Origin of the sequence: Thiococcus pfennigii (genome assembly GCF_016583835.1) — a bacterium.
GTDB lineage: Bacteria > Pseudomonadota > Gammaproteobacteria > Chromatiales > Chromatiaceae > Thiococcus > Thiococcus pfennigii.
In genome coordinates, this window is sequence record NZ_NRRW01000033.1 from 1 (window position 1) to 40,736 (window position 40,736).

Sequence of the window (40,736 nt, forward strand, 5' to 3'; positions counted from 1 at the left end):
CCCCCGCGGGGGCGTAACCCGACGGCCGACACCGTGGCGCCCTCCGAGGCCCCTGTCGGGTTACGGCGCGCGCAATCCTTTGTTTTACCCAACCGCCGTGCCAGCGCGCCTAACCCGACCTACGGGCTGGAGCCTGAAGCCTGAAGCCTGAAGCCTGAAGCCTGAAGCCTGAAGCCTGGAGGCTGGCGGCTGGCGGCTGGCGGCTGGCGGCTGGCGGCTGGCGGCTGGCGGCTGGCGGCTGGAGGCTGGAGGCTGGAGGCTGGAGGCTGGAGGCTGGAGGCTGGAGGCTGACGGCTGGCGGCTGGCAGCCCGACGGCCTCAGGGCTTGGGCAGCGTGACTCCGCGCTGGCCTTGGTACTTGCCGCCACGGTCCTTGTACGAGGACTCGCAGACCTCGTCGGACTCGAAGAACAGGATCTGGGCGACCCCCTCGTTGGCGTAGATCTTGGCCGGCAGCGGCGTGGTGTTCGAGAACTCCAGCGTCACATGGCCCTCCCACTCCGGCTCGAGCGGGGTCACGTTGACGATAATGCCGCAACGGGCATAGGTGCTCTTGCCGAGACAGATCGTTAGCACGTTGCGCGGGATGCGGAAGTACTCGACGGTGCGCGCGAGCGCGAACGAGTTCGGCGGGATGATGCAGACGGGCGCCTTCAGGTCGACGAAGCTGTTCGAATCGAAGTTCTTCGGGTCGACGATGGCCGAGTTGATATTGGTGAAGATCTTGAATTCGTCGGCGCAGCGGATGTCGTACCCGTAGCTGGAGGTGCCGTACGAGATCACCCGGCCGTGCTCCCCGTCGCGCACCTGGCCCGGCTCGAACGGCTCGATCATGCCATGCTCGCGGGCCATGCGGCGGATCCAACGGTCGGACTTGATGCTCATTTCCTGAAGAGATCTCGACGACGAAACGGTGGGCGCCGATTATAGACGCGCCCACCGCTTTGCGCGCGATCAGCCGCCTGCGAGGTGATAGCCCTGGATGCGCTCGACCTCGTTGCGCGACCCGAGGATGACGGGCACCCGCTGGTGGAGCCCCTCGGGCTGGAGGTCCATGATCCGCTGGGTGCCGGTGATCGAGCCGCCGCCGGCCTGCTCGACGATGAAGGACATCGGGTTGGCCTCGTAGAGCAGACGCAGCTTGCCACCCTGCCCCTTGTCCTTCATCTTCGCGTCCATCGGATACATGAAGACGCCGCCGCGGGTCAGGATGCGATGCACCTCGGCGACCATCGAGGCGATCCAGCGCATGTTGAAGTCCTTGCCGCGCGGCCCCTCCTTGCCGGCCAGGCACTCCTCGACATAGCGGCGCACCGGCGGCTCCCAGAAGCGCATGTTCGAGGCGTTGATCGCGAACTCCTGGGTGTCGACCGGGATCTCCATGTTCGGATGGGTCAGGATGAACTCGCCGATGTTCTGATCGAGGGTGAAGCCATTGACGCCGTTGCCGGTGGTCAGGACCATCATCGTCGACGGACCGTAGAGGGCATAGCCGGCCGCGACCTGCTGGGTACCGGCCTGGAGGAAGTCGCGCTCGGTCGGCGCCTCGCCACCGCCCGGGCAGCGCAGGATCGAGAAGATGGTCCCGACCGAGACGTTGACATCGATGTTCGAGGAGCCGTCGAGGGGATCGAAGGTCAGCAGGTATTTGCCACGCGTGTACTGCTGAGAGATCGGATAGATCTCGTCCATCTCCTCGGAGGCCATCGCCGCCAGGTGTCCGGCCCACTCGTTCGAGCGGATGAAGACGTCGTTGGCCAGGACATCCAGCTTCTTCTGGGTCTCGCCCTGGACGTTCTCGCTGCCGGCGCTGCCCAGCACCCCGACCAGGGCGCCGTGGTTGACCAAGTTCGAGATGACCTTGCAGGCGGTGACGATGTCGTTGAGCAGCGACGTGAAGTCGCCGGTGGCGCCGGCGATCTGACGCTGCTCCTCGATGATGAATTGGGTGACGGTCGTGCCATTGTGCATCGGGGGCGTCCTCGGAAAAGGGGCAGAAATGGGCTAACTGGCCGCCCAGTATAGGATGCTCGGCCCGGCAACGAAAACCTGATCGAGAGTATAGTCGCGACAAATCCAGCGTCTCGGCACCCGGATCGCGACCGGCTTGCACCGCACAACGGCCTGAATATAATTCGGAATATTCCACTTTTCTGATTAACGAGGAATGCCATCCATGCCCACCTACGACTATCGTTGTGACGCCAACGGCCGCGTCGTCGAGGTCAGCCACCGCATGAGCGAGACCCTCGCGACCTGGGGCGAACTCTGCGCCCGGGCCGGGATCGAGGCCGGCGACACGCCGCCCGGGGCGCCGGTGCACCGGCTCGCGACCGGCGGCAATATCGTCACCAGCAACAGCCTGGGCAGCGGCCAGGCCCCGGCACCGGCCTGCGGGACCGGCGGTTGCTGTGCGAACGGCCTCTGCGGTCTCGGCTGAGCGGGGCACGCACGCGGACCGGCCCCGCCGCCACGGGGCCGCACCCCGACGATCTCAATCCAGAAAGACCTTGTTCGGGCGGCCGGCCGGTTCGTAGATGAAGGGTTCGCCGAGGCGATCGAGTCGCACCCGCTCGAAGATGCGCTGGCCGTCGACGTCGAGGACCCGCAGTTCATCGCCCTGCTGAGGATCCTGGATCGTGGCCTGGTAGTGACCGCCATAGTGCCGCTCGACCTCGTCGATCGGCAGCTCGTAGGCGATGAATTTCGCGACCCCCTTGGTCCTGAGCCCGCCGATCAGGACATCGTCATCGAGACGCGCCAGCGACGACAGGACCAGCATGGGTCCGCTCCCGGTGATCAGCAACAGCGCCTTCATCTCTCTCGCCCACCCGTTGATGTGAACCCGTCTCGCCCGTGACGGCAACCGGCGAGGCGCCATCTCGACGCCCCGACGTTGCGCGTCGTCCACGTCGAAGATCCCAGATCATCGCGCGCTGCGCAACAACGCCCTGCACTAGTCGACCACGGGATCCGCCTCCGGCTCCGCATGGTTCGGCCAGGCCGAGAGGATCGCCTGGACGAGGGTCGCGAGCGGGATCGCAAAGAAGACCCCCCAGAAACCCCACAGGCCACCGAAGATGAGGATGGCGACGATGATCGCCACCGGGTGCAGGTCGACCACCTCGGAGAACAGCAGCGGCACGAGCACATTGCCGTCGAGGGCCTGGATGATCAGATACGCGACCGTCAACCAGATGAAGGTCGGCGACCAGCCCCACTGGAACCAGGCGATCAGCACCACGGGCACGGTGACGACGGCCGCGCCGACGTAGGGGATGATGACCGAGAGACCGACCAGCAGGCCGAGCAGCATCGCATAACGCAGACCGAAGGCCGAAAAGACGATGAAGCTGACGGACCAGACGATCAGGATCTCCCAGAACTTGCCGCGCACATAATTGGAGATCTGGCCATCGACATCGCGCCAGACATCGCTCGCGATGCGCCTGTGGCGCGGCAGGTAGCGGCCGAACCAGGCGAGGATCAGGTCCTTGTCCTTCAGAAAGAAGAAGACCAGCAGCGGCATCAGGATCAGGTAGACGAGGAGCGTGATGACGCTAACCATCGAGTTCAGCGACCAGGACAGCGCCCGCTGACCGAACAGGATCACCTCGTTGCGGATCGCCCCGATCAGCTGGTCGATCTGGGCCTCTGTGAACAGCTCCGGGTACTGCTCGGGCAGTTGCAGCAGGGCCTGCTGGCCCTCGTTGATCATCGCCGGCAACTGCTGAACCAACTCCGTCACCTGCCGCGACACCTGCGGCAGGACCCCGAAGAGCACGAGGATCAAGAACAGCACGAACAGGGAGTAGACGACCAACACCCCCGCCAGCCGCGGCCAGCCACGGCGCTCCAGCCAACCGACCAGACCCTCGAGGAGATAGGCGATCACGAGGCTGGCCAGCACCGGCGCCAGCATCTGACCCATGGTCAGGACGACGGCAAACACGACCAGGAGCGCGAGGGCCAGGAAGAGGATCTGCGGATCGGAGAAGTGCCGTCGAAACCAGGCGGTCAGGACTTGCATAGGCTACCGGGCGCGTCAGGGGCGATCATCGGAGAAGGTATCGCGGTAGGCGGCATAATAGCGCGCGAACAGCGCCTCCAGTTCGTCGATCACGTCGGCCGCGGCCCGCCCCTGGAGCAGGTGGGCGCTCATCAGCGAGGAGGCCTCGCCGAGCAACGGGCCTCGCTCGAGCATGGGATAGGTCTGGGACAGGCGCCGGATCGCCGCAACGACGCTCTCCTGCGCCGGGCGCGCCAGAGGCTCGGGCGCGCGGGCCGCGGCCGGCGCCGACGGCTCGCGGGCCGCGAGGAAGGCGGCAAAGGCCAGCAGCGTTTCGCGGTCGGCCGCCTCCAGTGCGCGGAAGAGCTTCAGCAGCCGGCGCTCGTCCGCGCCCCCACGGCCGGGCGGCAGCGAGGCAGACCCCATCATTCGGCGTGAATCTCGCAATAGGCGCGGGCGAACTGGAGCAGCTCCTCCATGACGCGCGAGCGGAACTTCTGCTTCTGATGGATGAAGGAGAAGGGGCGCTCCAATGGCGGGTCCAGATCGATCGCCACCAGGGTACCGAGGCGCAACTCCTTCTGGATCGTCGTGCGTGAGACCACCGACACCCCCATCCCGGCCTCGACCGCGCCCTTGACGGCCTCCGGGCTCCCGAGCTCCATCGCGATCTTCAACGTCGCCCCACCGCCGTCGAGGCGGTGCAACTCGGCGCTGATCACCTCGCGCGTGCCCGACCCCTCCTCGCGGCAGATGAAGGGGTGCCCGAGGAGCTGCGGAAAGGTCACGCAGGGCTGCGCCGCGAGCGGGTGGCCGGGCGGCGCGATGGCGACCAGACGGTCGCGCTTGCAGACCTCGACGACCAGGTTCTTGTTCGTGACCGGCGACTCGACGACGCCCAGATCGATCGTGTTGTTCTCGACCATCGCGACGATCCCCTCGCTGTTGGCGACCTTGAGGTGCACGGTCACGTCCGCGTGCTGGTCCTTGAAGTCGCCGAGCAGGGTCGGGAGCATGTACTCGGCGATCGTCGTGCTGGCCCCGATCGTCAGGGCGCCGCTGATCTCGCCGGTCAACTCGCTGACGGCCCGCCCCATCTCCTGATAGAGCTCGAAGATGCGGTCGGCATAGACGAAGACCCGCTGCCCGGCCTCGGTCAGGCTGATGCGGTTATGGGTCCGATCGAACAGGCGGGTGTTGAACTGCTCCTCTAGCTGGCGGATCTGGAAGGTCACCGCGGGCTGCGTCATGTGCAGCGTCTCGGCCGCCTTCGTGAAGCTGAGCAGGCGTGCAACTGTATGAAAAACCTGGAGCCTTCGATCCGCCATTGAGACCCCTCTCGCGATCGATGGACAAATAGAAAAAGCTTATATCACAACCTCGCCAGGTCCAACAAAACATCTTCGATTTCAATCACTTTGCCCGACACGCGACCTCGCGTCGCCCTGGCATGTCATAAAAATACGACATGATTGGCATTTACATGCAACAAACAGTGGCGATCGGCGGGGATCCGGCGTAATCTCCCCGCCCGGTCTCAACCCCATGAAAAACGCTGTTCGTGATGACTTAAGGTGAGGAGGCACGGCCCCATGTACAGAACCCTTTCGACGACGGCAAGGCTCGCCCTGGTCGGGATCCCGCTCGCGTTCGCGGCGCAACCGGGCGCTAAGGCATCCGGCTTCGCGCTGCCCGAGCATTCCGCGGCCGGGATCGGCACCACCAACGCGCTCGTCGCCAACCCGGACGACCCGGGCGCCTTCGCCTACAACCCTGCGGCGATGGGCTTCCACGACAGCTCGAGCATCGCCGTCGGCACCCTGTTCATCGGCCCGAGCTTCCAGGTCACCAACAGCACGGGGACCCACGAGAGCCAGGGCGTGGACTGGATCGGCGTCCCCATGATCCAGGGCGCCCTCAAGGTCAACGACAGGTGGCGGCTCGGACTCGGGGTCAACGCCCCGTTCGGCCTGGAGACGCGCTGGAAGACCGGCACCTTTCCGGCCCTCACGGACGAACTGGCGCTCGGCCCGATCAGGATCCCGCTGAGCCCCCAGCCCCTGCAGAGCAAGCTCGAGGTCCTCGGCGTCGTGCCAACGGCCACCTACCGGGTCAACGATCAGCTGAGCCTGTCGGCCGGCGTCGACTACTACTGGGCCAAGTCGGCGGTCCTCGACTCCTCGGTCGCCAACCTGGAGGGCGATGGTGACGGCTGGGGCTACAACCTGAGCTTCCTCTTCAAGCGCGATGCCCTGAGCATCGGCGGCAGCTTCCACTCGGCGGCGACGATCGCGATCGACGGGGATTACGAGGCCCTGAGCCAAGCCCTCGTCTTCCTCGGCGGCCTGTTGCCGAGCCAGTCGGCGGAACTCGACCTCAACCTGCCCTGGCGCCTGCAACTCGGCGCCCGCTATGCCTTCACCGACAGGCTCGCCGTCGAGGTCGACTGGAGCCGCATCGGCTGGAGCGAGTTCGATAAGATCAGGATCGAGACCAAGAACGGCGGACAGCTGATCCAGGAGGACATCAACGACTGGTCCGACGCCAACGCCTACCGGCTCGGTCTGACCTACCAGTGGCGCCCGACCACGGTCCTGCGCCTCGGCTACACCTACGACGAGACCGGCCAGGGCGACGATCACTTCAGCGCCCGGGTCCCGGACAGCGACCGCCACCTCTTCGGCATCGGCCTCGGCCAGGACCTCGGCCATGGCTGGGCGCTCGACGTCGGCTACATGTACGTCCTGTTCGAGGACCGCGACTACCGCTCGACGACGCCTTATACGCCGGGCAGCGCAGACATCAACGGCACCGACGCGATCAACGGCGACTACGAGGCGAGCGCCCACCTCTTCGGGTTGGAGATCCGCCGGACCTTCTGAGCCCACCACGAAGAACGCCGCCTCACGGCGGCGTTGCTAGGCCCGGCCCCTCGTCATCCGATCGCGGGGCCTGGGCCGACCCGCTCAGATGTAGAGGCAGATGTCGCTCTCGCCGGCGAACTCGAAGAAGGTCGCCGCACCACCGTACTCGATGCCCTCGATGAACGCGCTCGTGTCCATATCGAACAGGTCGACGGTCATCTGACAGGCGATGAGCTTGACCTCCGCCTCCTGGCACAGCTCGCGCAACTCCTCGACGCTCGCGACCCCCTTCTTCTTCATCTTGTCCTTCATCATCGCGGTCATCATGGCCTGCATCCCGGGCAGCGCCATGCCGAGGACGGGGAACCATTTGTCCATCCCCATCGGCATCGGCATGCCGGGGTTGCCGAGCGGCGTGACCTCCAGGCTCAGCTTCTTCTTCAACAACTGCAGGCCGTAGAAGGTGAAGAACACCTGAACCTGGTAACCGAGGGCCGCCGCCGTGGAGGCGAGGATGAACGGGGGATAGGCCCAGTCCAACGAGCCCTTCGTGGCGATGATCGCCAGCTTTTTCTCTTCCATCGGACGCTCCTGTAACGGGAAGCCGAACGGCTCCGGGGTTGTCGCCGACGCGGTCAGGCCTTCTTGATCAGGAAGTGGAACTTGCCGCCTTCCTCGCGCGACTCGATCAGCTCATTGCCGGTCTGTTTGGCGAAGGCGTCGAAATCCTTCACCGAGCCCGGGTCGGTGGCGATGATGTGCAGGACCTGGCCGGACGAGAGGCTTGCCAGCGTCTTCTTCGCGCGCAGGATCGGCAGCGGGCAGTTCAGACCGGAAGCATCGAGCTCTTGATCAAAGGCAGACATGCAAAACCTCCAGCGTACAGTGGTCTATCAAGGGTTGGCCGCAGCTCAAAGGGCCAGATTTATAGGCGAAACATCGGCAAAAGGCAACGAAGGGGCGGCCTTATCGCCCATCAGCCAGCGCCCGGCAGGGCGATCTCGAGGCCCTGGCGGGCCCAGTCGGCGATCCCCCCGCGCAGGTTCAGGACCTTGTCGAAACCCTGCTGGACCAGATAACTGCAGGCGTGATACGAGCGCGCCCCGCTGCGACAATAGAGGACGATCTCGCGGTCCCTGGGCAGCTCGTGCAGCCTCAGAGGGATCAGGTGCATCGGCAAGGTCTCCGCACGCGGGATGATCCCCTGGGCCGTCTCCGCTGGCGTGCGGATGTCGATCAGCAGGATGTCCGCGCCGGCCTGAAGCTGCCGATGCAGGTCGAGAGAATCGATTTCGTCGATCACGATGGGCCTATCCGCAATCCAAGCAATTCAGTATATTAATCGCTTTTAATATCGAGCTCAACGCCGAGTGCGCCGAGCCCGCATCCACCGAGCCGAACCAGCTGGCCGCTAGATCGAAACCATGGATTATCTACCCATCTTCCTCGACGTGAGGAACAAGCCCTGCCTGGTCGTCGGCGGGGGCGAGATCGCGCTGCGCAAGATCACGAACCTGCGCCGCGCTGGGGCCACCGTGCGGGTCGTCGCCCCCGAGCTCGCGCCGGCGCTCGCCGAGCTGCGCGCCGCCGGCGAGATCCTCCACGCCGCCCGCGCTTTCCGCGACGCGGACCTCGACGAGGCCCTCCTCGTCGTCGCCGCGACCGACGATCGTCACGTCAACCAGCGCATCGCCGAGTTGGCCCGCCAGGCCAACGTGCCGGTCAATGTCGTCGACCAGCCCGAGGCATGCAGCTTCCTGATGCCCTCGGTCATCGACCGCTCGCCGGTCGTCGTCGCCGTCTCGACCGGCACCGCCTCCCCAGTCCTCGCGCGCCTCATGCGCACGCGCCTAGAGGCGCTAATCCCGGCCGCCTACGGGCGCCTCGCCGGCCTCTGCGCCGACTACCGCGCACGCGTCAAGGAGCGCTTCGCCGATCAGCGCGAGCGCCGCCGTTTCTGGGATCGGGTCCTCCAGGGCGGGGTCGCCGAGCGCGTCTTCTCCGGCCACCTCGACGAGGCCCGGGCCGCGATGGAGCGGGAACTGGCCGCGGGGCCATCGGCCTCGCCGCTCGGCGAGGTCTATCTGGTCGGTGCCGGCCCGGGCGATGCGGACCTGCTGACCTTCCGCGCGCTGCGCCTGATGCAGCAGGCCGATGTCGTCGTCTACGACCGACTGGTGGCCGCCTCGATCCTCGACAAGGTCCGCCGCGACGCGCGGCGCATCTATGTCGGCAAGGAGCGCGACAACCATGTGATGCGCCAGGGCGAGATCAACCGGCTCCTCGTCGACCTCGCCCGCGCCGGCCACCGCGTGCTGCGCCTCAAGGGCGGCGACCCCTTCATCTTCGGGCGCGGCGGCGAGGAGATCGACACCCTCGCCGAGGAGGGGATCCCGTTCCAGGTCATCCCCGGGATCACCGCCGCCTCGGGCTGTGCGAGCTACACCGGGATCCCGCTGACCCACCGCGACTACGCCCAATCGGTCACCTTCGTCACCGGACACCTGAAGGACAACTCGATCAACCTGAACTGGGCGCAGCTCGCCCAGCCGCACCAGACGATCGTCTTCTACATGGGCCTGGTCGGACTGCCTGTCATCGTCGAGCAGTTGATCGCCCATGGCGTGTCGCCGCAGATGCCGGTCGCATTGATCCAGCAGGGCACGACCCACAACCAGCGGGTCTACTCGGGCACCCTGTCCGATATCGTCGAGCGGGTGCGGCGCGACCCACCCGAGCCGCCGACCCTGGTCATCGTCGGCGAGGTCGTGCGGCTGCGCGAGCGGTTCAACTGGTTCCAGGTGCCACTGCCCGCCGAGCAGGGGGCGCTGGCGCCGATCTTCCCCGACAACTAGGAGCGGCCGCCGTTGGAGACCTCCCAGATCGCCCTGCTCTCGTCGGTGCAGGGCATTACCGAGTTCCTGCCCATCTCGAGCTCGGGTCATCTCATCCTCGCGCCGCTGCTGTTCGGCTACGCGTTGCAGGGCCTCGCCTTCGACGTCGCGGTCCATCTCGGCACCCTGCTCGCGGTGATCGGCTATTTCCGCCGCGAGATCGCGGCGATGGCCGTCGCCATGGCGACGGCCCCCTACGGCCGCGGCCCGCTGACGGGCGAGGCGCGCCTCGGCTGGATGCTGGTGCTCGCGACCCTGCCGGTCGTGGTCCTCGGCCTGCCGCTGAAGGCGGTCCTGGAGGTCCTGCGGGGCGATGAGCGGCTCATCGCGCTCGTCATCGCGGCGACGACCATCGGCTTCGGGCTCCTGCTCTGGTGGGCCGACGCCCGCGGCCGGCGCCGACGCGACGAACACGGCATCGGTTGGCGCGATGCCCTGACGATCGGCCTGCTCCAGGCCGTCGCCATCATCCCCGGCACCTCGCGCTCCGGCATCACGATCACGGCCGGCCTGCTGCTCGGCCTGACGCGGCAGGCCGCCTCGCGTTTCTCGTTCCTGCTCGCGATCCCGACGATCCTGATGGCCGGGGCGCTGGAGTCGCTGGAGCTGCTCGGCGACGAGGCCCCGGTCGACTGGCTGGCGCTGGCGCTCGGCGCCGCGATCTCCTTCGTCGTCGCCTACCTGACGATCCACTTCTTCCTGAAGTTCATCGAGCGGGTCAGCATGCTGCCGTTCGTCCTCTACCGGCTGCTGCTGGGAGCGGTGATCCTCGGCCTGTTATATCTGTAGATGCGGTGAGCCCGCGAACCGCATCGACGATGCGGCGCACTTTCGAATCGTCGATCAGCGGGCCGCCAGGCCGCGCGCCAGGTCGGCCTGGATGTCGGCGAGGTCCTCCAGGCCGACCGCGATGCGGACCAACCCCTCGGAGATCCCGGCCGCGGCGCGCTCCTCGGCGCTCAGGCGGCCGTGGGTCGTCGTCGCCGGGTGGGTGATGGTCGTCTTCACGTCGCCCAGGTTCGCGGTGATCGATATCAGGCGCGTGGCGTCGATCAGCCGCCAGGCGGCGACGCGCCCCCCGGCGACCTCGAAGGAGACGATGCCACCGCCGCCGCGCTGCTGAGGGCCGACCAGGTGGTGCTGGGGGTGTTCGGGGCGCCCCGGGTAGTAGACGCGCGTGACCGCCGGTTGCTCGCAGAGCCAATCGGCGAGGGCCGCCGCGGCCCGCGAGTGGGCGTCCATCCGCAGCGCCAGCGTCTCCAGGCCCTTGAGGAAGACCCAGGCATTGAACGGGCTCATGCTCGGCCCGGCGGTGCGCAGGACGCCGAAGACCTCCTCGCCGACCCGCTGGCGGTCGCCGACGACGGCCCCGCCGACACACCGTCCCTGCCCGTCGAGATACTTGGTCGCCGAGTGGATGACCAGGTCCGCGCCGAGCGCAAGCGGGCGCTGCAAGGCCGGCGTGCAGAAGCAGTTGTCGACGACCAGCAGACAGCCATGGGCATGGGCCAGATCGGCCAGCGCGGCGATGTCGACCATCTCGGTCAGCGGGTTCGACGGCGTCTCCAGATAGAGGAACCGCGTCCGTGGGGTCATGGCCGCAGCCCAGGCATCGAGGTCCGCCAGCGGCACATAGTCGGTAGCGACACCGAAGCGCGCGAGGTACTTGCCGAAGAGCATCGTCGTGCTGCCGAATAGGCTGCGCGAGGACAGGATGCGATCGCCGCTGCGCAGGAGGCCGAGGCAGACCGACAGGACGGCCGCCATCCCGGAGGCGGTCGCGACGCAGGACTCCCCCCCCTCCAGCGCGGCCAGGCGCTCCTCGAAGGCGCGTACGGTCGGGTTCGTGAAGCGCGAGTAGATGTTGCCCGGCTCGTCACCGGCGAAGCGCGCCGCCGCCTCGGCGGCGCTCGCGAAGACGTAGCTCGAGGTCGCGAAGATCGGCTCGCCGTGCTCGGCCTCGCCGGTGCGGCGGTGACCGACGCGGATCGCCCGCGTCGCGAAGCCCATCCTGTCCTGTTCGCTCACGATTGCCCTGCTCCCGGCCCGTCAGACGCTGTTGTGTAGGCCGATGATGCCGTCGCCGCGCGAGGATTTGGCCTCCTTGGCCCCGTCGCTGCGGTGCTCGGCGAGCTGATGCAGGTACTCGCTCGTGACGTCGCCGGTCACGTACTCGCCGTCGAAGACCGCCGCGTCGAAGCGGTCGACGGCGCTCTTGCCGCGTTTCTGCACTGCCTGGATCAGGTCCTCGAGGTCCTGATAGACGAGCCGGTCGGCACCGAGTTCGCGGCAGACCTCCTCTTCGCTGCGATCATGGGCGACCAGCTCGTTCGCCGCCGGCATGTCGATGCCATAGACGTTCGGGAAGCGCACCGGCGGTGCCGCCGACGCGAAATAGACCTTGCGTGCCCCCGCCTCGCGCGCCATCTGGATGATCTGCTGCGAGGTCGTGCCGCGCACGATCGAATCGTCGACGATCAGGACGTTCTTCTTCTTGAACTCCAAGTCGATCGCGTTGAGCTTCTGGCGCACCGAACGCTTGCGCACCTTCTGACCCGGCATGATGAAGGTGCGGCCGATATAGCGATTCTTGATGAACCCTTCCGCATAGCCGATCCCCAACGCGTTGGCCAGCTGGAGCGCCGCGGTGCGGCTGGTATCGGGCACCGGGATCACGACGTCGATGTCGTGATCGGGCCAGACCCGCTTGATCTTCGCCGCCAACCGGCGACCCATCCGCGAGCGCGCCTTGTGCACCGAGATGTTGTCGATGATGGAGTCCGGACGGGCGAAATAGACGAACTCGAAGATGCAGGGCGAGAGGACCGGATTGGCCGCGCATTGGCGGGTGTGGAGGTTGCCGTCGACATCGATGAAGACCGCCTCGCCGGGGGCCAGGTCGGCGATCAGCCGGTAACCCAGGGTATCGAGGGCGACACTCTCGGAGGCGACCATGTACTCGGTGCCCTCGTCGGTCTCGCGCTTGCCGTAGACGATCGGGCGGATCCCGAAGGGATCGCGGAAGCCGCAAACGCCGAACCCCGGGATCATGACGACGGCCGCGTAGCCGCCGCGGCAGCGCCGGTGCACGCCCGCCACGGCGCGAAAGATGTCCTGCTCGTCGATGCGCAGCTTGCCCTGAATCTGAAGTTCATGGGCGAACACGTTGAGCAGGATCTCGGAATCGGACTCGGTGTTGAGGTGGCGCAGGTCCTCGACGAACAGATCGCGCTTGAGGTCCTCGGCATTGGTCAGGTTGCCGTTGTGCGCAAGGACGATGCCATAGGGTGAGTTGACGTAGAAGGGCTGGGCCTCGGCCGAGTTGCAGGCGCCGGCCGTCGGATAGCGCACATGACCGAGCCCCATCCTGCCGCGCAACTGGATCATGTGGCGCGTGCGAAAGACATCGCGCGCCAGGCCATTGTCCTTGCGCAGGTGCAGTCGCTCGCCCTCGCAGGTGACGATGCCGGCCGCATCCTGGCCGCGGTGCTGAAGGACCAACAGGGCATCATAGAGGGATTGGTTGACGGGCGTCTTGCCGACGATTCCGACGATACCGCACATGGAAGACCTCACTGGCGAAGCCGGCGCGCGACGGGCCGGCAGGCGATGCGGGACGAAAAGGGTACCCCGGCGACAGGCCGGCAACAACACCAGCGCCGACCGCGGGGATCGCTGCGAACATCCTGATCCTATCGGCCGCGCCGATCAGATCTCCTTCAGGCGGGCGCCGATCTCGGGCGGCACGAGCCCGAGCAGACGTTCGGCGAGCTGATGGAAGGGCGGGATCAGCTGCGAGGCCTGCCACCAGGGGTCCTCGGGCAGCGGCGTCAGCGTGGCCACGAAGACCAGCAGCGCGACCAGGACGCCGCCGCGCGCCGCGCCGAAGACGACGCCGAGCAGCCGATCGTAGCCGGTCAGGCCCGTCTTCTCGACCAGGGTCGTCAGCAGGAACCCGAGCAGCGCCCCTGCCAGCAGGACGCCGAAGACGAGCATCAAAAAGGCGACCGCGAGGCGCACCGAGGGCGTGGCGACCCAGGGGGTGAGTTGCCCGGCCAGGTCGCGAAAGAACAGCCACGCGAGGAACAGCGCCGCGACCCAGACGCCGAGCGACAGCACCTCGCGGATCAGTCCGCGCGCCAGGCCGATCAGGGCCGAGAGGGCGATGATGCCGAGGATCAGGTAATCGACCCAGATCATTGCCACGCTGCCGTCCAGGCTCCCGGGCCGCAGGCCGTGACGCTGCCGGCGCACCTACCGATGGACAAGGACTTGCCCCTGGTGACCCGTGTTGCGCTTGACCGCCTCGGCGAGACGCTCGGCCGCGGCCCGGTCGGCCTCGGGACCGACGCGCACGCGAAAATAGGTCTTGCCGCCGACCTCGGCCCTCTCGGTAAAGGAGGAGAAGCCCTGGCGCCGCAATTCGTCGGCGAGGGCCGAGGCGCGCTCGGCCGTCGACAGGGCGGCGATCTGCACGACGAAGGCCCCCGCGCGCACGGTGGGGACCGGATCTGGCCTCGCGACGCTCGCCGGCGCCTCGGCCCGGGCCGCGGGGGTCGCCGGCGGGGCCGAGCGGGCGGCAGCGGGCGCGGGCTCATCACGTGGTGCCCGCTCGACGACGGGCTCGGCGACGGGCTCGATCGGCATCTGGCGCGGCGGATCGTCGGATGCAGCCGATCCCTCCGGCGCGAACGGGGCTGCCTCGTCGGGCGCCAGCCCATCGATTGGCCCCAGTTCGTCGGCGCCGAGCGACTGCTCGTTAAGCACGGGCGCCGTCGGCGCGAGAAAGACCTCCTCCGCCGGCCGCGACTGGAAGTCCGGCTCCGCCGGGACCTCGACCGTGCGTCCCCCATCGGATTCCGGCGGCGACGGTTCCTCGAACAGCATGGGCACGAAGATGACCATCAGCAGCACCAGGACCACCGCCCCGATCAAACGCTTTTTCGCTGCCTCGTCCATCCGACCTCCAGCCTTTGAAACGATGTGCGACGTGTGTCGGTGACGTTCAATTATATACCAGCCGCCCGCGTCCCGGCCCCGTCGACCGTCGGGCCGAGATGGTGCAACGCCGCCTCGACCGTCGTGAAGGAGCCGACGACGAGGACCGTTTCATCCACGGCGGCGACCCCCGCCGCCCCCTCGAGGGCGGTGCGCACGTCCGAATAGGTACGGACCTCGGCGCCCGGCGTCGCCTCCGCCACGGCCGCGGCAAGGTCGGCCACCGGCAGGGCCCGCGGGTCATCGGTCGCGGTGAGGTGCCAGACGTCGACGAAGGGCCGCAGCGCCGCGGCGATCGCCGCCGGCTCCTTGTCGGCGAGCACGGCGAGGACCGCATGGCGCCGCCCGATGCGCGGCCAGGCGGCGAGATTGCCCGCCAGCGCCGCGGCCGCCTGCGCGTTGTGGGCGACATCCAGGATCCAGGTCGGGCCGCCCGGCACGACCTGGAAACGGCCGGCGAGCCGCGCCCGTGCAAGGCCCTGGCGGATGGCCGCATTGGACACCGGCAGGCGCGCCGCGAGGCAGCGCACGGCCATCACGGCGGCGGCGGCATTGTCGCGCTGAAACGCCCCCCGCAACGCCGGGGTCGGCAGCGCCAGTCGGCGCCCGTCCGGGCCACGCCAGGACCAGGACCCGCTGTCCTCGCTGGTGTCACCGTCAAATTCCCGCCCCAGCTGCATGACCTGCGCACCCAGCCCCTCGGCACGGCGGCGCAGGGCCGCCGGCGCGGTGCGCTGACCGATGATGGCCGGGCGATCAGCGCGGAAGATCCCAGCCTTCTCGAGCGCGATCGCATCGGGATCCTCGCCGAGCCAGGCGGTGTGATCGCGACCGATGGTCGTGACGATCGCGACATCCGCATCGAGCAGGTTGACCGCGTCGAGCCGCCCACCGAGGCCGACCTCGAGGATGACGAGGTCCGGGGCGGCGCGCGCGAAGAGGTCCAGGGCCGCCAGGGTGCCGAACTCGAAATAGGTCAGCGCGATGTCGCCGCGGGCCGCATCGACGCGGGCGAAGGCGGCGCACAGGGCCGCGTCGTCGACCTCGACGCCGTCGATCCGAATCCGTTCGTTATAGCGCAGCAGGTGCGGGGAGGTGTAGACGCCGGTGCGGTAGCCGGCCGCGCCGTAGATCGCCTCGAGGAGGGCGACGCAGGAGCCCTTGCCATTGGTGCCGCCGACCGTGACGACCGGCCACGGCGGACGCACCGGCCCGAGTCGCGCCCAGACCGCGGCGACCCGCTCCAGCCCCAGGTCGATCGCCCGCGGGTGCAGGGTCTGCTGCCAGCCGAGCCAGTCCGCGAGGTGCGCGAACCTCGGTGGCCGCCCCGAACCTGGATCGCCGGACAAGGCGCGGATCAGGCGCGCTGGCCGGGGACCGCCCCGCCGTCGCCATCGGGCGGGGCCGCCGCCTCCGTCGAGGGCTCGGGCGCGGGCTCCGATGCGGGCTCCGTCCGCGCCTCGGGCTCGGGCTCGCTCGCGGGGGCCGACGCCTCGATGACCGGCCAGATGGGCCGGGGGCGATGCATCAGGATCGCCAGCAGGTCGGCGAGCGCATCACGCATCGCGCGGCGATCGACGATCTGATCGAGGGCGCCGTGATCGAGCAGGAACTCGCTGCGCTGGAACCCCTCGGGCAGCTTCTCGCGCACGGTCTGCTCGATGACCCGTGGGCCGGCGAAGCCGATCAGCGCATTCGGCTCGGCGACGTTGACATCGCCGAGCATCGCCAGGCTCGCCGACACGCCGCCCATCGTCGGGTCGGTCATCACCGAGATGAAGGGCAGCCGTGCCTCGCGCAGGCGGCCCAGGGCCGCGCTGGTCTTGGCCATCTGCATCAGCGAGAAGAGCGACTCCTGCATCCGCGCCCCGCCGCTCGCGGCGAAGCAGACGAGCGGCGCGCCCTGCTCGAGGGCCGCGTCGACGCCGCGCACGAAGCGCTCGCCGACCACCGAGCCCATCGAGCCGCCCATGAAGGCGAATTCGAAGGCCGCCGCGACCAGGGGCTGTCCCTTCAGGGCGCCGCGCATCACGACGAGCGCCTCCTTCTCGCCGGTCGCCTTCTGGGCGGCGGCGAGGCGATCGCGGTACTTCTTGAGGTCCTTGAACTTCAGCGGGTCGACCGACTCGATGTCGGGGGCGATCTCCTCACGGGGCTCGGGATCGAGGAAGCTGTCGAGGCGGCGCCGCGCCGAGAGGCGGTGATGATGGGCGCACTTCGGGCAGACCTCGAGGCTGCGCTCCAGTTCGGCGCGGTAGAGGATCGCATTGCAGCCGTCGCACTTGGCCCAGACGCCCTCGGGCACCGCCCGCTTGCTGACCACCTCGGTGCGGATGCGGCTCGGAATCAGCTTATCGAACCAGTTCATCGTCTCTCCGTGCAGCTCGGGGTTGGGCGATGCTCAGCGTGAGGCGCCGGCATCGATCGCCTGGCGCAGACCGCGGAGGAAGTCGCCGACGACGGTCGGGATCGTCTGCGGCTCGCCGGCCCGTGCCTCGATCAGGCCGACGAGCGCGCTGCCGACGATGACCGCGTCGGCGACGCCGGCGACGCGGGCCGCCGTCTCGGCATCCTTGATGCCGAAGCCGACGCCGACCGGCAGGGCGGTGTGGTGGCGGATCTGCGCAAGCTTCTCGGCGACGTCGGCGACGTCCAGATGACCAGCGCCGGTGACGCCCTTGACCGAGACGTAGTAGACGAACCCCGAGGCGACGGCGGCGATCTTGGCGATGCGCCCCTCGCCCGAGGTCGGTGCCACCAGATAGACGAGGTCGAGCCCCTCGCCGCGCAGCGCCGCGACCAGGTCGTGGCCCTCCTCCGGCGGCACGTCGACGACCAGGACGCCGTCGACGCCGGCGGCGCGCGCCGCGACGGCGAACTCGGCGTAGCCCATGACCTCGATCGGGTTCAGATAGCCCATCAGGACGACCGGCGTACGGGTGTCCTCGGCGCGGAAACGGCGCACCATCTCCAGGACCGCGCGCAGCGACACGCCATGGGCGAGCGCCCGCTCGGTGGCCCGCTGGATCACGGGGCCGTCGGCGATCGGGTCGGAGAAGGGCACGCCGAGCTCGATCAGGTCGGCCCCGGCGGCGGCCAGCGCGTGCATCAGCGGCACCGTGACCTCGGGGGTCGGATCCCCGGCGGTGACGAAGGGGACGAGCGCGGTGCGGCCCTGCCCGGCCAGGTCGGCGAAGCGTTGTGCGATGCGGCTCATAGCGTCAATCCATCGAGGGCGGCAACCGTGTGCATGTCCTTGTCGCCACGCCCGGAGAGGTTGATCAGGATCGCCTGGTCACGGCCCATGGTCGGGGCCAGCTTGGCGGCGAAGGCCAACGCGTGGCTCGACTCCAGGGCTGGGATGATCCCCTCGGTGCGGGTCAGCGTATGGAAGGCCGCGAGGGCCTCGCGGTCGGTGATCGCCCGATACTGGGCGCGGCCGCTGTCCTTCAGCCAGGCATGCTCGGGGCCGACGCCCGGGTAATCGAGGCCGGCCGAGATCGAGTGGGTCTCGATGATCTGGCCGTCGGCGTCCTCCATCAGGTAGGTGCGGTTGCCGTGCAGCACGCCCGGGCGCCCGGCGCACAGGGGCGCGGCATGGCGGCCGGTCTCCAGCCCCTCGCCGGCCGCCTCGACACCGTAGATGGCGACCGCTTCGTCGTCGAGGAACGGATGGAAGAGGCCGATCGCGTTCGAACCCCCACCGACGCAGGCGACCAGGGCGTCGGGCAGCCGGCCGGTGCGCTCGAGCATCTGGGCGCGCGCCTCGCGGCCGATCACGGCCTGGAAGTCGCGGACCATCGCCGGATAGGGGTGTGGGCCGGCGACCGTGCCGATGATGTAGAAGGTGTCGTCGATATTGGTGACCCAGTCGCGCATCGCCTCGTTGAGGGCGTCCTTGAGGGTGCGCGAACCCGAACGGACCGGCACGACCTCGGCACCGAGCAGGCGCATCCGGTAGACGTTGGCCTCCTGGCGGGCGACGTCGACCTCGCCCATGTAGACGACGCACTCGAGCCCGAGCCGCGCGGCGACGGTCGCCGTCGCGACCCCGTGCTGACCGGCACCGGTCTCGGCGATGATCCGGGTCTTGGCCATCCGCTTGGCGAGCAGCGCCTGGCCGATCGTGTTGTTGACCTTGTGGGCGCCGGTGTGATTGAGGTCCTCGCGCTTGAGGAAGATCTGGGCGCCGCCGAGCTCGCGGCTCCAGCGTTCGGCGTGATAGATCGGCGACGGGCGCCCGACATAGTCGCGCAGGTCGGCATCGAGCTCGGCGAGGAAGACAGGGTCGGCGAGATAACGCTCGTAGGCCTCGCGCAGCTCCTCGAGCGGCAGCATCAGGGTCTCGGGCACGAAGAGCCCGCCGTAGGGGCCGAAGTGGCCGCCGGCATCGGGCCAGTGCTGTCGCTTATCGGGACTCATCGCCATCTCTCACCCCTTGCATGAAGGCCGCCATCAGGGCCTCGTCTTTGCGGCCCTTGGCCGCCTCGATCCCGCCGCTGACGTCGACGGCATAGGGTCGCACCCGCCGGATCGCCTCGGCGACGTTCGCCGGCGTCAACCCGCCGGCGAGGATGATCCGCGGCGCCAGCACCGCCGGGATCCGGTCCCAATCGAACCGTTGGCCCGTGCCGCCGGGCAGCCCCGGGTCGAAGGCGTCGAGGAGCAGCCCGGCCGCGTCGCGATAGGCCGCGGCGACCTGGCCGAGGTCCAGCCCTGGACGCATCGCCACCGCCTTGATCCAGGGCCGGGCGAAGCCGCGACAGTACTCGGCGCTCTCGCCGCCGTGGAACTGGAGCAGATCGAGCGCGACCTCGCTCAGCACGCGCCGCACGGTCTCGGGGTCCTCGTCGACGAACAGGCCGACCTTGGTCACGAAGGGCGGCAAGCCCTCGATCAGGGCGCGGGCCTGCTCGATCGTGACCGCTCGCGGACTGCGGCCATAGAAGACGAGACCGATCGCGTCGGCCCCGAGGGCGGCCGCCGCGCGGGCATCCGCCGGACGCGTCAGACCGCACAGTTTAACCCGGGTTCGCCGACAGGATAAGGGCTGCGTCATCGTGGCATCTCCGCTGCCTCGCCGGTCGGCCCAGACGCCGGCTCGCGCTCGAAGACCTGCGGCAGTGCATGCTCGGGGGGGTAATCGACGCGGGCGAGATAGAGCCCGTGGGGCGGGGCCGTGACGCCGCCGAGGGTGCGATCGCGCAGGGCCAGCAGCTCGCGCGTCCAGGAGACCGGGGCCTCGCCGCGACCGATAGCCAGCAGGACCCCGGCGATGTTGCGGACCATGTGGTGCAGGAAGCCGTTGGCGCCGACGCGCAGCTCGATCAGCTCGCCGCGCCGACCGAGCTCCAGGTAGTGGATGCGCCGCACCGGGCTCTTGGCCTGGCAGCCGAGTGCCCGGAAGCTCGTGAAGTCGTGCTCGCCGACCAGGGCCGTGGCGGCCCGCTGCATCGCGGCCAGGTCGAGCGGCCGATGGATCCAGACCGCCCGCTCGCGTTCGAGCGCCGAACGCGTCGCGCGGGTCAAGATCAGATAGCGGTAGTGGCGGGCGATGGCGCTGAAGCGGGCGTGAAAGGCCGGACCCACCGGGACGGCCCAGCGCACGGCGATATCGCCGGGGAGGTTCGCATTGGTGCCGAGGACCCAGGCACGCATCGCCCGCTCGGCATCGGTCTCGAAGTGGATGACCTGCTCCAGGGCGTGCACCCCGGCATCGGTGCGCCCGGCGCAGTGGACCGTCACGGGCCGATCGGCGACACGCCCGATCGCCGCCTCGAGGCAGCCCTGCACGGTGCGCAGCGACTGGGCCTGCACCTGCCAACCGGAAAACCGCGTGCCATCGTATTCGACCCCCATCGCGATGCGCCGGGGCCCGTGCCCCGCTGTCACGGGGCGCGCTGCATCGTCCACGAGTCGCTCAGGGTCTCCCGTACCGAGACGGGGCGCCGGTGCACGGTCCCATCCAGTTCATGGCAGCCCCGCAAGCAATTGCCGGGCCTCGTCGCGTTGCGCGTCGCTGCCCTCCTCGGCGATCTCGGCGAGCAGGACGCGCGCCGCCTCGTAGTCCTTCATGTCCAGATAGGCTCGGGCCAGGTCCAACTTGGTCGCGACCTCGTCCCACGGGCCCGAATCTTCGCGCGGCCAGGAGGCCGAGAGCGGGTCGTCGGCGACACTGTCGTCGACGAACGAAAAGTCGGTCGTCGCGGCATCCGCGCCATCGCCCTTGCCGTGCCCACGACCGAGGTCGTCGGCCGCGATGACAAGGTCATCGGGATCCCCATCGAGGTCGAGCCCCACACCACCTGGCGGCCCACCGGGATCGACCGCGCGAGGGGTGCGCCGGGTCTGCCCTTCGCGGACCGGAAGGTCGTCCCAATCGACCGGCCCCACGGACAGGGTCTCATCGTCCTTGAGATCGATATCGAGCGGCGTGGGACGCTTGGCACCCACAGGCCTCGCCGCCCCAAATGCCTCCGCCTCGTCCTCCCCATCACGCGCCGTGACCGACCCGACGAGATCGTCCAGATCCAGGTCCAGATCGAGCAGGGCGGGATCCCGCCTGGCCGCGGCAGGCTTGGGCTCGGATGGCCTCGGCGCCCGGCTCGACGTCGCGGCCTTGACGGCTGGCGGGGTCGGCTCCCCACCCCCGGCCGAGGGGGCCGGTCCCGGCGTTGGCTCTGGCTCGCCTGGCGCAGCCGGGCCGGCCGCCGGCTCGGCGCCCCTGTCCGCCTCCGGCGCTCCCTGCTGCAAGGACGCCTGCATCGCGGCAAGACGCCGCCACTGCTCGGGGCTCGCCTCCTCGGCCCCGGCCTCGCGCATCTTGTCGAGCAGCGCCGCGAAGCCCTCGTAATCCTTGCGCCCGAACAAGGCCTCGGCCAGTTTGAACCGAAGGTCGAGCCGCCCCGGGGACCGGTCGATCTCCTCCCGGAGCAGATTCTCCGCCTCGCGATAGCGGCCATAGGCGATATAGATGTCGGCCTCCGAGAAGACGTCGACGTCCGTCTCCTCGTCCAAGCCCGGCAGGGACGACGACTGCTGGGGGAGGGGCTCCGCCGCCTTATCGCCGGCCACATCCGGCACCTCCTGGGCAGGCGGGTTCGCATCCTCCGGCAGCCGCGCTGCGCCAATGCCGCCGTGCATCGCGCCACTGGTGGCGTCGGCAGGCGCGGAGTCGGCCTCGTCGAGTCCGGCATCGAGCAACAGACTATCGGCGAGGCGCCGACGCCGCCTGTTCAGGTACCAGGCAGCGCCCCCGAGCAGGCCGAGGGCAAGCAGGCCAAGGCCGACGAACGACCAAGCGACCGAGCCTGAATCGGCCTCGGAGGCAAGCGGTGGCGCAGTCTGCGCAGCAGGCGGGCCGGCGGGCTGCGAGTCGGCGACGGGTGAAGCCGCCTCCGGCGGGACGTCGACCGCCAGCGACTTCGCCGCACCCGCATCATCCTCGCTCGCAGGCGCGACCAACGGCGCGCCCGGTCCCTCGGCGTCGCGGTCCCAGTCCGGAGCATCCGTCGCACCGCTCGGCGGCACCGGATCCTCGGCGATCGTCTGAACGGGGGGCGCCGCGTCCGGGTCGCCGAGCGGCGATGAAGACTCGGCGGAGGACACCTCCTCGGCGGCGAGCGCCTGGGCCAGTTGCCGCTCCGCAAGTTGCGCGTCGCGCAGCACGAGCAACTCTTGGAGGTCAGCCACTAGGATCTCGAGCGCTTGGACGCGGTCCCGCAGTTCCTCGTTCTCCTGGCGGGCGCGCTCGACGCCCGCAGTTACCAGCGGCCCCTCGTCCTCGGGCCGCTCCGCGCCAGCCCCCGCCGCGGGCGTATCGGTGGGCGCGATCCGCAGACGCCCCCCCTGCACGTCGGCCGCAACAACGACCGCGTCGTCGCCCTGCGTCAGGGGTGCGTCAGCCACCGCTTGGCCAGCGAGCGCCGCCGCAAGCTGCTGCGCCGCCGTCCTCTCGTCCAGCACGAAGAGTTCGGCGGCGCTGGGGATGACGAGGGTCCGATCGACCCGCAGTCGGTCGATATCACCGCCGATGAAGGCATCCTGATTGCTGCGATAGAGCGCCAGGGCCGTCTGGGCGACGGTCGCCCCCGGGGGGGCCGTGCGCCGAGCGACCTCCAGCAGGCCGACACCGGCCGGGACGGGCTCGGAGTACAACGGGAAGCCAACCCCGCTCGCCGCATCCGGGATCGCAATCGGCCCGCCAGGGGCCGCCACCGGGGGCACCCTGCGAGCGCGCGACGCCGGCTCGACGGTCCCTCGACCTCGGCGTTCCGCAGTCACCGGAGGATCCAGCAGCACCGTATATTCGCGTACGAGGCGCCCCTCGGGCCAGGTAACCTCGACCAGAAAATCAAGGAACGGCTCGCGGATCGGCTCTCGGCTGGTGACCCGTATCACCGGTCGGCCATCCGGCGCGATCTGGGGATTGAAGCGCAGCTTGGTAAGCAGGAAGGACCGCTCGGCGCCGACCTTGTCGAACTCGGCATCCGAGGCGAGGGCGACCTTCACCGCATCGAGTTCATCGACCGGCGCATCGATGAGTTCGATCTCGCCGAGGAAGGGCTGATTGAGGGCCGAATCCGCGTACAGTTGGCCGAGCCCCAGGGCCTCGGCACCAGCGGGCGCCAACACCAGGGAGACCGCCGAGGCCAGGATCATCCTGCGATACATACCGTCTCCTCACTTACCTGGAGGGTGTCGGGAAGGCCGACCGTCTCCGACCTGGTCGCGCAAATCGACGAACGGCGGCAAAACCGGCTCATCTCATCCCTGCCTACCGGCAACGAACGGCATCGCACACCATCCGCAATCGCGGCGGTGGAAAGCGAACGCAGCTGCGTCCAGGACATCCGAGCCCGACCTCGACACCGCGGCGGCCTCCGGCTCGATCAAACCCCACCGCCACCAGGCGTTTGCCCGCCGCGCACACTGATTCCCCCTGAGATCGGTCGACTGCGCAGACCCGATGCGCCGCACGTCCACGGGCCGATAGCGCAATGTCGACCAACTATAATCGAAGAGGGGTTGACCTCCAAAGTGAATACCACAATCGCGGCAGGATCAATGGCCTCGGGCCAAGCGACAGCGCCTCCGGCCCATGACGCTCGTCGGTGAGCGGCGATGCCGGCAGAGCCAGGCGACATGCAGCGGCGACAGCTTTGGGATCGCCGGTCGCGAGGGAGCGCAAGGGAAGGGATCGGGGGAGGTGGGCATCGTGGCGCTCTGCCCATCCTACGGCCCCCGACCTGGGACAGCCCCGATGCCGCGCCATGGGGGCTTCCCCGTCAGCCGGTGCGTTCGAGCAGCAGGCGCAGCATCCGGCGCAGCGGCTCGGCGGCACCCCAGAGCAGTTGATCGCCGACCGTGAAGGCGGCCAGGTAGCGATCGCCCATCGCGAGACGGCGCAACCGCCCCACCGGCACCGTCAGCGAGCCGGCGACGGCCGCCGGGGAGAGGTGATGAATCGTCTCGTCGCGATCGTTCGGGATCACCTTCACCCACGGGTTGGCCGCGGCGATGGTCGCCTCGACGTCGGCGACGGGCAGGTCCCGGGCGAGCTTGATCGTCAGCCCCTGGCTGTGGCAGCGCATCGCCCCCACGCGCACGCAGAGGCCGTCGATCGGGATCGGCTGATCCTCGCGGCCGAGGATCCGATTGGTCTCGACCATCCCCTTCCACTCCTCACGGCTCTGACCGTTGGGCATCTGGGCATCGATCCACGGGATCAGGCTGCCGGCCAGCGGCACGCCGAAATGGGCTTGCGGAAAGTCCTCGGCGCGCAGCGCCGCGGTGACCGCCCGATCGAGCTCGAGGATGGCGGCAGCCGGATCGTCGAGACGGGCGCCCACCGCCTCATGCAGCGCGCCCATCTGCTGGAGCAGCTCGCGCATGTTCTTGGCCCCGGCGCCCGAGGCCGCCTGATAGGTCATCGCGCTGACCCATTCGACCAGCCCCTCGCGGAACAGCCCGCCGATCGCCATCAGCATCAGGCTGACCGTGCAGTTGCCACCGATGAAGTCGCGCTTGCCCTCGGCCAGCGCGGTCTCGATCAACGGGCGGTTGACTGGATCGAGGATGATGACGCTGTCGCGATCGAGACGCTTGGCCGAGGCCGCATCGATCCAGTAGCCGCCCCAGCCCCGCGCCCGCAGCTCGGGATGGATCTGCTTGGTGTAGTCGCCGCCCTGGCAGGTGACGATCGCGTCCAGGCTTGCGAGGACGTCGAGGTCATAGGCGTCGGCGAGCGGCGCCGCCCCGCGGCCGATGTCCGGGCCAGCCGCGCCGATCTGCGACGTCGTGAAGAACAGGGCCTCGGGGATGTCGGCGAAATCGCCCTCGTCGCGCATCCGCTCCATCAGTACGGAGCCGACCATCCCGCGCCAACCGATAAAACCGACCCGCCTCATCGCATGGACCTCTGTGAAGACAGTGATGACCGCCCGCCGATCAGCCGGCGGAGGCCAGCGCGGCGACGACCGCGTCGCCCATCTCGACGGTACCGACCTGGCGCATACCGGGCGACATGATGTCGCCGGTGCGCAGCCCCTGATCCAGCACCCGGCTGACCGCGTCCTCGATCGCCTGGGCCGCCGCCGCCTCGTGCAGCGAGTAGCGCAGCATCATCGCGACCGACAGGATGGTCGCGAGCGGATTGGCGATGCCCTTCCCGGCGATGTCCGGGGCCGAGCCATGGATGGGCTCGTACATGCCCTGCCCCTCGGCATTCAGCGAGGCCGACGGCAGCATGCCGATCGAGCCGGTCAGCATGGCCGCCGCGTCCGAGAGGATGTCGCCGAACATGTTGGTCGTGACCATGACGTCGAACTGCTTCGGCGCCCGCACCAGCTGCATCGCGGCATTGTCGACATACATGTGCGACAGGGCCACGTCCGGATAGTCGCGACCGACCTCGGTCGCGACCTCGCGCCACAGCTCGGTGCACTCCAAGACGTTGGCCTTATCGACCGAGCAGACCCGCTTATTGCGCTGGCGCGCGACATCGAATGCGACCCGACAGATGCGCCGAATCTCGGACTCGGTATAGACGAGCGTGTTGACACCGCGCCGCTCGCCGGACTCCAATCGGGTGACACCGCGCGGCTCGCCGAAATAGATGCCGCCGGTCAGCTCGCGCACGATGAGGATATCGAGGCCGGCGACCAGTTCCGGCTTGAGGCTCGAGGCATCGGCGAGCTGCGGACAGAGGATCGCCGGGCGCAGATTCGCGAACAGCCCCAGCCCGGCGCGCAGCCCGAGCAGGCCCTTCTCCGGACGCACCGCGATCGGCAGCGGCTCCCACTTCGGCCCGCCGACGGCCCCGAGCAGCACCGCATCGGCGGCCCGGGCCGCGGCCAGCGTCTCCTCGGGCAGCGGATGGCCGCTCGCATCGTAGGCGGCACCGCCGACGAGCGCCTCGTCCAGCGTCAGGTCGAGGCCGAAAGGTGCCCGCACGGCCTCGAGCACCTTGATCGCCTCGGCGACGATCTCGGGGCCGATGCCGTCGCCGGCGAGGATCAGGATCTTCTTGCTCAACGTCTTGTCTCCGCACGACCCGCCGCGGCGGGCGCAGTGATTGGCACGGGGCGCTCGGATCGCCCCGGACGATGAAGATGCGGTCGCCGGCGATACCGCCTCCCCTCGCCACGCCCTCCTAGGCCCAGCGAGACGGGCATGTGCGATCCACCAGCGCGAGAGTCCAAGCGCCGCTCAGGCGAACAGCCAGGGCGCCTCGGCCAGGCGACGCGCCTCGTAGGCGCGGATCGCCTCCACGTGCTGCAGGGTCAGGCTGATGTCGTCGAGCCCCTCGAGCAGACAGTGCCTGCGGAAGGCATCGACCTCGAACGGGATCGTGCGACCGGTCGGCAAATGCAAGGTCTGCGCCACGAGATCGACGGCGATCCGCAGTGCCTCGGGCCCGCCAGCCAGCTTGAAGAGGTCGTCGACGAGATCGCCCGACAGCCGGATCGGCAGGATGCCGTTCTTGAAGCAGTTGTTGAAGAAGATGTCGGCGAAGCTCGGCGCGATCAGGACCCGGAACCCCTGCCCCATCAGCGCCCAGGGGGCGTGTTCGCGCGACGAACCGCAGCCGAAGTTCTCGCGCGCGAGCAGGATGCTTGCGCCCGCGTAGCGCGGATCGTTGAGGACGAAGTCGGGATTCAGTGGCCGCTGGCGGCAATCCTGATCCGGCTCGCCGCGGTCGAGATAGCGCCACTCATCGAACAGGTTCGGGCCGAAGCCGGTGCGCTTGATGCTCTTCAGGAATTGCTTCGGGATGATCGCGTCCGTGTCGACGTTGGCCCGATCGAGCGGACAGACGATCCCGGCGAAATTGACGAACGGCTCCATCACAGCCCCCTCACGTCGACGAAATGCCCAGTCACCGCGGCCGCGGCGGCCATCGCCGGGCTGACCAGGTGGGTGCGCCCGCGCGGGCCCTGCCGGCCTTCGAAGTTGCGATTCGACGTCGACGCGCAACGCTCGCCGGGCTCGAGGCGGTCGGCGTTCATCGCCAGGCACATCGAACAGCCGGGATCACGCCACTCGAAGCCGGCCTCGATGAAGATCTTGTCGAGCCCCTCGGCCTCGGCCTGGGCCTTGACCAGCCCGGAGCCCGGAACGACCAATGCTTGACGGATTCCCTCGGCGACGCGCCGCCCCTTGGCCACCGCGGCGGCCGCGCGCAGGTCCTCGATGCGCCCGTTCGTGCAGGAACCGATGAAGACCTTGTCGGGGCGGATCTCGGTGATCGGCGTCCCAGCGGTCAACCCCATGTACTCCAGCGCCAGACGCATGCCGGCGGCCTTGACCGGATCCGGCTCGGCGGCCGGGTCCGGGACCCGGGCATCGACCGGCACGACCATCTCGGGCGAGGTCCCCCAGGAGACCTGCGGTCTGATCGACGCGGCCGAGACCGTCACGACGCGATCGAAGTGCGCGCCCGGGTCGCTCACGAGCGTACGCCAATGGGCCGCGGCCTGCTCGAAGAGCGCCTCGCTCGGGGCATATGGGCGACCTCGGACATAGTCGATCGTCTTCTGATCGACGGCGATCAGACCGGCGCGCGCACCCGCCTCGATCGCCATGTTGCAGACCGTCATCCGCCCTTCCATCGTCAGGTCGCGGATCGCCTCGCCAGCGAACTCGATGACGTGGTCGGTACCGCCGGCGGTGCCGATCTGGCCGATGATCGCGAGCACGATGTCCTTGGCGCTGACCCCCGGGGCCACCGGGCCGTCGAGCTCGACCAGCATCGTCTTGGATTTGCGCTGAAGCAGACACTGGGTCGCGAGGACATGCTCGACCTCGGAGGTCCCGATCCCGAAGGCCAGTGCGCCGAGGGCGCCGTGGGTCGCGGTGTGGGAATCGCCGCAGACGATCGTCATCCCCGGCAACGTAAAGCCCTGCTCCGGCCCGATGACATGGACGATGCCCTGGCGCGGATCACCCATGCGCAGCTCGGTGATCCCGAACTCCGCGCAGTTCGCATCCAGCGTCTCGACCTGCAGGCGCGAGACCGGATCGACGATGCCCAGTGCACGCTCGATCGTCGGTACATTGTGATCCGGCACGGCCAGGTTGGCCGCCGCCCGCCACGGCTTGCGCCCAGCGAGGCGCAGCCCCTCGAAGGCCTGCGGCGACGTCACCTCGTGCACCAGCTGCCGGTCGATATAGAGCAAGGCCGTGCCGTTGTCGTCGTAGCGCACGACATGCTCGTCCCACAGTTTGTCGTAGAGGGTTCTCGCCCCCATCGCCCTACCTCTGAGCCCAAGAAAATTAGTTAGCTTAGACCGGATGCTGCCCAAACTCAAACACGGCCAGAGGCGGGCGACCGGACGCGCGGCGCCGCTCGCAAGCCTGTCACGAACGCACCTCGATCGCCTCCGGACCGGCCGACCGGACAACTCCGCGCCCCGCGCCCCACGACCGTAGACGCGCGCGACGCGCAGCCCGCCACGCGCCGGCGAGTGGCCCAACCGGTCTCCGATCCACGCGCCACGCTCACCGGCCGGCCCATCGCCAAGCCCTGAACGACAAAAGCCGGCACTCGGCCGGCTCTTGCAACAGACGCTGGTTGGCCTGCCAACGATCGATCAGGCCATCGCCTTCAGGTGGGCGTTCAGACGGCTCTTGTGCCGCGCCGCCTTGTTCGCGTGAATGAACCCCTTGTTGGCCGCCCGATCGATCACCGGGACAGCCTCGGCGTAGGCCTGCGTCGCACCCTCCTTGTCTCCGGCCTGGATGAGCTTGATCACCTTCTTGATGTAGGTGCGCAGCATGCTGCGACGCGATGCGTTGTGCTGCCGATGCTTCTCGGCTTGACGAGCCCGCTTCCGAGCTTGGGGTGAGTTGGCCAAGGCGACTCTCCTGCGAAACCTGAATCGAGAGGATATCCAATTAGACCAGCCATGATCTTTGGATTCTCGGATCTTGTCAAGCGACTCAACAACCAGATGCCGCAGCCCACCCGGCGGCCCACGTCACCGCAAACATCCCACGGGGGACGGCGTCTTGGCGCAGAACGCGCACATGCCCACGGCGAGCCCGTGGATCGATCGTCCGAGCAGAGGTCTTCGGTTCGAGCGCCTGCGTCCGGATCGCCGCCCCACAGGCCGAGTCGCAGCGAGGGCCGCCGCGGAAAACCTCCCTCGTCAGCGGGGCGTCGCGTTGCGACACGAACGCCCAGCCGGATACCGACCCGAGCCCAGGGGTATCGCCGACCACCGGCCCGACCCGCGTGCGCCGAGCGATCCGGCCGAGAGACGTCACCTGGCGCGACGTGCCCGGACGAAAAAAGGCCGGACAGCCCCCGCGGCGCCGCCCGGCCTTCGTGTCTGCACGAGTCGGCAGACACGGCTTAGGGGTCGTGTCAACGACTGAGCGGGGGACGCTCGTCGTAGTGGTTGCGACGGCCACCATCTCCGCCATCGTCATCGTCGTCCGCAACGGCGACGCCGACCACGGCGGCCGCGCCAACGACAGGAATCCAGCCCAGATTCGCGGCGCCGGCCGCCGACGCCCCCATCTGCGTCAACTGAAACTTCGCCGCGGCGTCCGGACCCGTGGTCTCGGCCACAGCATTGTAAGGCGCCACCTTGTGGGCATCGCTCGCCACGGCATCGCTCGCTGCGCAGCTACTGATCGCCGGCACTACTAACAGTTCGTTGTCGGCGACGGCACGCTCGCACCCGTCGGCGAACACGACCACGGCGCTCCCACCCTCCAGTACGAGGAGCCGATCGCCTTCAACCAGCGGCATGCCCTCGCGGCCGGTGACATACTGCGAACCCTGGTTGACGATGGCGGCGCCGGAGATCCGGGCAAGGGTCCCGACCGGCTCCTCCGCAGCTGTGGCGGTCCCCAGCCCACCCAGCAGGCCGCCTGTCACTAAAAGTGTAAAGAGTCTCGTGGTAGCAGGCATATGTCACGCTCCTTGGCTAGAGGCTGTATAAGTCCCATGAAAAACCGACACGCAGGACGATTTTCACTATAGCGGAAACCCGATGATTTGCAACTCTCCGCAACCGGTCGCAGCAACAGATGGGGACCCCGTCACGCAAGCTACCCCTCGCCTGCCGAACCGGCGAGGTTCGCCCCATCCTGATCCGCGCCCGACTCCAGGTCATCCCCGGCGCTCGGACGCTCCTCGTCATCCACGGGAGCAGGCATCGGTGCGTCGCCCGCGGAGACACCGATCCGCGCCGCTGCGCTCACCTCCTCGACCTTCCTGATCCCGAGCGCATCGAACCAGACGACACCATTCATCTTGTGTTCGAACGCTCGCCGGCCGCTCGAGACGAGGCGAATCTCCTGAAAGACGCACCCCTGCGGCACGACGAAGTCGAAGGAGAATGAACGCCAATCGCCGGCACCGAGGAAACGCTCGCTCTCCCCGAGTGGCGTGGACTCTTGCGCGGAATCGGTCAACAGGCAGTTGACCTGCCAGCGCAGACCGCCCAACGTGTCCAGGCCTTCGGGACGCACCTTGCCATAGACGCGATAGTTGCCTGGATCGAGATACAGGCGCTGGAAGAGGTGCCGAAATGGCCGCTCTCGGTTCGCGAAACGCACATGAAGGGCGCGGCTCCCTTGAGTACCGTAGGTCGCCGCAATCCGCATTTCAACCTGCGAGGTCCGCGGCGCGATCCAACCGAAACCGGATTGACTCGGTTCCAACTCGAACCCCCCGTCGTAGAGGAGCCCGAGATAGCGACGCTCGTCCGGGGCCAAACCATTGACCCAGATCAGATACGCCTCGGTCACCAGGCCATCGCGCTGCAATCGCGAGACGTAGGCCGCCCGCTCATCGGCCGTCGGCGGCGCACCGATGGCCTCCCGCCGCAACCCGTAGAGCGAACGCACCGTCTCTACATCGAGCGCGCGCTGGGCGACCTCGGCGAAAAAGGAGTCCCACCAGGATGGCGGCGACAGGGCCAAGGGCCTCACGACGGGCAGCGTACGTGGATCCTCGACCAACTCCATCAGGACAGGAAAGATCTGCCTCCCGCGGCCCGGGTCGGCCTCCAGCACGCGAGACCAGTACGAAACGCCCTTCTCCAACTCGCCTCGCATCGCCCAATAGGCGGCCGTCTCGTTGAGGATACTCGGATCGGCCGGCCCGAGCCTAACCGCCGAGTCCATGAGTGCATCGGCCTCGTCCAACTCCCCGTCAACGTAGGCAAGGCGCGCCAACAGGACGAGCGGCCGCGGATTCGTCGGATCGTACCGGTAGGCATCCTTCAATCGGGCCTTGGCCGAGACCGGATCGGTCTCGATCAACTCGATCGCATCCGCCAGAACGGCCTGCGGGTGATGCGGCGCCCAGGCCAAGGCCTTCTGAACGGCGCCGCGGTCGCCCTCGGCGATCCGCGCCGCATAGTGGTCCGCGATTCCGGAAGCAAGAATGCGCCAGACGACGAAGCCCCCCAACAGCACCAAGAGTACGCGCAAGGCAATTTTCAATTTGGACTCCTATCCCGGCTCGGTCACCGATCCCTATTTCGATCCGAGGTCATAGATCATCGTGGAGATCTGATAACGCTCACCCGCCGGGGTCAGCTCGAACCGGATGGTACCGGACCTACGGTGCCAGCGACGAGAACCGCGAGGTCTGGTGTCGACGAGGACATCCCCCTCGGCGATCCAGCGTCCAAGCGGCCCCCTGGACCAGCGCAGCGGACCGAGCGTCAACGAACGCTCGGGTACGCGCCGAAAGAGATCGGCATAGAGGGTCTGGACGAGGCCGCGCCCCACGCCCTCGTTGATCCGCGCCTCGGGTACGAAGAGGGCGGCCAATCGACTGGGATCGCCCCCCTCGTAGGCCGCCTCGAACGCACCTATCACGCCTGCCGGCGGCATATGCGACGACATCTCGGTCGCCGTGATCGCCGCTTCCATGGCAACGGCTTCCGCCTGCTCGCCGCCGGTCCCATCCGATCGCCGCCCCTGCGACGGCATCTCGTCGCGAACACCCGCACTCAGTGCCGGCTGGACCGACTGCCCGACCGAGTCGCCGGGCGCGCCCCGCGGGCCTTCGGACGCCGCGGACGAGGATCCCCGGGCGCCTGGAACGCCATCCTTGTCGCCGGCCGCCCTGGCATCGAAGGCAGGTGCCGGCCCGGATCCGCCGCGCCCCTCCGGACCGGCATCGCGCTGGGTCACCTGGCTGGGGATCGGCGCCGCCGCGAACGACACCCCACCTCGTTCACCCGACGATCCAACGGCCCCGACGGGCGCCAGGCGGGAAGCCGGCGAGACGGAGACCCCGGCGATCGACGCTCGATGCCCGAGGTCCTCGCGCGGCGCGGCCCCGCCTTCGCGCGGGACAGCGACCGGCAGCGCCGCTGGGCGGTCATCGGGCTGCGCCTCGGGTCCCTCGGGGCGACCCGCCTGCTCGAGCGGCGCCGACCGCATCGCTACCACAGAATCCTCGCCCCCGCCGGCATTCCCAGCCTCGGGCGCCACACCGCCCGCGCCAGACGCCGCCGCCGACTCGGCCGCGCGCCCGCCCAGATACGCCGGCGGCGGCGTCGGTCGATCTGCGAGCTCCGGCGCCATGCGCAGGACCGGCCGCGCCGGAGACAAGACCACCGCCAGGGCGATCAGGACCGCCAGCCCAAGCGCCGCCCCGACTACGAACCGCGTTGCCGCCGATCGCGGCCGCTCCGCCCCATGACGATCGCCGAGCAAGGCCGCTGCCCGATAATCGGGGCGAAACGCCGCCAGCGTCAGCGCCCCGCGCCGATCGCCCGACCCGGCGACGGCCAATTCGGCATCGTAATGCGCACGCCGACCTTCATCGCGCAGGACACGATAGGCGACGTTGAGCCGGCTGGCCTCGAGCCCCTCCAGATCCCCGCCGCTCGCCACCCGGTCCGGGTGAAACAGGCGCACCAGCAGATGGTAGTGCTCGCGAATTCGCTCCGCATCCGCGTCCGCAGAGACTCCGAGCGCGCGGTAATGATCGGCCGCTGGAACCAGCAGGACGTGGCGAACGAAGAACCGCGCCGCCTCTTGCACCTCCGCCGCACTCAAACCGACGCGCCGGGCCGTATCCTCGAGGCGCGGCGGCACCAACGCGGCCGCCATCTCCCGCAACAGGACGCCGAACGCACGCGGCAATCGATACTGGGGATCGCCGAGCCGCGGATACCGAAGCGGCGATCGATTGAAGTCGACCGCCACCAGGAGGAGTTCAGGCACCATCGACCAACGGTCGCTCAACCCGCCGACTGACTCGTCGCCGGCACCCCGGCGATCTTCTCGGCATCGCCGCCATAACTGTAGTGATACGCATAGTCGTATCCGTATCCATACCCGTAGCCAGAGCTGGATCGACCGACCTTCTGCAGAACTGCCCCGATGATCCTGGCATTCGCCGCATCCAGGCGCTTCACCGCACCCTCGAAGGCGCCCTTTCGGGTCCCCCCAGGGTGCACGACGAAGACCGTCGCCCGTGCGAGATTGGCCAACACCAAGGCGTCGGCCAAACCGATGACGGGCGGACTATCCAAGACCACATGATCGAACCGCTCGGTCGCCAAACGGAGCAAATCCAGCATCTTGGGCCCCGACAACAGCTCGACCGGATTCGGCGGCATCGGCCCGCTCGTGATCGCGAACAGCCTGGGGACGGCCGTCGGCTGCGCGATATCGGCCGGTTTGACGTCACCGGCCAGATAGTGCGTCAGGCCACGACTGTTCCCCAGGGTAAAGACCTCATGAACGGAGGGATTGCGCAGGTCGCAGTCGATCACGAGGACCTTGCTCCCGGCCTGCGCGAAGGCGATCGCCGTGCTCGCCGCGGCCGTCGTCTTGCCCTCCCCGGGACCCGCACTCGTGAAATGGATCAGGCGCGGCGCGCCGTCCGAGGTGGCGAACACGAGCGAAGTCCGCAACGAACGGGCCGATTCGGCGAGATGACTCTTGGGATCCCTGGCCGCGCGTAGCGCGACCGAGCCGATGGCACCGTCCTCCTCGACCTCGTCGGCGAGCGGGAAGACGCCGAGCACCGGGGCACCGAGGCGCCGCTCCACGTCATCGCCCGTCTTGATCGTATCGTCGAGCGTCTCGAACAGGAACGCCAGCCCGACACCACCGAACAACCCGAGCGCGATCGCAAGCGCGAGGTTCTTCGCGAGACTCGGCTTGTACGGACTCGGCGGCACCTGCGCCCGATCGACGATCGAAACATTGTTCGTGCCGATGCCGGCCACGACGCCGATCTCCTTCATGCGCTGCAACAGGCCATCGTAGAGTTCGCGATTCGTCTCGACCTCGCGCTTGAGGGTCTGATAATCGGTACTGCGATCCTGGAGCGCCAGGACTTCCTCCTTGACCTCCTGCAGACGAAGCATCAGCGTCGCCTCCTGGCGAATCTTGGCCTGATACAACGCCTTGATCGACTCGGCGATGGCGTTTGCCTCCTGACGGATCGCCTGGTCGACATCGGCGATCTGGCGCTGCAACTGCTGCATCGACGGATAGCCTGGCTTGAAGACCTTCAAGCCGTCCTGGTACTGCCCTTCCAGGTCCGCCTTGCGCTCCTTCAGGCTCGCGATGACGGGGCTTCCGAGCACCTTGGCCGAATTGGCAACGACGCCGCCGGCGACCATTTCATTGTATTCGGCCTCCGCGGCAATGCGCTCCGCTTGTGCCTTGGTCAACTCCGTATTCAGCTCGCGCAACTGCTGCAGCAACACCGACAGCCGATCGTCGAGATCGACGATCTCCCGATCCCGGGCATAGGCGATCAGCCGTTGCTCCGAATCCTCGAGGTTCGCCCTGACCTGCTGGAGGCGCTCCTCGAGGAAACTCTTCGCATAGGCCGAGGCGTCGAAGCGCCGTTCCAGATTCGTATTGATGTAATTATCCGCGACGGCATTGGCCACGGCCGCCGCCTCGACGGGATTGGGACTCTCGTAGTGCACCCTGACCAGCCGCGAGTTTCTGACCGGCTCGATCGTCAAATTCGCGAGAAAGGCATTCTCTTCATTCGCGGCAGCGGCACCTGCGTCAGCCGATTGCGCCCCCTCGCCACGGCCGACGAGCCCCGCGATGCCGCCCTTCACGGCCCGCGTAAGATCGCTGAAGAAACCACCGTCGTCCTCTTCTCCGCCCTTCAGGCCGAGTTGATCGATGACGCGGCGGGCCAAACTTCGACTCTGGAGCAGTTCGTATTGCGTCTGATAAAAGTCGTTCGCGTTCCTCGCATCCTCTGGTGCCACCGTCTGGTATTCGAGGACCTTCCCCTCCTCCCGGTCGATCTGCAAGAGCAGCGTGCCGCGATAGATGGGCGTTGTCAGGAAGGTCGCGAGGATAGTGACCACGACCACCGCGATGAGAACCCCGAGCACCGTCCAGCGACGCCGAACGAGGATGCTCCAGTATTCCCGCAGGTCGATCGTGTCGTCGTCATCCGCATCCAGGCGGGAATTGAGTCGCACCTCATCGACACGGCGCGCAGGTAGCGTCTCGTCGATACGCGCCAACGGGCCATTGGGCGCCCGTCGATCCAGGGAACCGCTCGGATCAGTCATATCAGGTCGTCCACATCAAGCACTCCCACAAGACCCCGCCGCCCCCTAGAAATAGAATGGACGCACGAAGCCCCTGAGTGCATTCGTCACGTTCCGAAAGAACACCTCGCCCCCGGACTCCGGCACAACCACCCTGTCGCCTGCCACGAGTTGGGGATCTCGCACTTCGCCCTTTTCGATTTCCTTCAAGCTGACGACATAGGCACGTGTCGAGCCATCCTCCTGCTCCCGAAACAAGATCACTTGATTTTCGTTGGCGATGTCGTTCGCCCCTTCGGACAAGGCGATCGCCTGGAGCAGCGACGTCCTGGCCGTCAGGGGGTAGACGCCTGGCCTCTCCACGGCGCCCGCGACCGTGATGTTCGAACTCGCGTACTCCTCGACGAACACCGTGACCTGCGGGTTCTGGAGATAATCGCGCCCCAGCGCCTCGGCAATCACGCCCTGCGCCTCCTGGGGCGTCAAGCTGCCGACCTTGACGGGACCAATCAGCGGCATCACGATCAGCCCGCTCTCATTGACCCGATATTTGCTCGATAAATCATCAGCCTGGAATACATCGACCTGAATCAGGTCGAAGGCCCCGATCCGGTAGGTCGCCCGTGGCCCCGGGTCCGGCGGCGGCCCAGCCTCCGCCGGGATCATCCCTACGGATGCCGGGTTCGAACCTTCGTCCGGGGCCGGGGACGCCCCGCGGCCGGATCCCTCGGCACTCAGATCGCCAAGCGCGAACGCGTCCTCGCCGCTACCGGCGGGCGTGTCCCGCTCGGGCCCCGGGCCCTGGCAACCTAGAAGACCCTGCATCACCCAGGCAAGGAACAGACAAAAAGAGACTTTCTTGATCATCGAATCCCTCTGCAACGGACACATCCCGCACCGCGGCCGCATACGCATCCGCTCACGTTGAAAGCCGGGCTCCCCGATTACCCGCATCATCTTTGGTTTCGTCACCAAGATCAAGATTCCGGGCCGCCTCCCCGGCACCCTCTGGGGGAGCGGACGCATTCCCCGACACCCTGCCCGGGACGACGCCTTGCTTTTCGCCGGAAATCCGCTAACCTGATTCCCTGCCTTTGAAGGATGCCGGTATCGCCCTGGCGAAACGACGAAAAGGTCACACTTTTAAGGATTGACTCAGTGCCTGATTCCAGCGTTCGCAAACCCTCATCGCCGTCCGGATTCGAGGCCGCGTATCCATTCCTTGTGACTGCGGCGATCCTGGTGTTTGCGCCCCTGTTTCGTAGCGGCCAACCGGCGTTGGCCCAACTGGTGCTCCAACTCTTGGCCGTCGCCCTCTTGGGTCTGTCCTTGCGGGCACGCCAGAACCTGCCCGTCAGCCGACCCGAAATGGTCGCGGCGATCTCTCTTCTGCTGATGCCCCTCGTCTTTTTGATCCCCCTGCCGAGCGGCCTCGTCGATTGGTTGCCGGGTCGTGACATCTATGCCAGCATCCAGGCCCAACTCGGCATCGAGGCGGGCGTCCGCCGCCTGTCCGTCTTACCGCACGAGACCGAATCCGCCTGGCTGCTCGCATTGATCCCAATCGCCGTCTTCTTCGGCGTGCGCTCGCTCGACTTTCGGGGGCTGCGACGACTCCTTTGGGTCCTGTTCGCGATCGCTGCGGGCCAGGCGATTCTCGGCCTGATGCAATACGGCGGCCAAAGCGATCTGTTGTACCTGGGAATGGAACCGGCCTACCGTACCGCCGTAGGCACCTATACCAATCGCAACCATCTCGCCGGCCTGCTGGTCATGGTCCTGCCGATCGCGCTCGCCTTGCTGATCTACTCGGTAGGGCGGCACGGACATCGGCAGACCCAGTGGCGCAAGAGGATGGCATTTTTCGGCACCCTGCGCGGACACACGGCGATCGGCTATGGCGCACTCGCGCTGCTCTTCATCACGGCCATCGTATTCACCCGGTCCCGCGCCGGGATCGCACTGGCCATGCTCGGCATATTGCTCGCCACCCTCGCCTACTCGCGACGCATTGGCGGCAACAACGTCTATGGTCTGGTCGGCACGGTGGTCGCAATCGCCATCGGCGTCGGCCTCGTGATCGGCCTCGCGCCCGTGCTCGATCGCTTCAGCGTCAGCGACACAGTGGAAAACGCCCGCTGGACGGTCTTTTCCGCCACCCTGACCGGGATCGGCCATTTTTTCCCCCTGGGCAGCGGCCCGGGCACCTACCCGGAGGTATTCAACGCCTTCCAGCCCCTGGAACTCGGCAGGTGGTTCGTCAATCGCGCCCACAACGACTACCTCGAGTGGCTGTTCGACGGTGGGGCATTCGCAGCCGTCCTGATCCTGTTCCTCTTGGGCCTCTATCTGCGACAATGGACGAAGGTCTGGACATCGGAAGCTTGGTCGCAGTTACGCTTCATACAGGTCGGCGCCGGCATCGGCATCCTGTTGATCCTCGGGCACAGCCTGGTCGATTATAATCTGCATACACCGGCAAATATCGTCTACGCCGCGTTGCTGGCGGGCATCTTTTTTGCTGATTCGGCACTGGGCGGCGAGGCGACCGGGGCGCGGCGACGCACCAGGGGGCGCTCGCCGGCGCGCCAGGACGTCCCACGCCCCGCATCTCCAACTGCGGCGCCCGGGGTCCCGCCCGAGCAGATCAGAAACCCGTTCCTCGATTAGCGGCAAGTCTACATTGGCGCGGCATCGACCAGGACCATTCGGGGATCAGGCCGACGCCGATCCTCGGCGCGCGCCGCAGCGCCTCGCAAGCGCAAGCCAGGCCCGCGCAACACCTGAAGCGGTCACGCGGCTCACCGAGCCCCTCAGACTCGGATTCCCGGCGTACGCAAGGCACACATGGCCAGATGGGCCACATGGGCAGATAGCGCGGTCGGCGTTCCAGGTCCCGGAAGCAGCGCCTGCCTCGCACGAGAGGTACGGCATGATTCAGCCCCGCGCGTTGCGGAATGACTCCCAGAACGAACGAAAATCGCACTCGGTATCGTTGAAGCGTAACCAGGAAAGCCTATAATCTCGGAGCAAACGCTCGATCCGCCGTGCTCGTGGAGGGCGCACACTGCATCTCGTCACCGTTCCGGCGAGGCGTGCGCAGGGCAAGAGGCACCTAATCGAGCGACGGAATCGACGGCGGACCTTGTGCTGCCGCTTTCGGGAACTCGCAGGCGCAAACGGCTTAAAGATTAATAATTCAGTTCGTTGCGCTCCGCCTTCGGGGAATCCGGTACTGCAATCGCGGAAATGCGACGGTGACACGTTGCGCCTCGCTCGTCGAAGTCCGCGGGGCGGCCGGGCGTCGCTCGGGGGTCGGCGGCCTCCTCACGGCTGCGGTCTTCCGAAGGGACCGCGGCCGCACGCAAAGGCCTGCCGCCGTCGCAAGGACCCCAGCCGAGACGGGGAACGTCCGCGCGGCCGGCCGTCGCCGCCGGTCAGCTTCCAACGGCATTCGATCTGCAACGGAGGAGACTGACCTATGGATCAAGGCTACCTGTTCAGCAGTCTGTTCGGCTTCGTCGGCGCCATCATCTTGATCGAGATGCTGACCCCGGCGGCTCGCCACATCGGTCTCGTCGACCACCCTGGCGGGCGCAAGGGCCATGCCCGCCCCACGCCGCTGGTCGGCGGCACGGCGATGTTCGCCGCGTTCACGTTCGCGATCCTGACGATCGATGTCGGCCTGAGCGACTTCAAACCGCTGTTTGCCGGGGCACTGCTCCTCGTCATCGTCGGCATACTCGACGATCTGCACGACATCTCCGCGAGGGCGCGCTTCGTGGCCCAGGTCGCCGCCGGTCTGGTGATGACGGTCTGGGGCGGGGTGACGCTCGCCGACTTGGGTCACCTGCCCCCCAGCGACGGGTTGCTGGCCCTGGGCATCATGGCGGCCCCCTTCACCGTCTTCGCAGCCGTCGGCGTCATCAATGCGACCAACATGGTCGACGGGCTCGACGGCCTCGCCGGCTCCCTGACATTGGTCACCCTCGGGGCACTGATCCTCGTCGCCTGGGCCGCACAGGCCACCGGCGAACTCGCGATCCTCGTCACGCTGGCCAGCGTGATCGTCGCCTTCCTGCTCTACAATCTCCGCCCGCGCGGGCCGGCGGCGATCTTCATGGGCGATGCCGGCAGCATGTTTCTGGGCTTCGTGCTCGCCTGGTTCTTGATCGATTTCTCCCAAGGGGCAGACCGCCTGATCGCGCCGACGACCGCCCTCTGGTTGTTCGCCCTGCCCTTGCTCGATACGCTCTGCGTCATCACGCGCCGGCTGATGCAGGGACGGTCGCCCTTCTCCGCCGACCGCGCCCACTGTCACCACGTGTTGCAGGACTTGGGGCTGTCCCGCCATCAGACGCTCGCGGTCATGGTACTGTTCGCGATGGCCGCCGCCGCCGTCGGGCTCGCCGGCCAGTGGCTCGGCATCCCCGAGCCCTTGATGCTCGGCGGCTTCCTCGCGTCCCTGACCGTCTACACCCTACTCATCAACCGCTTCACCCGGACGAAGTCGGATCCCTGGCTGGCATTCGCGCGGCAACTGCAACAGGAACAGGACTAGTACAGCAGTGCGGATGTTCCGAGACCACCTCCAACGACTATCGTTGTCGTTGTCGTAATCGACGATCGGACTAGGATCAGGACAACGACAACGAACAGCCTCGGGATTTCTGAAGTGCTGCACTATCCCGAACGGCCCGCACAGCAGACCCTACAGGGCTCATGCGACCTACGGGCTCGCGCAGAGACGCAGAGGCGCAAAGTGAAGAGAAGGCATTGGTCGATGTCACCAATACGCTCCGCTTCTCCTTCTCTGCGCCTTTGCGTCTCTGGTGTGCCAGGACAAGCCTGGCCCGTCTAGCAGTCTGTGAGGTGACTGCCATGTGAAGTGCTGATGACACATGTAGCTGCGGTCTGTCGCGTGGAGGTAACGAAGCGCGGGGAGCGAGACCGG

General features: G+C 67.8%; 36 protein-coding genes. 6 read left to right on the plus strand and 30 right to left on the minus strand.

Going from position 1 to position 40,736, the window contains the following annotated elements; translation table 11 throughout:
• Nucleotides 1–318: 318 nt before the first annotated feature.
• Complete coding sequence (gene dcd / locus CKO41_RS11575; RefSeq protein ID WP_200252442.1) at nt 319–885, minus strand: dCTP deaminase; 567 nt, start codon at nt 883–885, stop codon at nt 319–321.
• Between the two features lie 69 nt (nt 886–954).
• The gene (locus tag CKO41_RS11580) at nt 955–1,971 is read right to left on the minus strand and encodes a class 1 fructose-bisphosphatase (RefSeq protein WP_200252440.1); all 1,017 of its coding nucleotides are present in this window, start codon (nt 1,969–1,971) and stop codon (nt 955–957) included.
• Between the two features lie 205 nt (nt 1,972–2,176).
• Between CKO41_RS11580 and CKO41_RS11585 the strand changes: the two genes are divergently transcribed.
• Complete coding sequence (locus CKO41_RS11585; RefSeq protein ID WP_200252437.1) at nt 2,177–2,440, plus strand: zinc ribbon domain-containing protein; 264 nt, start codon at nt 2,177–2,179, stop codon at nt 2,438–2,440.
• Between the two features lie 54 nt (nt 2,441–2,494).
• Here CKO41_RS11585 and CKO41_RS11590 read toward each other — a convergent pair whose 3' ends face one another.
• The 4 genes from CKO41_RS11590 to CKO41_RS11605 all read right to left on the minus strand — a co-directional run bounded on the left by CKO41_RS11590 (nt 2,495) and on the right by CKO41_RS11605 (nt 5,337).
• Nucleotides 2,495–2,818, minus strand: coding sequence for a hypothetical protein (locus CKO41_RS11590; RefSeq protein ID WP_200252435.1), 324 nt, complete (start codon nt 2,816–2,818; stop codon nt 2,495–2,497).
• A gap of 138 nt (nt 2,819–2,956) precedes the next feature.
• Nucleotides 2,957–4,030, minus strand: a complete 1,074-nt coding sequence (locus tag CKO41_RS11595; protein ID WP_200252433.1) for an AI-2E family transporter — start codon at nt 4,028–4,030, stop codon at nt 2,957–2,959.
• A gap of 15 nt (nt 4,031–4,045) precedes the next feature.
• Nucleotides 4,046–4,438, minus strand: coding sequence for a hypothetical protein (locus CKO41_RS11600; protein ID WP_242464284.1), 393 nt, complete (start codon nt 4,436–4,438; stop codon nt 4,046–4,048).
• Nucleotides 4,435–5,337: a LysR family transcriptional regulator gene (locus CKO41_RS11605; RefSeq protein WP_200252431.1), complete on the minus strand. Its 903-nt coding sequence runs from the start codon at nt 5,335–5,337 to the stop codon at nt 4,435–4,437. The genes CKO41_RS11600 and CKO41_RS11605 overlap by 4 nt, the downstream gene beginning before the upstream one ends.
• A gap of 264 nt (nt 5,338–5,601) precedes the next feature.
• Between CKO41_RS11605 and CKO41_RS11610 the strand changes: the two genes are divergently transcribed.
• The gene (locus tag CKO41_RS11610) at nt 5,602–6,891 is read left to right on the plus strand and encodes an OmpP1/FadL family transporter (RefSeq protein ID WP_200382351.1); all 1,290 of its coding nucleotides are present in this window, start codon (nt 5,602–5,604) and stop codon (nt 6,889–6,891) included.
• 84 nt (nt 6,892–6,975) lie between these two features.
• Here CKO41_RS11610 and dsrE2 read toward each other — a convergent pair whose 3' ends face one another.
• The 3 genes from dsrE2 to CKO41_RS11625 form a co-directional block, all read right to left on the minus strand.
• Nucleotides 6,976–7,455, minus strand: a complete 480-nt coding sequence (gene dsrE2 / locus CKO41_RS11615) for a sulfur carrier protein DsrE2 (RefSeq protein ID WP_200382352.1) — start codon at nt 7,453–7,455, stop codon at nt 6,976–6,978.
• 53 nt (nt 7,456–7,508) lie between these two features.
• A complete protein-coding gene (locus tag CKO41_RS11620) occupies nt 7,509–7,739 on the minus strand; it encodes a sulfurtransferase TusA family protein (RefSeq protein WP_200252425.1) in 231 nt (76 codons plus the stop codon).
• 110 nt (nt 7,740–7,849) lie between these two features.
• Nucleotides 7,850–8,176, minus strand: coding sequence for a rhodanese-like domain-containing protein (locus CKO41_RS11625; RefSeq protein WP_200382353.1), 327 nt, complete (start codon nt 8,174–8,176; stop codon nt 7,850–7,852).
• Nucleotides 8,177–8,297: 121 nt separating this feature from the next.
• On the opposite strand from CKO41_RS11625, the gene cysG reads away from it, so the two are divergent.
• Nucleotides 8,298–9,728, plus strand: a complete 1,431-nt coding sequence (gene cysG / locus CKO41_RS11630) for a siroheme synthase CysG (RefSeq protein ID WP_200382354.1) — start codon at nt 8,298–8,300, stop codon at nt 9,726–9,728.
• Nucleotides 9,729–9,740: 12 nt separating this feature from the next.
• Nucleotides 9,741–10,556 (plus strand): undecaprenyl-diphosphate phosphatase, encoded by an 816-nt coding sequence (locus CKO41_RS11635; RefSeq protein WP_200252419.1) that lies wholly within the window; start codon nt 9,741–9,743, stop codon nt 10,554–10,556.
• Between the two features lie 54 nt (nt 10,557–10,610).
• On the opposite strand, the gene CKO41_RS11640 is transcribed toward CKO41_RS11635, so the two are convergent.
• The 21 genes from CKO41_RS11640 to CKO41_RS11740 form a co-directional block, all read right to left on the minus strand.
• Nucleotides 10,611–11,795 carry an O-succinylhomoserine sulfhydrylase gene (locus CKO41_RS11640; protein WP_338115573.1) on the minus strand — a complete coding sequence of 395 codons (1,185 nt, stop codon included), beginning with the start codon at nt 11,793–11,795 and terminating at the stop codon, nt 10,611–10,613.
• A 21-nt stretch (nt 11,796–11,816) separates the two neighbouring features.
• A complete protein-coding gene (gene purF / locus CKO41_RS11645) occupies nt 11,817–13,331 on the minus strand; it encodes an amidophosphoribosyltransferase (RefSeq protein ID WP_200382356.1) in 1,515 nt (504 codons plus the stop codon).
• Between the two features lie 144 nt (nt 13,332–13,475).
• The gene (locus CKO41_RS11650) at nt 13,476–13,967 is read right to left on the minus strand and encodes a CvpA family protein (protein WP_200252444.1); all 492 of its coding nucleotides are present in this window, start codon (nt 13,965–13,967) and stop codon (nt 13,476–13,478) included.
• 54 nt (nt 13,968–14,021) lie between these two features.
• Nucleotides 14,022–14,726: an SPOR domain-containing protein gene (locus CKO41_RS11655; RefSeq protein WP_200382358.1), complete on the minus strand. Its 705-nt coding sequence runs from the start codon at nt 14,724–14,726 to the stop codon at nt 14,022–14,024.
• A gap of 50 nt (nt 14,727–14,776) precedes the next feature.
• The gene (gene folC / locus CKO41_RS11660) at nt 14,777–16,114 is read right to left on the minus strand and encodes a bifunctional tetrahydrofolate synthase/dihydrofolate synthase (RefSeq protein WP_200382360.1); all 1,338 of its coding nucleotides are present in this window, start codon (nt 16,112–16,114) and stop codon (nt 14,777–14,779) included.
• Nucleotides 16,115–16,122: 8 nt separating this feature from the next.
• Nucleotides 16,123–17,133 carry an acetyl-CoA carboxylase, carboxyltransferase subunit beta gene (accD, locus tag CKO41_RS11665; RefSeq protein WP_242464285.1) on the minus strand — a complete coding sequence of 337 codons (1,011 nt, stop codon included), beginning with the start codon at nt 17,131–17,133 and terminating at the stop codon, nt 16,123–16,125.
• 33 nt (nt 17,134–17,166) lie between these two features.
• Complete coding sequence (gene trpA, locus CKO41_RS11670) at nt 17,167–17,982, minus strand: tryptophan synthase subunit alpha (RefSeq protein ID WP_200382362.1); 816 nt, start codon at nt 17,980–17,982, stop codon at nt 17,167–17,169.
• Entirely contained in the window at nt 17,979–19,187 is a 1,209-nt protein-coding gene (gene trpB / locus CKO41_RS11675) for a tryptophan synthase subunit beta (protein ID WP_200252476.1), read from the minus strand. The genes trpA and trpB overlap by 4 nt, the downstream gene beginning before the upstream one ends.
• Nucleotides 19,174–19,824: a phosphoribosylanthranilate isomerase gene (locus CKO41_RS11680; protein ID WP_200382364.1), complete on the minus strand. Its 651-nt coding sequence runs from the start codon at nt 19,822–19,824 to the stop codon at nt 19,174–19,176. Before CKO41_RS11680 ends, trpB begins: the two co-directional genes overlap by 14 nt.
• On the minus strand, nt 19,821–20,624 hold the full coding sequence (truA, locus tag CKO41_RS11685; protein WP_200382365.1) for a tRNA pseudouridine(38-40) synthase TruA: 804 nt from the start codon (nt 20,622–20,624) through the stop codon (nt 19,821–19,823). The genes CKO41_RS11680 and truA overlap by 4 nt, the downstream gene beginning before the upstream one ends.
• Nucleotides 20,625–20,735: 111 nt before the next feature.
• Nucleotides 20,736–23,438, minus strand: coding sequence for a FimV/HubP family polar landmark protein (locus CKO41_RS11690; RefSeq protein WP_200382366.1), 2,703 nt, complete (start codon nt 23,436–23,438; stop codon nt 20,736–20,738).
• A gap of 614 nt (nt 23,439–24,052) precedes the next feature.
• Nucleotides 24,053–25,174 carry an aspartate-semialdehyde dehydrogenase gene (gene asd, locus CKO41_RS11695; protein ID WP_200252463.1) on the minus strand — a complete coding sequence of 374 codons (1,122 nt, stop codon included), beginning with the start codon at nt 25,172–25,174 and terminating at the stop codon, nt 24,053–24,055.
• A gap of 40 nt (nt 25,175–25,214) precedes the next feature.
• Nucleotides 25,215–26,300 carry a 3-isopropylmalate dehydrogenase gene (leuB, locus tag CKO41_RS11700; RefSeq protein ID WP_200382367.1) on the minus strand — a complete coding sequence of 362 codons (1,086 nt, stop codon included), beginning with the start codon at nt 26,298–26,300 and terminating at the stop codon, nt 25,215–25,217.
• Nucleotides 26,301–26,474: 174 nt separating this feature from the next.
• Nucleotides 26,475–27,113 carry a 3-isopropylmalate dehydratase small subunit gene (gene leuD, locus CKO41_RS11705; RefSeq protein WP_200252474.1) on the minus strand — a complete coding sequence of 213 codons (639 nt, stop codon included), beginning with the start codon at nt 27,111–27,113 and terminating at the stop codon, nt 26,475–26,477.
• A complete protein-coding gene (gene leuC, locus CKO41_RS11710; RefSeq protein WP_200252459.1) occupies nt 27,113–28,516 on the minus strand; it encodes a 3-isopropylmalate dehydratase large subunit in 1,404 nt (467 codons plus the stop codon). Before leuC ends, leuD begins: the two co-directional genes overlap by 1 nt.
• A 342-nt stretch (nt 28,517–28,858) precedes the next feature.
• Nucleotides 28,859–29,122: a 30S ribosomal protein S20 gene (gene rpsT, locus CKO41_RS11715; protein WP_200252456.1), complete on the minus strand. Its 264-nt coding sequence runs from the start codon at nt 29,120–29,122 to the stop codon at nt 28,859–28,861.
• A gap of 512 nt (nt 29,123–29,634) precedes the next feature.
• Nucleotides 29,635–30,186: a FecR family protein gene (locus CKO41_RS11720; protein WP_200382368.1), complete on the minus strand. Its 552-nt coding sequence runs from the start codon at nt 30,184–30,186 to the stop codon at nt 29,635–29,637.
• A gap of 140 nt (nt 30,187–30,326) precedes the next feature.
• Complete coding sequence (locus CKO41_RS11725; RefSeq protein ID WP_200252452.1) at nt 30,327–31,727, minus strand: tetratricopeptide repeat protein; 1,401 nt, start codon at nt 31,725–31,727, stop codon at nt 30,327–30,329.
• Between the two features lie 33 nt (nt 31,728–31,760).
• The gene (locus tag CKO41_RS11730; RefSeq protein WP_200382371.1) at nt 31,761–33,353 is read right to left on the minus strand and encodes a DnaJ domain-containing protein; all 1,593 of its coding nucleotides are present in this window, start codon (nt 33,351–33,353) and stop codon (nt 31,761–31,763) included.
• Between the two features lie 131 nt (nt 33,354–33,484).
• Complete coding sequence (locus tag CKO41_RS11735) at nt 33,485–35,803, minus strand: GumC family protein (RefSeq protein ID WP_200382373.1); 2,319 nt, start codon at nt 35,801–35,803, stop codon at nt 33,485–33,487.
• A 45-nt stretch (nt 35,804–35,848) separates the two neighbouring features.
• Nucleotides 35,849–36,649 carry a polysaccharide biosynthesis/export family protein gene (locus CKO41_RS11740; protein ID WP_200254162.1) on the minus strand — a complete coding sequence of 267 codons (801 nt, stop codon included), beginning with the start codon at nt 36,647–36,649 and terminating at the stop codon, nt 35,849–35,851.
• A gap of 375 nt (nt 36,650–37,024) precedes the next feature.
• Here CKO41_RS11740 and CKO41_RS19010 point away from each other — a divergent pair, with 375 nt between their 5' ends.
• Both CKO41_RS19010 and CKO41_RS11750 read left to right on the plus strand, forming a co-directional pair.
• A complete protein-coding gene (locus CKO41_RS19010; RefSeq protein ID WP_200254164.1) occupies nt 37,025–38,452 on the plus strand; it encodes an O-antigen ligase family protein in 1,428 nt (475 codons plus the stop codon).
• A gap of 811 nt (nt 38,453–39,263) precedes the next feature.
• Nucleotides 39,264–40,343, plus strand: a complete 1,080-nt coding sequence (locus CKO41_RS11750; protein WP_200254167.1) for an MraY family glycosyltransferase — start codon at nt 39,264–39,266, stop codon at nt 40,341–40,343.
• The last annotated feature ends 393 nt before the right edge of the window (nt 40,344–40,736 follow it).

Bases quoted from the DNA above. Each gene is read 5' to 3' on its own strand.
- cysG (WP_200382354.1), top strand. From the start codon at position 8,298: ATGGATTATCTACCCATCTTCCTCGACGTGAGGAACAAGCCCTGCCTG.
- CKO41_RS11740 (WP_200254162.1), bottom strand. From the start codon at position 36,649: ATGATCAAGAAAGTCTCTTTTTGTCTGTTCCTTGCCTGGGTGATGCAG.
- dcd (WP_200252442.1), bottom strand. From the start codon at position 885: ATGAGCATCAAGTCCGACCGTTGGATCCGCCGCATGGCCCGCGAGCAT.
- CKO41_RS11690 (WP_200382366.1), bottom strand. From the start codon at position 23,438: ATGTATCGCAGGATGATCCTGGCCTCGGCGGTCTCCCTGGTGTTGGCG.
- CKO41_RS11580 (WP_200252440.1), bottom strand. From the start codon at position 1,971: ATGCACAATGGCACGACCGTCACCCAATTCATCATCGAGGAGCAGCGT.
- purF (WP_200382356.1), bottom strand. From the start codon at position 13,331: ATGTGCGGTATCGTCGGAATCGTCGGCAAGACGCCCGTCAACCAATCC.
- leuC (WP_200252459.1), bottom strand. From the start codon at position 28,516: ATGGGGGCGAGAACCCTCTACGACAAACTGTGGGACGAGCATGTCGTG.
- leuD (WP_200252474.1), bottom strand. From the start codon at position 27,113: ATGGAGCCGTTCGTCAATTTCGCCGGGATCGTCTGTCCGCTCGATCGG.
- CKO41_RS11600 (WP_242464284.1), bottom strand. From the start codon at position 4,438: ATGATGGGGTCTGCCTCGCTGCCGCCCGGCCGTGGGGGCGCGGACGAG.
- truA (WP_200382365.1), bottom strand. From the start codon at position 20,624: ATGGGGGTCGAATACGATGGCACGCGGTTTTCCGGTTGGCAGGTGCAG.
- CKO41_RS11655 (WP_200382358.1), bottom strand. From the start codon at position 14,726: ATGGACGAGGCAGCGAAAAAGCGTTTGATCGGGGCGGTGGTCCTGGTG.
- trpB (WP_200252476.1), bottom strand. From the start codon at position 19,187: ATGAGTCCCGATAAGCGACAGCACTGGCCCGATGCCGGCGGCCACTTC.
- CKO41_RS11595 (WP_200252433.1), bottom strand. From the start codon at position 4,030: ATGCAAGTCCTGACCGCCTGGTTTCGACGGCACTTCTCCGATCCGCAG.
- CKO41_RS11730 (WP_200382371.1), bottom strand. From the start codon at position 33,353: ATGGCGGCCGCGTTGGTGCCGCCGCGCCTCGAGGATACGGCCCGGCGC.
- CKO41_RS11610 (WP_200382351.1), top strand. From the start codon at position 5,602: ATGTACAGAACCCTTTCGACGACGGCAAGGCTCGCCCTGGTCGGGATC.
- CKO41_RS11750 (WP_200254167.1), top strand. From the start codon at position 39,264: ATGGATCAAGGCTACCTGTTCAGCAGTCTGTTCGGCTTCGTCGGCGCC.
- CKO41_RS11680 (WP_200382364.1), bottom strand. From the start codon at position 19,824: ATGACGCAGCCCTTATCCTGTCGGCGAACCCGGGTTAAACTGTGCGGT.
- asd (WP_200252463.1), bottom strand. From the start codon at position 25,174: ATGAGGCGGGTCGGTTTTATCGGTTGGCGCGGGATGGTCGGCTCCGTA.
- CKO41_RS11650 (WP_200252444.1), bottom strand. From the start codon at position 13,967: ATGATCTGGGTCGATTACCTGATCCTCGGCATCATCGCCCTCTCGGCC.
- CKO41_RS11620 (WP_200252425.1), bottom strand. From the start codon at position 7,739: ATGTCTGCCTTTGATCAAGAGCTCGATGCTTCCGGTCTGAACTGCCCG.
- CKO41_RS11590 (WP_200252435.1), bottom strand. From the start codon at position 2,818: ATGAAGGCGCTGTTGCTGATCACCGGGAGCGGACCCATGCTGGTCCTG.
- CKO41_RS11585 (WP_200252437.1), top strand. From the start codon at position 2,177: ATGCCCACCTACGACTATCGTTGTGACGCCAACGGCCGCGTCGTCGAG.
- dsrE2 (WP_200382352.1), bottom strand. From the start codon at position 7,455: ATGGAAGAGAAAAAGCTGGCGATCATCGCCACGAAGGGCTCGTTGGAC.
- CKO41_RS11720 (WP_200382368.1), bottom strand. From the start codon at position 30,186: ATGCCTGCTACCACGAGACTCTTTACACTTTTAGTGACAGGCGGCCTG.
- CKO41_RS11605 (WP_200252431.1), bottom strand. From the start codon at position 5,337: ATGGCGGATCGAAGGCTCCAGGTTTTTCATACAGTTGCACGCCTGCTC.
- CKO41_RS11735 (WP_200382373.1), bottom strand. From the start codon at position 35,803: ATGACTGATCCGAGCGGTTCCCTGGATCGACGGGCGCCCAATGGCCCG.
- trpA (WP_200382362.1), bottom strand. From the start codon at position 17,982: ATGAGCCGCATCGCACAACGCTTCGCCGACCTGGCCGGGCAGGGCCGC.
- accD (WP_242464285.1), bottom strand. From the start codon at position 17,133: ATGAACTGGTTCGATAAGCTGATTCCGAGCCGCATCCGCACCGAGGTG.